Source organism: Limimaricola cinnabarinus (assembly GCF_002723615.1).
Classification (GTDB): Bacteria; Pseudomonadota; Alphaproteobacteria; order Rhodobacterales; family Rhodobacteraceae; genus Limimaricola; species Limimaricola cinnabarinus_B.
This window is the reverse complement of sequence record NZ_KZ304961.1, coordinates 1-55,375: the sequence shown is the minus strand read 5'-3', so window position 1 is coordinate 55,375 and position 55,375 is coordinate 1. Positions and strand designations below refer to the sequence as shown.

The window sequence follows — 55,375 nt, the reverse complement described above, 5'->3', positions numbered from 1 at the left end:
GGCATCAACCTGCCGGTGCCGATCGCCGGCAAGACCGGCACCACCAACGATGCCAAGGACGTGTGGTTCGTGGGCTTTTCCTCGAACATCGTCGCGGGCTGCTACATCGGCTACGACAACCCGCGCTCTCTGGGCTCGGGCGCTTCGGGCGGCGGCATCTGCGGCCCGGTGTTCGAGCAATTCATGCGCAGCGCGATCGATCGCTTCGGCGGCACCGATTTCCCGGTCCCCGAGGAATGCCAGTTCATCAAGATCGACCGCTACTCCGGCGCGCGTCTGCCCGACGGCGCCTCGGGCGCCAACGTGATCTCCGAATGCTTCCGCATCGGCGAGGAGCCGCTCTTCGGCGTGACCTTCGATGGCGGCTTCAAGATGTCGGGCGACCTGCCGCTCTACGAGGAGGCGGGCGGCAGCAAGCCCACCAAGAAGGTCAAGACCTCGACCGGCAACACCGCCACCGTCGGCCCCAAGGCGAGCTTCGGCACGCTCTCCTCGGGCGGTCTCTACTGAGCGCGCGCGCCTCGCTTGCCGGGGCGCGCGGGGCGCGGTATCACGCCCCTCAATCCAACGCCCATCGCCAGCCAGGGGACCGATCATGCGCGCAGAGACGCAAGCCAACATCGCCGCCATCGAAAAGTCGCTCGGCCTGCTCGCCAAGCGCATGGACCGCGAGACGGCCGCGCACCGGCTCGAGGAGTTCGACGCGCGGGTCGAGGACCCGACCCTGTGGGACGATCCGGCCGCGGCGCAGAAGCTGATGCGCGAGCGCCAGGCGCTGCTCGACAAGATGGGCACCTATGACCAGATCGCCCAGGCGCTGGCCGACAATGCCGAGCTGATCGAGATGGGCGAGATGGAGGGCGACGAGGAGATCGTCGCCGAGGCCGAGGCCGCGCTGAAGGCGCTGCGCGAAAGCGCCGCCTCCAAGGAACTCGAAGCGCTGCTCGACGGCGAGGCCGACGGCAACGACACCTTCCTCGAAATCAACGCCGGCGCGGGCGGCACCGAGGCCTGCGACTGGGCGCAGATGCTGCAGCGCATGTATGTGCGCTGGGCCGAAAAGCGCGGCTACGAGGTCGAGATGCAGTCCGAGGAAGCGGGCGGCGAGGCGGGGATCAAGTCCGTCGCCTACAAGATCTCGGGCCCCAACGCCTATGGCTGGCTGAAATCGGAATCGGGCGTGCACCGGCTCGTGCGCATCTCGCCCTTCGGCAAGGGCACGCGCGAGACCTCCTTCGCGAGCGTCTGGGTCTACCCGGTGGTCGACGACAATATCGAGATCGAGGTGAATCCCTCCGACATCCGGCTCGACACCTACCGCTCCTCGGGCGCGGGCGGCCAGCACGTCAACACCACCGACTCGGCGGTGCGGATCACCCACCTGCCGACCGGCATCGTGGTGACGAGCTCGGAGAAGTCGCAGCACCAGAACCGCGACATCGCGATGAAGGCGCTGAAATCGCGGCTCTACCAGATGGAGCTCGACCGCCGCAACGCCGAGATCAACGCCCAGCACGACGCCAAGGGCGACGCGGGCTGGGGCAACCAGATCCGCTCCTACGTGCTGCAGCCCTACCAGATGGTGAAGGACCTGCGCACCGGCCACGAGACCTCCGACACCCAAGGCGTGCTCGACGGCGATCTCGACGGCTTCATGGCCGCGACGCTGGCGGGCCAGGTCTCCGGCAAGAGCCGCGCCGAGGCCTCGGCCGAGGACTGATCGGCGCGGGTCTGGTCCCTGGAATGCCGCTCCTAGCGGCTTTGGGCGCGCTCTGGCTGGGTCATGCCGGGGGCGACCGGGGGGCTGTGGGCTGAAGTCGCGTCGTTGAAGTCGCGCCGTGGCTTCGCCGACACCCATCTGGGCCGCGTCGGCTCGCACCCGTAACCCCTGCCGCGCTCATGCGAAAGGGGCGCCCCGGTCTCCCGGAGCGCCCCTTGCCTGTCGATCCCGATGGCCGGGGGTCAGTCGTGACCGCCTTCGGCGACCGAGGGCTTGGGCAGCGGCTTGGGCGCGCCGGTGGTGTTGAGCGGGTCTTCCTGACGCTGCACCGAGCCTTCGAAATGCGCGCCGCTCTCGATCGCGATGGTCTTGTGGATGATGTCGCCCTCGACGCGGGCGGTCGAGGTGAGGCGGACCTTGAGGCCGCGCACCCGGCCGACGATGCGGCCATTGATCACCACGTCATCGGCCATCAGCTCGCCGCGCACCGTGGCGCCTTCGCCGACGGTCAGCAGATGGGCGCGGATGTCGCCCTCGATCTGGCCCTCGACCTGGATGTCGCCGGTGGTCTTGATGTCGCCCTTGATGTGCAGGTCGGCCGAAAGCACCGAGGCCGGCGGCTTGGCCTTGGGGGCGGCAGGGCGGTAGTCCTGCGATCCCTGGGGCTGCGCGGGCTTGGTGGTTGCGTCCATGGTGGGCGTCCCTTCGGCTGTCCTGGGTCCGGGCTCGTTGATCTTGCTTTTAGAAAACATCTTTTCCAGCTCGTATGTAGGTCATGGGATTGACGGGAGTCCCACCGACGCGCACCTCGTAATGGAGGTGGGGCCCGGTCGATCGTCCGGAGTTGCCCATATCACCGATCCGCTCGCCGCGCGATACCCTTTGGCCGACCTTGACCCGGATCTTGTTGAGATGTGCGTAACGGGTCTCGATCCCGAATTCGTGCTGGATCTTGATCAGCCGGCCATAGCCCGAGGCCCAGCCCGCGCTGACCACCACGCCATCGGCGGTGGAATAGACCGGGGTGCCGATCGGAGCGGCGAAATCGGTGCCCGCATGCAGCCGGCCCCAGCGCTGGCCGAAGCCCGAGGTGAAGCGGAACTTGGCCTTCACCGGCTGGGCGAAGGGCGCCTTGGAGGCGGCGATGCGGTAGAGGTTGATCTCGTCCATCTTGCCCAGAAGCGCATTGGCGCGCTCGGCATTCTCGTTCGCATGGCCCGCATGTGCGCCCATGGTCGAGAACTGGATCGGCGTCAGCGCGCCGCCGCCGATGCCGCTATAGCCCTTGCGGACCTTGGAGATCATCGCGTCGGGGTCCATGCCTGCGGCGCGGAACATCTCGCCCAGAGGTTCGACCGAGACGGTCATCGCCTCTTCGAGCTGGCGGAAGATCTCGTCGTTGCGCTCGGTCATCAGCCGCAATTCGAGCTGCATCTCGTTGGCCTGCTCGAAGGCAAGCTCGGCATCCTCGGCGATGCGGTCGCGCTCCTGGGCCGTGTCGGCCAGCGCGTCCGAGAGGATGTCGAGCGTGCCCTCGACCGAGGCCGCGTCGGCACCGCCCGGAAGCGCGCCGCCCTCGGCCAGCGCCACTTCGAGCGCCTCGGCCGCCTCGCGCGCGGTCTCGCGCTCCAGCATGGTGCGGCGCAGCGCGGCCTGCACCACCTCGAGCCCGGTCTCCATCTCGCGGCGGCGGTCCTCGGAGGCGAGCAGCTCGCTTTGCATGGTCGAGATCTGCGCCAGCGCGGTCGAGAAGCGCTCCTGCGCGGCGGCGGCCTCGGCGGCGCGCAGGTCGCGCTCGGTCGACAGCGCGTTGAGCCGCTCTTCATAGATCATCTGGTCGCGCTGCGCCTGGGCGCGGAAATTGCCCGAGCCGATCGAATCCATCAGCAGGATCGCGGTGGCGGTGATGGTCCAGCCCACCACCAGCGTCACGCCGCTCCAGGCCAGAAGCTGGGTCGAGGGGTGCAGCCGGATGAACCGGGTTTCGGTGTCCGAGCGCAGAAACAGCCGCCGTTCGGGAAACCGGCGCTCCAGCGCCGCGTGAAGTTTCTGTGCCAGTCTTGTCCGCACCCGTCCGTCCCCGTGTTGTCCCGGTCACAGCCTCTCTTTTTCGAGAGTGCCGCGGCTGAGGTGTTACCGGCGGTCCGGCGGTGTCGCAACAGCTTTGGCCGCGATGGGGCGAAAGCCCGGCAAAGCGGGGGCGGAAACGGCGGGATATTGCCGACCGGTGCCGCTCTTTCCGAGCTGTTGCCGATGCGCCACGCCGCTGTGATGCGCGCGCCTCAGCCGCGCTTCGGCGCGGTCTCCTCGGCCAGCGGCCAGTAGAAATCGGGCGGGATTCCGGCCTCGGCGCGCTTTTCCTCGTTGAAGGGTGGCTTGAGGCTGGCATGGAAATGCCGGCGCACCAGATCGCGGAACACCGGGGCCGGGTCGAGATCGTGGCGCCCGCACAGGAAATGAAACCACTTCGAGCCGTAGGAGACGTGATGCACCTCCTCGGCATAGATGATCTCCAGCGCGGCGACGGTCTCGGTGTCGTTCGCCTTGCGAAAGATCTCGATCATCCCCGGCGTCACGTCGAGCCCGCGCGCCTCGAGCACCATCGGCACCACGGCGAGCCGCGCCAGCAGGTCCTGCGCCGTGTCCTCGGCGGCGCGCCACATGCCCTCATGCGCGGGCAGGGCGCCGTAATGGCTCCCCAATGCTTCGAGCCTGTCGCACAGCAGGTTGAAATGCTTGGATTCCTCATCCGCCGCCTGCACCCAGTCGTCGAAATAGCCCAAGGGCAGCGGCGTCTCGGCAAAGCGCGCCACCGCGTCCCAGTGCAGATCCACCGCGTTGAGCTCGATATGCGCGACGGCGTGGATCAGCGCGATCCGCCCATGCTCGGAGCCGGGGCGGCGCTTGGGCATCTCGCGCGGGGCCAGAAGCTCGGGGCGGGCGGGGCGCGCGGGCCGGTCGGGCGGCGTGGCCGCGCCGATCTCGAGCGGCGCGCCGGCGGCGCGGCTGTCGCGCCAGAGCTTCGCGGCGGCATGGCTGCGCGCGGTCTTCTCGCGCCCGTCGGCGGTGCCGAGCACCTCGACCGCCAGCTCGGTCAGCGTCCGGCTCACAGCGCGCGCACCGCGTCGAGAACCTCCTCGGCATGGCCGTCGACCTTCACCTTGGGCCAGACCCGCGCGATGCGGCCCTGCGCGTCGATCAGGAAGGTGCTGCGCGCGATCCCCATGAAGGTCTTGCCATACATCTTCTTCTCGACCCAGACGCCGTAGCGCTCGCAGACGTCGCTCTCGGCATCCGACAGGAGCGCCACGCGCAGCCCGTACTTGTCGCGGAACTTCTCGTGCTTCGCCACCGTGTCCTTCGACACGCCGAGCACCCGCGCGCCCAGAAGCTCGAACTCCGAGCCGAGCTCGGTGAAGCCCTGCGCCTCGCGCGTGCAGCCCAAGGTGTCGTCGCGCGGGTAGAAATAGAGCACCACGGGCGCGCCCAGATGCGCCGAGAGCCGCACCTCCTCCCCGCCGTCGCGCGGCAGGGCGAAATCGGGGGCGGGCTGGCCCGGCTCGGGCCGGGCGGACGGCATCGTGTCGCTCATGGCGCATCCTCGCTTGCGTGATCGGGCGATGGTGGCCCTCGGGGCCTCAGGCATCTACGCTGCGGGTGATGAAATCAAGGGGCCATGGCCTGTCTTGCCGATGCATTCGATCAGGTCACGACACGCAGCTTCGCAGGCCCCGCGCGGCCGCGGGCCGGTGGGGACGCTGCGGCGCGGGCTGGGCTCGGCCCTCGGGCTGGCGCTGTCGGTGGCGATGCTGCCATTGGCCCTGCTCGCGGCGCTCGCGCTCTTCGTCCCTTCGCTGGATGTCGATGTGCCGGGCTGGGCCCGGGCGCGGATCGAGGCGCGCGCGGCCGAGAGCCTCGCGGGCGGGACGGTGGCGTTCGGCGAGATCACCGTCGGGATGGGCCGAGACCTGCATCCGCGCGTGACGCTTCAGGATGCGGTGCTGCGCGATGCGCAGGGCGCGGTTCTGGCGCGGGTGCCCGAGGCCGAGGCGGTGCTGAGCCCGCGGGCGCTCTTGTTCGAGCGCGCGGCGCTGGCGCAGCAGGTGGTGCTGCGCGGCGCCGAGATCGGGCTGGCCCGCGATGCCACGGGCCGGGTCGATCTGCGCTTCGAGCGGGCCGAGCCGATGCCCGCGCCGAGGCCGGATGCCGGTGCCGCGGGGCTGGCCGGTGTGCTGGCCCGGATCGAGGCGGTGCTCGACCGGCCCGCGCTTCGGGCGCTGGAGCGGGTCGCGCTGCCGGATCTGTCGCTGCGCTACGACGATGCCCGCGCCGGGCGCAGCTGGCGCGGCGAAGAGGGGGATCTCGCGCTCGATCTGCGCGATGGCATCCGCCTGACCGGGCGCATGTCGCTGCGCTCGGACCATGGCACGGCCACGGAGCTTGCGCTGGGCTACGACCGGAGGCCCGGGGAGGAGACCGCCGGGCTGCGGCTCGACATCGCGCGCGTGGCGAGCCGCGACATCGCCGGCCAGCACCCGGCGCTGAGCTTCCTGTCGGCGCTCGACGCGCCGCTTTCGGCCCGGCTGCGCGGCCGGATCGGCGCGGATGGCGCGCCGGGGCCGTTCAGCGCGCGGCTGCGCATCGCGGCGGGCGCGCTGGCGCCGGGGGGCGGGGCGGAGCCCTTGCGCTTCGACGAGGCCGAGCTGGCGCTGCGCTTCGACCCCGAGGACGATCGCATCGCCTTCGACCGCATCGCCGCCAGCGGCGAGCTGGGCCGCATCAAAGGCCACGGCCAGGCCTGGCTGCGCGAGATCGAGGCGGGCTGGCCCGGCGCGCTGGTGGCGCTGCGCGATCTGTGGGCCGACATGCGGCTGCATCCCGCCCCCTTCGCGCTGGAGATCGGCGGCTTCGGCGCGACCGATGCCGAAAGCGGCGCGCGCATCCACGGCAGCGGCCGGGTCGATCATACCGCCCAAGGCTGGCGCGCGGCGCTCGATGCGCGCAGTGAGAAACTGAGCCGCGACCGGCTGCTCGCCTATTGGCCCGAAGCCTTCAAGCCGGGCACCCGCGGCTGGATCGCCGCGCATATCCCGCAAGCGCTGCTGCGCGACGTGACCGCCGCCCTGCGCCGCGCGCCGGGGCAGGCACCGCGGATCGCCCTGACCCAGAGCTTCGAGGATGCCGTGATCCGCCCGCTCGACGGCCTGCCCGCGATCACGCAGGCGGCGGGCCATGGCAGCCTCGGGGGCGGCGCCTTCTCGGTCAGCCTGACGCAGGGCGGCGCCGAGGCCCCGATGGGCGGGCGCGTCGATCTGGCGGGCACCAGCTTCACCATTCCCGAACTTGGCGGGCCGCGCCCCGATGCACGCATCGCCATCGAGGCCGCAGGGCCGGTGACAGCGATGCTGTCGCTGATCGACCAGCCGCCGTTCCGCTTTTTGCAAAAGGCGGGCCAGCCGGTCGATCTCGTCGAGGGGCGGGGCCGGGCCAGCGCCGAGATCGGCCTGCCGCTGGGCGGGCCGGTCGTGCCAGAGGAGGTGGCGTGGTCGGTCGAGGCGCGGCTCGACGAGGGGACGAGCACGGCCATCGTGCCGGAGCGGCGCGTCGCGGCGCGCGGCCTCGCCGTCACGGCCGGGTCCGGCACGCTCGACGTGGCGGGGCCGGTGACCATCGACGGGCTGCCCGTTGATGTGAGATTCACCCAGCCGCTCGGGCCCGATGCCGGGGCGGCGCGGCTGGAGGGCACGGTGGAGCTGTCGCCGCGCTTCCTCGACACCTTCGGCATCGCGCTGCCCGAGGGCAGCCTGACCGGCAGCGGGCGCGCCCGCGTCGCGATGCGCCTGCCGCGCGGCGCGCCGCCGCAGGTCACGCTGACGAGCGAACTGTCGGGGATCGGCCTTTCGATCCCGGCGCTGGGCTGGTCGGTGGCGCAAGGCACGACCGGGCGGCTCGAAATCGAGGGCGTCTTGGGCGATCTGCCGCATATCGACCGGATCGCGCTCGACGCGGGCGGGCTTTCGGCGCGCGGCGCGCTGACCCTGCGGCCGGGCGGCGGGCTGGAGCGGGCCAGCTTTTCGCGGCTGCGCCTGTCCGACTGGCTCGATGTCGCGGTCGATCTCGTCGGGCGGGGCCAGGGCGAGACGGTCGGGGTCGAGATCACGGGCGGCGCGCTTGATCTGCGCCGCGCGGGCTTTGGCGCGGGCGGCGGCGGGGAGGGCGGGCCGATCGCCCTCGCGCTCGACCGGCTGCGCGTGACCGACGCCGTGGCGCTGACCGATCTCAAGGGCGATTTCTCGACGCGGGGCGGCTTTTCGGGCCGGTTCGACGCGCGGGTCAACGGCGATGCGCCGGTCTCGGGGCTGGTCGTGCCCGACACCGACGGCACGGCGGTGCGGATCACCGGGCCGGATGCGGGCGCGGTGCTGCGCGCGGCGGGGCTCTACGGCACCGCGACGGGCGGCGCGCTCGACCTGACGCTGCTGCCCGAGGGGCAGCCCGGCCATTACAGCGGCGAGATCGACGTGGCCGGGCTCAGGGTGCGCGACGCCCCCGCCATGGCGCAGCTTCTCGATGCGATCTCGGTGGTGGGATTGCTGCAGCAGCTCGACGGCAAGGGCCTCGCCTTCGACCGCATTCGCGCCGATTTCCGGCTGACGCCCGAGCGGCTGGACATCGCCCGCGCGAGCGCCACCGGACCGGGTCTTGGCATTTCGCTCGACGGGCGCTACAGCCTCGCTTCCAGGCGCATGGCCTTCCAAGGCGTCGTCTCGCCCTTCTACCTCGTCAATTCGCTGGGATCCTTCCTGACCCGTCCCGGCGAGGGGCTGATCGGCTTCAACTACACCCTTGGCGGCACGCCCGAAGACCCCGATGTCTCGGTCAACCCGCTCTCCGCGCTGACGCCGGGCATGTTCCGCGAGATCTTTCGCCGCCCGCCACCGACATGACCTGACCTGACCTGACCTGAGGCCCGCCGATGAAGCTCTCGGATTTCGATTTCGACCTGCCCGAGGATCTGATCGCCACCCGCCCCGCGCGGCCGCGCTCCTCGGCCCGGCTGCTGCTGGCGCAGGGCGAGACGATCGCCGACCGGGTGGTGACAGATCTGGTGGAGATCCTGCGCCCCGGCGACAGGCTGGTGCTCAACGACACCAAGGTGATCCCGGCGCGGCTTTCGGGCACCCGCACGAGGCCCGGCGCCGCCGGAGAGGGGATCGCCCGGATCGAGGTGACGCTGCTCGCCCCGCGCGCCGATGGCTGCTGGACCGCGCTGGTCAAGCCGCTGAGAAAACTGCGCGAGGGCGAAAGCATCGTCTTTTCCGAGAAGCTCTCGGCCGAGCTCGTGGGCCGCGAGGCCGACCAGGCGGTGCTGCGCTTCGATCTCGAAGGCGAGGATTTCGATGCCGCCATCGCCGAGGTCGGCGCCATGCCGCTGCCGCCCTACATCGCCGCCAAGCGCGAGGCCGACGAGGCCGACCGCGCCGATTACCAGACCGTCTGGGCCGCGCGCCCCGGCGCCGTGGCCGCCCCCACCGCCTCGCTGCATTTCGACGAGCCGCTGATGGCGGCGCTGGCCGAGCGCGGCGTCTCCATCACCCATGTGACGCTGCATGTCGGCGCGGGCACCTTTCTGCCGGTGAAGGTCGACGACATCCGCGACCACAAGATGCACGCCGAATGGGGGCAGGTGAGCGAGCGCGCCGCCGCCGAGATCGCCGCCACCCGCGCCACCGGCGGCCGGGTGATCCCGGTCGGCACCACCGCGCTGCGGCTGATCGAGAGTGCCGCGCGCGGCGGCCAGATCGAGCCTTGGGTGGGCGAGACCGACATCTTCATCACCCCGGGCTTCGAGTTCCGGGTGGCGCATGGTCTGATGACCAATTTCCACCTGCCCAAATCGACGCTGATGATGCTGGTCTCGGCGCTGATGGGGGTGGAGGAGATCCGCCGCATCTACGATCACGCCATTGCGAATCGCTACCGTTTCTTCTCCTACGGGGATGCCTCGCTGCTGCTGCCGCAACGCGGGCGCTGACGCTACTTCGTTTCCGTCACATTTTTTGTCGTAATGCGATCAGACCCGCGTGGACGCGCCGGGTTAGCCGGGCCGTGGGCGCCGGCAGAAAGGGACAGGCCATGATTCAGGTTCTCGGGGGCTCCTGGGCTCTCTTGCTCGGCATGTTCATGCTGATGATCGGCAATGGCCTGCAAGGCACGCTTCTGGGCCTGCGCGGCGCGATCGAAGGGTTCTCGACCGGCGAGCTGTCGATCATCATGTCGGCCTATTTCGCGGGCTTTCTCATCGCCTCGCGCTATGCGCCGCGGATGATCCGCCGGGTCGGCCATGTGCGGGTCTTCGCGGCGCTGGGCTCGACCATTTCGGCGGTGCTGATCCTCTATCCCGCGCTGACCGAGCCATGGGCCTGGACGCTGGGCCGGGTCGTGATCGGGTTCTGCTTCTGCGGCGTCTACATCACCGCCGAAAGCTGGCTCAACGACGCCGCCACCAATGAAAGCCGCGGCAAGGCGCTGTCGCTTTACATGATCGTGCAGATGGCGGGCATCGTCGTGGCGCAGTTTCTCGTGACGCTGGGCGACGTGTCGGGCTTCATTTTGTTCATCATCCCTTCGGTGCTGGTGTCGATGGCCTTCGCGCCGATCCTTCTGTCGGTCAGCCCCGCGCCGATCTTCACCACCACCAAGCCGCTGCCGATCAGGCAGCTGGTCGATGCCTCGCCGCTGGCCTGCGTCGGCATGTTCCTTCTGGGCGGGGTCTTCGCCGCGCAGTTCGGCATGTCGGCGGTCTACGGCGCGCGGGCCGGGCTTTCGGTGGCGCAAATCTCGCTTCTGGTCTCGATGACCTATGTCGGCGCGCTGGTGCTGCAGTTCCCGATCGGCTGGCTGTCGGACCGGATCGACCGGCGCTGGCTGATCCTCGGCCTGTCGGGGGTGGGCGGCGGTGCGGCGCTCATGGCCTTCATGATCCCGGGCCATGTGACGCTGATCCTCGTCTCCGCGACGCTGGTGGGCGGCACTTCGAACCCGCTCTACGCGCTGCTCATCGCCTATGCCAACGACTATCTCGACCGCGAGGACATGGCGGCGGCCTCGGGCGGGCTCCTGTTCATCAACGGCCTCGGCGCCATCGCCGGGCCGATCGTGGTCGGCTGGATGCTCGACAATGTCGGCGCGCACGGCTTCTGGGCCTTCATCGCGGTGCTTCTGCTGGGCCTTGCGACCTATGCCGGCTGGCGGATGCTGCGGCGCCCGGATCGCGGCGTCGAGGTGGGCGATACCGTGAGCTACGCCCCGGTCGCCGCGACCGGTACCGCCGTGGCCGCCGAGGCCGCGCAGGAGGTCTATATCGAGCACGAGATCGAGCAGATGGAGGAGGCGCAGGAGGACGCGGCCTGACCGGAAAGGGGCCGGCAAAGGAGCCGGGGGCCGGCGCGGAGGCGCACAAATCGGCCCCCCGGCGCCTTCGCGCTTGACCCGCGAGCGGGTTGGGGCAGGTTTGGTGAAGCCGACCGACAAGGAGGACCACCATGACCGCCACACCCGTCACCACCCAGGCCGAGGCCCCGAGCGAGGCCGAGAAGGTGCTGGCCTTCTGGCTCGAGGAGGTCGAGCCGAAGCAGTGGTACATCGCCGATGCCGATCTCGACGCCACCATCCGCGACCGTTTCGGCGCGCTGTGGGAAAAGGCGGAGGAGGGCGCGCTGGGCCATTGGCTGACCGAGCCCAACGGCGCGCTGGCCTATATCATCGTCACCGACCAGTTCGCCCGCAACATCTGGCGCGACGACGCCCGCGCCTTCGCGCTCGACGAGCAGGCCCGCTCGGTCGCCAAGCTCGCCATCGACAATGGCTGGGACCGCGAGATCGTGCCGCCCGGGCGGCAGTTCTTCTACCTGCCCTTGATGCATTCCGAGAATCTCGTCGACCAGGACCGCGCGGTGCGGCTGTTCTGCGACCGGATGCCCGAGGCCGAGAGCAACCTGCTGCATGCCCGCGCCCATCGCGAGGTGATCCGCGAATTCGGCCGCTTCCCCTTCCGCAACGCCGCGCTGGGCCGCGAGACCTCTGCCGCCGAGGCGGAATGGATCGAGCAGGGCGGCTATGGCGCGGTGCTGGAGCGGCTGAAATCCGAGCCGAAATGACCCTGCGGCAGACCGCGCAAACCGGCCATGCGCCGACCCGTCTGGAAGCCCGGCAAAAAGTAGTTTAGCGTCAAACCAATTTTGCGGGACCGCCGAGGAGGAACACCGAATGGCCGCCAAGAACTTCGACCTGATCGTGATCGGGGCCGGCCCCGGCGGCTATGTCGCCGCGATCCGCGCCGCCCAGCTGGGCCAGAAGGTCGTGATCGTCGAACGCGAGAACCTGGGCGGCATCTGCCTCAACTGGGGCTGCATCCCGACCAAGGCGATGCTGCGCACTTCGGAGGTGTTTCACCTCATGCACCGCGCCAAGGAGTTCGGGCTCAAGGCCGAGAACATCGGCTATGATCTCGACGCGGTGGTCAAGCGTTCGCGCGGCGTGGCCAAGCAGCTCTCCTCGGGCATCGGCCACCTGATGAAGAAGAACAAGATCGAGGTGGTGATGGGCGAGGCCACCATTCCCGCCAAGGGCAAGGTCTCGGTCAAGACCGAGAAGGGTGAGCAGGAGCTGACCGCCAAGAACATCGTGCTGGCCACCGGCGCGCGCGCGCGCAACCTGCCGGGGCTCGAGGCGGATGGCGACCTGGTCTGGTCCTACCGCCACGCGCTGGTGCCGCCGCGCATGCCGAAGAAGCTGCTGGTCATCGGCTCGGGCGCGATCGGCATCGAATTCGCCAGCTTCTACAACACGCTCGGCGCCGAGACGACGGTGGTCGAGGTGATGGACCGCATCCTGCCGGTCGAGGATGCCGAGATCTCGGCCTTCGCCAGGAAGCAGTTCGTCAAGCAGGGCATGAAGATCATGGAAAAGGCCGTGGTCAAGCAGCTCGACCGCGGCAAGGGCAAGGTCACCGCCCATATCGAGAGCAAGGGCAAGGTCGAGACGCAGGAGTTCGACACGGTGATCTCGGCGGTCGGCATCGTCGGCAACACCGAAGGGCTCGGGCTCGAGGAGCTGGGCGTCAAGATCGACCGCACCCATGTCATCACCGATGAATACTGCCGCACCGGCGTCGAGGGGCTCTATGCCATCGGCGACATCGCCGGCGCGCCCTGGCTGGCGCACAAGGCGTCCCATGAGGGCGTCATGGTGGCCGAGCTGATCGCGGGCGAAAGCCCGCACCCGGTAAAGCCCGAAAGCATCGCGGGCTGCACCTATTGCCAGCCGCAGGTGGCGTCGGTCGGCTATTCCGAGGCCAAGGCCAAGGAGATGGGGTATGAGATCAATGTCGGCCGCTTCCCCTTCATCGGCAACGGCAAGGCGATCGCGCTGGGCGAGGCCGAGGGCATGGTCAAGACCGTGTTCGACGCGCGCACCGGCGAGCTTCTGGGCGCGCATATGGTGGGTGCCGAGGTGACCGAGCTGATCCAGGGCTACATCGTCGGCCGCACGCTGGAGACCACCGAAAAGGAGCTGATGGAGACGGTCTTCCCGCATCCGACGCTCTCGGAAATGATGCATGAGAGTGTGCTCGACGCCTATGGGCGCGCGATCCACTACTGAGCCTCGCCGCAGCGCAGGATCACGAATGCCCCCGGTCCGAACGGCCGGGGGCGTTTCATGTTAGGATGCCCCCCATCGGGATCGTTTCCCGAGTTTGGGGGTATCATGCGTATTTCTGCATATTGTTTCGCTGCGGGGCTGGCCGTGATCGCCGCGCCCGCACCGGCCATGGAGACCGACCGCGCGGAGACGGTCGAGATCCAGATCCTGCTGCAGCATCTGGGCTACGAGGTGGGCACAGTCGACGGCATCGCCGGGCCGCTGCTGTCGGGCGCGATCCGCGCCTTCGAGACCGATCATGGCCTGCCGATCACCGGCCGCGCCGACGCGGCGCTGGGCGACCTGTTGCACGGGCTCGTCGCCGCCGGTCCCGCGCGGGCGCTGCTCGCCACCGGCACAGCGCCACGGCACGGCTTCTGGCAGCGGCACAGCTGGCCCGCGCGGATGGGCGGTCTCTGAGGCCGGGGGCCGGGCTTTTGCACGGCCCGTGAACCGCCCGTGACGGAAATCGCAGCCCCGCCCGGCGCGGGGCGGGGCTGCGGCATTTCACGCAGCCCTGCCATGCGTTACCTTTTCGTTCTCATTTCGAGGTTGGAGATCGGGCCGCGCGGCCCTATCTTCCGGGCTGGACACTGGTGGGGACCTGCATGCCGGAACTGAAGCAGATCGAGGTGCGCGGTGCGCGCGAGCACAACCTCAAGAACGTCGACGTGGACATCCCGCGCGATCAGCTGGTGGTGATCACCGGCCTGTCGGGCTCGGGCAAGTCGAGCCTTGCCTTCGACACGATCTATGCCGAGGGCCAGCGCCGCTATGTCGAAAGCCTCTCGGCCTATGCGCGGCAGTTCCTCGACATGATGGAAAAGCCCGATGTCGATCACATCTCGGGGCTGAGCCCCGCGATCTCGATCGAGCAGAAGACCACCTCGAAGAACCCGCGCTCCACCGTCGGCACCGTGACCGAGATCTACGACTACATGCGCCTTCTCTTTGCGCGGGTCGGCACGCCCTATTCCCCCGCCACCGGCGAGCCGATCGAGGCGCAGCAGGTGCAGGACATGGTCGACCGGATCATGGCGATGGAGGAGGGCACGCGCGGCTACCTGCTCGCGCCCATCGTGCGCGACCGCAAGGGCGAATACCGCAAGGAGTTCGTCGAACTCCGCAAGCAGGGCTTCCAGCGGGTCAAGGTCAATGGCGAGTTCCACGAGCTGGAGGACCCGCCGACGCTCGACAAGAAGTTCCGCCATGACATCGACGTGGTGGTCGACCGGATCGTCGTGCGCGAGGGGCTGGAGACGCGGCTGGCGGACAGTCTGCGCACCGCGCTCGACCTCGCCGACGGCATCGCGATCCTCGAGACCGCGCCGAAGGAGGGCGAGCCCGAGCGGATCACCTTCTCGGAAAAGTTCGCCTGTCCCGTCTCGGGCTTCACCATCCCCGAGATCGAGCCGCGGCTGTTCTCCTTCAACGCGCCCTTCGGGGCCTGCCCCTCCTGCGACGGCCTCGGCGTCGAGCTGTTCTTCGACGAGCGGCTGGTGGTGCCCGACGTGACGCTGAAGGTCGCCGACGGCGCCATCGCGCCGTGGCGCAAGGGCAAGACGCCCTATTTCCTGCAGACCATCGAGGCGATCTCCAAGCATTACGGCGTCTCCAAGACCGCGCGCTGGAAGGACCTGCCGAAGAAGGTGCAGGAGGTGTTCCTGCGCGGTTCGGGCAAAGAGGAGATCGAATTCCGCTACGATGACGGCGGCCGCGTCTACAAGGTCAGCCGCCCCTTCGAGGGCGTGATCCCCAACCTGCAGCGCCGCTACCGCGAGACCGACAGCGCCTGGGTCCGCGAGGAAATGGAGCAGTACCAGAACAACCGCGCCTGCGGCACCTGCCACGGCTACCGCCTGCGCGAAGAGGCGCTGGCGGTGAAGATCGGCCAGCGCGGCGATCTGCGCCATGTCGGTCAGGTCGTGCAGATGTCGATCAGGGAAGCCCATGAGTGGTGCGAGACCGTGCCCGCGGCGCTCACCAAGCAGAACAACGAGATCGCCCGCGCCATCCTCAAGGAGATCCGCGAGCGGCTGGGCTTTCTCAACAATGTCGGCCTCGATTACCTGACGCTGTCGCGCAACGCCGGCACGCTCTCGGGCGGCGAAAGCCAGCGGATCAGGCTGGCGAGCCAGATCGGCTCGGGGCTGACGGGCGTGCTCTACGTGCTCGACGAGCCGTCGATCGGCCTGCACCAGCGCGACAATGACCGGCTGCTTACCACGCTCAAGAACCTGCGCGACCAGGGCAACACGGTCATCGTGGTCGAGCATGACGAGGAGGCGATCCGCGAGGCGGATTACGTCTTCGACATGGGGCCGGGCGCGGGCGTGCATGGCGGCGACATCGTGGCCAGGGGCACGCCGGACGAGATCATGGCCAACCCGGACTCGGTGACCGGCCAGTATCTCGTCGGCAGCCGCGAGATCGCGGTGCCCGCCGAGCGCCGCAAGGGCAACGGCAAGGCGCTCACCGTGGTCAAGGCCACCGGCAACAACCTGCAGGAGCTGACGGTCGACTACCCGCTGGGCAAGTTCGTCGCCGTCACCGGCGTCTCGGGCGGCGGCAAGTCGACGCTCACCATCGAGACGCTCTACAAGAACGCCGCGATGAAATTGAACGGCGCGCGGCAGGCCCCGGCGCCATGCGAGACGATTCGGGGCTTCGAGCATCTCGACAAGGTGATCGACATCGACCAGCGCCCGATCGGCCGCACCCCGCGCTCGAACCCGGCGACCTATACCGGCGCCTTCACCCCGATCCGCGACTGGTTCGCCGGCCTGCCCGAGGCCAAGTCGCGCGGCTACAAGCCGGGGCGCTTCTCCTTCAACGTCAAGGGCGGGCGCTGCGAGGCATGCCAGGGCGACGGCGTGATCAAGATCGAGATGCACTTCCTGCCCGACGTCTACGTCACCTGCGAGACCTGCAAGGGCCAGCGCTACAACCGCGAGACGCTTGAGGTGAAGTTCAAGGGCAAGAGCATCGCCGACGTGCTCGACATGACGGTCGAGGACGCGCAGGAGTTCTTCAAGGCGGTGCCCTCGATCCGCGAGAAGATGGACGCGCTGTGCCGGGTGGGCTTGGGCTACATCAAGGTCGGCCAGCAGGCGACGACGCTTTCGGGCGGCGAGGCGCAACGGGTGAAGCTGTCGAAGGAGCTGGCGCGCCGCTCCACGGGCCGCACGCTCTACATCCTCGACGAGCCGACCACCGGCCTGCATTTCGAGGATGTTCGCAAGCTTCTGGAGGTGCTGCACGAGCTCGTGGAGGCGGGCAACACCGTCGTGGTGATCGAGCACAATCTCGACGTGGTGAAGACCGCCGACTGGATCATCGACATCGGCCCCGAGGGCGGCGATGGCGGCGGCACGCTGGTCGCCACCGGCACGCCCGAGGAGGTGGCCGAGGTCGAGGCGAGCCATACCGGTCATTACCTCAAGCCGATGCTGAAGCCGCGCAAGATCGCCGCCGAATGAGCCGCGCCTTGCCATGAAACAAAAGGGCCGCCCCTCGGGGCGGCCCTTTTTCCATCGGGGAAAGCTGCGGCGTCAGTAGCCGGTCGGACCACCGAACAGCGACTCGTCGGTATCGAGCGATGCCGCCTGCGTGTCGCGCGGGGCGGGCGCCTGGGGGGCCGGGGAGGCCGAGGCGGCGGGCGTCGGCACCGTCTCACGCCGCGCCTCGAGCGTCTCGTTGTCGATCGTCACCACCTTTGCGGTGGACCGCGACAGGGAGGTTTCGCGCGTGGCGGCTGCAGGGGTCGCGCTCGTGACGCGGCGGGCGACCGGCGTGACCGAAGGGGCGGCCGGAGCGGCGGGGGCGGCGGTCTCGCCCGACGAGGTCACCACCCGCACGCCTTCGCGCAGTGTGGTGACCGGTGGCGCGGCGGGTTCGGCCATCTCCAACGCGACGGCCTTTGCGGGCCGGGCCTGCGGCCGCTGCGCGACCCGCAGCGGTGCAAAACGCGGCGCGGGGGCGGGCGTGTCCTGCGTCGTCGTGGTCGTGCCGCGGCTCGCGGCGCTGGCCGCCGCACCGCCGGTCGCCGCCGCCGTCACGGTGCTGAGCGAGACGGGGATGCCGGCCTTGCGCGCCGCCTTGCGGATCTTCTTCTCGGCCTTGCGCATCGCCTTGACGTCGCCCGTGGCGGCAGCGCCCAGCATCTGCACCACGGCGCCGCCGCCGCGGATCTTGAGCTTGGGCTCGGCCGTGAGGGCCATGGGGGCGACGGCGATGGTCAACGCGGTGCCAAGACCGATGAGCGTCTTCATGGGATCTGTCTCCTGAGCCGGATGTGCCTGAACAACGGGGGAGGGGCGGGGGCGTTCCCCGCCCGCCGTTCACTTCGGCGAAACCCCGCTCTCCACGCCTTCGAGAAACTCCTGCGCCACGCCATGCAGCATCTCGCGCAGCGCCTCGCGCGGCTCGGCCCCCTTGGAGATCGCCGCGTCATAGGCGCGGCGCTGGCGGGTGGCCGAGGAGCCGCGATGCGCGATCCGCCGCGTGCCGCGCAGCTCGTCGAGGCAGCCCAGCGCCTGCGCGTCCGTCTCCATCATCTCCTCCAGCTCGCCCAAGAGCTCCTCCATCGGGCGCAGCTCGTTGCGCCCCAGATCGAGCAGCGTGCCCTCGGTGCCGTAGCGCTGGGCGCGCCAGCGGTTCTCCTCGATCAGGAAGCGGTCATAGACGCGCCAGCGCTTGTTCTCGGTCTTGAGCCGCCACAGCATCCGCATAACGCATTGCACGAAAGCCGCGACCGAGAGCGCCTCCTCCATGCGTGGCATCACGTCGGCGATCCGCGTCTCCAGCGTCGGCCAGGCCTCCGAGGGGCGCAGGTCCCACCAGATCTTGGAGGCGTCCTCAATGATCCCGGCCTCGACCAGCGCGCCGGTCATCTTGCGATACTCGGCCCAGCTGTCGATCCGCGGCGGCAGGCCCGAGCGCGGGCACTGATCGAAGATGTTGAGCCGCCAGGAGGACAGCCGCGTGTCCTCGCCGCGCCAATAGGGCGAGGAGGCCGAAAGCGCGAGCACGAAGGGCAAAAAATAGGTCGCCTGCGCCATCAGGTCGGTGCGCAGCTCCTGATCCTCGCCCAGCCCCACATGCACATGCATGCCGCAGGTCATCAGCCGCCGGGCGATGCCGCCGATATCCTCGGCGATCTTGTCATAGCGCGCGCCATGCCCGGTGCCGCGGCTTTCGGGGTCGGCCCAGGGGTGGCAGGAGACGGCGACCAGCGCGAGGCCGCGGTCATCGGCCACCTCGGCCAGCCCGCCGCGCAGATGCGCCAGATCGGCGCGCGCCTCGGCGATGTCGGCGGCGACAGAGGTGCCGATCTCGATCTGGCAGTCGCGGAATTCGGGAGAGACGTGATCGCCGAGCCGCTTCTTCGCGGCATCGAGCATCTCGTTCGGCACGGCGGCGAGGTCCATCGTGGTCTTGTCGACGACGAGATATTCCTCCTCGATGCCGAGGCTGAAGGCGGGGTCTGGCATGGGGCGGGCCTCCGGTGTGGTTTTCGGGGGGCCAACGCCGCGTGCCGCGCCCGGGGTCCGAAACCGTCTCAGGCGACGGTGATCATGCCGCCTCAGGCGACGGTGATGACGCCCCGCATCCTCGGGTGAATGCTGCACAGATAGGGGTAATCGCCGCGCGCCGCGAAGGCCATCCGCACCGATTGGCCCGCGCCGAGGCGGCCGCTGTCGAACAGCCCGGTTTCGGAGGTGGCGGTGTGCGGCGCGGCGTCGCGGTTGGTGAAGACGACCGTATCGCCGGGCGCGACGGTCAGCCGCGCGGGCATGAAGGCAAAGCCGCGGATCTCGACCGCATGGACCGCCCCCATCGCCGGCCGGGCCGGTGGCGCTTCGGGTGTGACGGGCCGCATCGGCGGAGGGGCGAGGCCGCCCGCGCGGGCGGCAAGGGCCAGAAGCGGCAGGGCGGCGGTGGCGGCAAGGCCGCGCAGGATCAGCTCACGACGTGTCGGCATGGCAAGATCTCCGGGGGCGCAGGATGCGCGATGGGGACAGCGTCTCGCGAACGCTGCCCCCCTGTCGAGCCACATCGCCGTGAGGCGGGGGCGTCAGTCCATCGGCTTGAAGTTGAACTCGCCGCCTTCCTTGATGCCGCTCGGCCAACGCGCGGTCACCGTCTTGGTCTTGGTGTAGAACTTGAAGCTGTCGGTGCCGTGCTGGTTCAGGTCGCCGAAGGCCGACTTCTTCCAGCCGCCGAAGCTGTGATAGGCCAGCGGCACCGGGATCGGCACGTTGATGCCCACCATGCCCACATTCACCCGGTTGGCGAAGTCGCGCGCCGCGTCGCCGTCGCGGGTGAAGATCGCGGTGCCGTTGCCCATCTCGTGATCCATGGCGAGCTTCAGCGCCTCCTCGTAGGAGCCCGCGCGCACCGTGGACAGGACGGGGCCGAAGATCTCCTTGCGGTAGATGTCCATGTCGGGCGTGACGCGGTCGAACAGATGCGCGCCGACGAAGAAGCCGTTCTCGTAGCCCTGCAGGTTGAAGTCGCGCCCGTCGACCACCAGCTCGGCCCCGGCATCGACGCCCGACTGCACGAGATTGAGGATGTTCTCCTTGGCCGCCGCCGTCACGACGGGTCCGAAATCGACGTCGTCGCCCGAGGTGTAGGGCCCGACCTTGAGGCTCTCGATGCGCGGCTTCAAGGCAGCGATGAGCCGGTCGGCGGTTTCCTCGCCCACCGGCACGGCGACCGAGATCGCCATGCAGCGCTCTCCGGCGGCGCCGTAGCCCGCGCCGACCAGCGCGTCGGCGGCCTTCTCCATGTCGGCGTCGGGCATGATGATCATGTGGTTCTTGGCGCCGCCGAAGCACTGCACGCGCTTGCCGTGGGCGCAGCCCTTGCCATAGATGTATTCGGCGATCGGGGTGGAGCCCACGAAGCCCACCGAAGCGATGCCCTCATGCTCGAGGATCGCGTCCACCGCTTCCTTGTCGCCATTGACGACCTGCAGGATGCCTTTGGGCAGCCCGGCTTCTTCCATCAGCTCCGCGAGCATCAGCGGCACCGAGGGCGCGCGCTCGGAGGGCTTGAGGATGAAGGCGTTGCCGCAGGCGATGGCGGGGGCGAACATCCACATCGGGATCATGGCGGGGAAGTTGAACGGGGTGATGCCGGCCGAGACGCCCAAGGGCTGGCGCATCGAGTACATGTCGATGCCCGGGCCCGCGCCGTCGGTGTATTCGCCCTTGAGCAGATGCGGCGCGCCGACGCAGAACTCGACCACCTCGAGCCCGCGCTGCACGTCGCCCTTGGCGTCGGGGAGCGTCTTGCCGTGTTCGCGGCTCAGCGCCTCGGCGAGCTTGTCCATGTCGCGGTTGAGCAGCCGCACGAACTCCATCATCACCCGCGCCCGGCGCTGCGGGTTGGTCGCGGCCCAGGCGGGCTGGGCCTTCGCGGCGATCTCGACGGCGTGGTCGATCTCGCCGCGCGAGGCGAGCGGGGCCTGGCCCTGCACCTCGCCGGTGGCGGGGTTGAACACGTCCGCGAAGCGGCCCGAGCCGCCCTTGACGTGTTCGCCGCCGATGTAATGGGTCATTTCCTGCATGTCCGGTCCTCCCGAAAGGTCATTCTCGCTTGGGAACCAGGATAGTCTTGCGGTTATGCAGGCAAAACCCGCATGTTTCCAAAACGGCTTTGCATTTTTGCAGGATGGGGCATGGAGAACTGGGACGATATCCGCGTCTTTCTCGCGGTGGCGCGGGCCGAGAGCCTGTCTGGCGCGGCACCGGGGCTGAGGATGGACCCGGCGACGCTGGGTCGCCGCGTGGCGCGGCTGGAGGAGCGGCTCGGCGCGGCGCTCTTCGTCAAGAGCCCGCAGGGCTATGCGCTCACCCCGCGCGGCGAGCGGCTGGCCGAGCACGCCGCCCGTGCCGAGGCGGCGCTGGCGCGGGCCGAGGAGGCGGGCGCGCCCGAGAGGGGGCTGTCGGGGCAGATCCGCATCGGCGCGCCCGATGGCTGCGCCAATTTCGTGCTGCCGCAGGTCTGCGCCGCGATCCAGGGGCAGAACCCGGAGCTGGAGTTGCAGATCCTCGCCCTGCCGCGGGTGGTGAACCTGTCGAAGCGCGAGGCCGACATGGCGGTGACGGTGAGCCCGCCCGAAGCCGGGCGGCTCACCGTGCAGAAGATCACCGATTACCGCCTGAGCCTCGCCCAGCGGGCCGATGCGCCGCCGCCCGAAAGCCTTTCGGCGCTGAAGCGGCCGCTGGTCGGCTACATCCCCGACATGATCTTCGACCGCGAGCTCGACTATCTCGGGGCCTTGGGGGCGCGCGGCGTGCCGCTGGCCTCGAACTCGGTCTCGGTGCAGCTGCAGATGCTGCGCCATGCCGGGATCGGCATCGTGCACGACTTCGCGCTGCCCTTCGCGCCCGAGCTGCGCCGCGTGCTGACCGACGAGCTGTCGCTCACCCGCAGCTTCTGGCTGGTGCGCCACGCCGCCGACCGCCGCTCGGCGCGGCTGTCGCGCTTTGCCACCGCGCTCATGGCGGGTCTGCGCGCCGAGGTGGCGCGGCTCGAGGCGGAGAGCTTGACAGGGGGCGGGGCGGGGCGCGACGGTTGAACCATGGCCCCCGGCCAGCGGGGGCGACAGATGAGGAGTGCGCCATGCTCGTGCAACAGATCCTGAAATCCAAGGCCAACGACACCGTCGCCACCGTGGCGCCCGACACCACGGTGACCGAAGCCGTGCGGCTGCTCTCGGACAAGCGCATCGGCGCGCTCGTGGTCTCTCAGGACGGCAAGCGCGCGCAGGGCATCATCTCCGAACGCGACATCGTGCGCGAGATCGGCCAGCGCGGCCCGGCATGCCTCGACGAGAAGGTCTCGGCGCTGATGACCGCCGATCCGGTCACCTGCCACCGCGACGAGGCCGCCGATCTCGTGCTCGGCCGGATGACCGAGGGGCGGTTTCGCCATATCCCCGTGGTCGAGGGCGAGGAGATGATCGGCCTCATCTCGATCGGCGACGTGGTCAAGGCGCGGCTGGCCGAGCTGTCGATGGAGAAGGATGCGCTCGAAGGGATGATCATGGGGCACTAGTTCCCGTGACGCGCCCCCCGTGACGGCGCGCCGCGGCGCGGGGGACTTGCATCTCGTGCCGCCGTGATGTCGTGTGGCGCGCGAACACGCGGCGAGGAGACGTCATGCGCATCGGGCTCTACCCGGGAACCTTCGATCCGGTCACACTCGGCCATACCGACATCATCCGCCGCGCCTGCACGCTGGTCGACCGGCTGGTGATCGGCGTGGCGATCAACCGCGACAAGGGGCCGTTGTTTTCACTGGACGAGCGCGTGGCGATGATCGAGGCCGAGACCGCGCCGATCGCCCGGGCCTGCGGCTCGGAGATCGTGGTGCACCCGTTCGAGAACCTGCTGATCGACGCGGCGGGCGACGTGGGCGCGCAGGTGATCATCCGCGGCCTGCGCGCGGTCGCCGATTTCGAATACGAATACCAGATGGTCGGCATGAACCGGATGCTCGACAAGTCGGTCGAGACGGTCTTCTTGATGGCCGAGGCGCGGCATCAGGCGATCGCCTCGAAGCTGGTCAAGGAAATCGCCCGGCTGGGCGGCGATGTCTCGACCTTCGTGCCGCCGGGGGTCGAGGCGGCGCTGAAGACCCGTCTGGGCGTCTGAGGCGCGGACCTCGGGGCGGGCATGCGGCGTTGAGCCGCGAACCTGCCCCGAGGAGCGCCAGATGACCCGAAACCTGACCCGTCTTTCCCTTTCCGTCCTGGCCCTCGCGGCCAGCGGCGCGGTCGCGCAGCAGTCGGATGACAGCGGCGCGGCGATCGCCGCCGACACCCGCGAGATGCTGCAGGGCACGGCACCGGAAGCCGGCGCCGAAACGACGCCGCCCGCCGAAGCCGCCCCGGCGCCGCAAGGCGAGAGCGCGGCACCGGCCTCGAACGCCTCCTCCGCGCAGCCCGAGACCCTGCGCATGCTCGAACAGAGCGGCGCGCAGCCGACCGAGGCGCAGCAGGAGGCGGCACAGGGCACTGCCGGTTCAAACGAGGCGCAGACCGCCCCCGACGGCGCCGGTTCGGCCCAGACACAGCCCGCCTCGGGCAGCGATGCCGGCTCACAGGCCGCGCCGGTGCAGGCCGGCGAGGGGCCGCCGACGGCAGGCCAGATCGAGGCGGCGCAATATGCGGGCGGCCCGCTGCCCGACGGGCAATCGGCGCTCACCGTCAAGACGCAGGTCCTGCTCGACCGCGCGGGCATCTCGCCGGGCATCATCGATGGCTGGAAGGGCGGCATGAGCGAAAGCGCCATCGCCGCCTTCGAGACGCGCGAGGGCTTCGAGGCGGACGGCCAGCTCGACCAGCAGGTCTGGGACGCGCTCACCGCCACCGAGCCCGCGCCGATGCTGCAAAGCTACACCATCACAGAGGAGGACGCCTCGGGGCTGAGCGCGCCGCTGCCCGAGGATTACGCCAAGCTCGCCGAGCTCGACTGGCTGGGCTATACCAGCGTCGCCGAAAAGCTGGCCGAGCGGTTCCACATGGATCAGGGCTTTCTCGAAACCCTCAATTCCGGCGTCGCGTGGCGCGCGGGCGAGACCATCACCGTCGTCGATCCCGGCCCGCGGCTGGAGACGAAGGTGGCCCGCGTCGAGGTGCGCAAGGACACGAGCCGCCTCGCGGGCTTCGACGAAAGCGGCCGGATGATCCTGAACTACCCCGTGACCATCGGCTCGGCCCAGACGCCCTCGCCCTCGGGCACGGTGGAGGTCGTGGCCGTGGCGATGGAGCCGACCTACACCTACAACCCGGACGTCAATTTCCAGCAGGGCGACAATGACGAGATGCTGATCCTGCCGCCGGGGCCGAACGGGCCGGTGGGCTCGGTCTGGATCGACCTGTCGAAGCCGACCTACGGGCTGCACGGCACCTCGGACCCGGATTCGCTGTTCAACGCGGCAAGCCATGGCTGCGTGCGGATGACCAACTGGGATGCCGAGGAGCTGGCGCATCTGGTCTCCGAAGGGGTCACGGTCGAGTTCGTGGAATGAGGCCGCTGGCGCTTGCCCTGATGCTGGCCGGCACCCCGGCGCTGGCCCAGGAGGCCGCCGAGACGGACGCCGGGGCCGGGCCCGAGGCAGCAGCCCGGACAGCACCCGAAACCGCGCCGCTGCCCAAGGCCCGGCCCGAAGGGCTGGCCACGGGCGGCGGGGGCGCGGAGGAGGACCCACAGGCCCCGCAACCCTCCGGCCCCGACACGCCCGCGCCGGAGGCGGAGGACGCGCCGCCGGAGGAGGCCGAGGCCGAAGCGCCCGCCACGCCCGATGTCGCGGCGCGCGACCGGGTGCCGCCGATGCCCGAGCGGCTCGCCATGGAGCCGGAGGCGCGCGAGGCCTGCCTCGCCGCGCTCGACGCGCTGGGCGCGGTCTACGAGACAAGCGCGGCGGTGGAGGATGCGGAGATCGCCGAATGCGGCATCCTCCACCCCGTGACCCTGTCCGGGATCGTGCCGGGCGTGGCGCTCTCCCCGCCCGCGCCGATGCGCTGCGAGACGGCGCTGGCGCTGGCGCGCTGGGTCGAGGGTTTTGCGATACCGGCGGCCGAGCGGCTGGAGCGCGGCGCGCTGACCGAGATCCGGCAGGGCACGGTCTACAACTGCCGCAGCCGCAGCTCCGACGCGGAGATCATGTCCGAGCACGCCTTCGGCAACGCGGTGGACATCATCTCCTTCGGCTTTGCCGAGGGCGAGGAGGTCAAGGTGCAGCCGCGCGAGCGCGAGGGCAGCATGGCCGAGGCGTTCCAGGACGCGGTGCGCGCGACCTCCTGCCTGGAGTTCACCACCGTGCTCGGGCCGGGCTCGGACGCGGCCCATGCCGATCATTTGCATCTCGACGTGAAATCGCGGCGCGGCGGCTTCCGGCTCTGCCAATGAAAAAGGCCGCCCCCGAGGGGCGGCCTTTCCGTTCTGCCGGGAGGCCGGATCAGCCCAGCTTGCCCATCACGACCGCGGTGTCGGCCATGCGGTTCGAGAAGCCCCACTCGTTGTCATACCAGGTCAGGATGCGGCACATGGTGCCTTCCATGACCTTGGTCTGGTCGGTGTGGAACACCGAGCTGTGCGGGTCGTGGTTGAAGTCCGAGCTGACCAGCTGCTCGTCGGTGTAGCCGAGAATGCCCTTGAGCGGGCCGTTCGCGGCCTCGCGGATCAGCTCGTTGATCTCCTCGACGCTGGTTTCGCGCGCGGCGTTGAAGGTGAGATCGACGACCGAGACGTTGGGCGTGGGCACGCGGATCGCGACGCCGTCGAGCTTGCCGTTGAGCTCGGGCAGCACCAGGCCCACGGCCTTGGCCGCGCCGGTCGAGGTCGGGATCATCGACAGCGCCGCGGCGCGGGCGCGGTAGAGATCCTTGTGCATCGTGTCCAGCGTCGGCTGGTCGCCGGTGTAGCTGTGGATCGTCGTCATGAAGCCCTTGTCGATGCCGATGGCGTCGTTGAGCACCTTGGCGACCGGCGACAGGCAGTTGGTGGTGCAGGAGGCGTTCGAGACGACCTTGTCCTCGGCGGTCAGGCTCTCGTGGTTGACGCCGTAGACGATGGTCTTCTCGGCGCCCGAGCAGGGGGCGGAGACGAGCACGCGCTTGGAGCCGTTCTCGAGATGCATCGCGGCCTTTTCGTGGCTGACGAAGATGCCGGTGCATTCGAGCGCCACGTCCACGTCGGACCAGGGCAGCTCCTTGGGGTCGCGGATCGCGGTGACGCGGATCGGGCCGCGGCCGACATCGATGGTGTCCTCGGTGGTCTTCACCTCGTGCGGGAAACGGCCATGCACGCTGTCATAGCGCAGCAGGTGGGCGTTGGTCTCGACCGGGCCGAGATCGTTGATGGCCACGACCTCGATATCGGTGCGGCCGGATTCGATGATGCCGCGCAGGACGTTGCGCCCGATGCGGCCGAAGCCGTTGATTGCTACCTTGACAGCCATGGGGGTCTCCTCGGGGATTGTCGGGCTAGGGTTCGGCGCCAAGATCGGCATTTGTGGCGCGGCGTCAACCGAAGATCGGCCCATGAGGCGGCTGTGAGCGCTGCCGTTAGCGCCACAAGGCGAGCCAGCGCAGCAGATCGAGCCCCGCGCGCGCAAGCGTGAGCGCCCCCTGGCCTTCGAACAGGTAGTGATCGAGCCCGAGCAGGGCTAGGATCACGGCGAACAAGGCGACGGCGATGGAGGTGCTCATGCTTGCGACCCTAGACCGCGACGAACCGGCTGCGCAGGGCGCGCGCGCCGCCGCGCCGCGGGCGGATGACTGGCTGTTGCTGATCGGCCGCGTGCTGCTGGCGGCGCTGTTTCTGGGCGGGGCGGCGCAAAAGGCCTTCGAGCCGGGGCAGGTGGAGGGGCTGCTGGCCGGCTGGCATCTGCCGGGGCTGCTGGTCTGGCCCGCGCTGGCCTACAACGCCGCCGCCGGTCTGGCGCTGGCCTTCGGGGTGGCGGTGCGCCCGGTGGCGCTGTCTCTGGCGCTTTATTGCGCGGCGACGTCGGTGTTTCATTTCCAGCCCGAAGACCCGTGGCAGATGACGATCTTCGTCAAGAACTGGGCCATCGCGGGCGGCTGCCTCGCGCTCGCGGTGGCGGGGGCGGGGCGGATCTCGGTGCGGCTCGCCTGATCCGGGCGGGGCGCGAAACGCGCGCCCCGCGCCCCCGCTTCTGTGCAGCGCCGCGCGTTTCTGATAGGATGGGCCGCGAGGGGGAAGGCGCAGGATGACCGGGTCCCGTGAAACCGACTGGCGCAATGACGGCGTGCGGATCGTGCGCTCCATGGAGCTCGATTTCGACACGCCGCAGACCCCGGGCATGACCCGCGCGGCGGCGATCGACAGGGCCAAGGCCGGCGCGAACAGGCTCTGGGCCGGGACCGTCGACATCCAGCCCGACGCCAAGACCGGCGCGCATCATCACGGGCATCTCGAAAGCATCATCTACGTGATCCGGGGCCGGGCGCGCATGCGCTGGGGCGAACGGCTCGAATTCATGGCCGAGGCCGGGCCGGGCGATTTCATCTATGTCCCGCCCTATGTGCCGCATCAGGAGATCAATGCCAGCACCGACGAGCCGCTCGACTGCGTCGTCGTGCGCAGCGACCAGGAGCCCGTGGTCGTCAATCTCGACATCGAACCGGCCGAAGAGGTCGAGGAGGTGCGCTGGGTCGATCCCAACCATCCCGGAAGCTGAGCCGCGCCGAACCCCGGGCGGCGCCGGTTCCGAGCCCGTGTGAACGGGGTGGCGCCAGGCAAAAGGGGCGGCCCATGGGCCGCCCCCTCGCATCTTCGCACCGAAGCGCGGCTCAGAGCAGCGCGCGGACCTTTTCGGCCACGGCCTCGGCGGTGATGCCGAACTTCTCGTAGAGCGTCGGCGCGGGCGCGGAGGCGCCGAAGCCCTCCATGCCGACGAAGCCCGCCTTCTGCTCGCGGCCGCGCTCGCCCAGGAGCAGTCGGTCCCAGCTTTGGCGCACGCCCGCCTCGACCGCGACGCGCACCGGCCCCGCGGGCAGGACGCGCTTGCGATACGCCTCGTCCTGCGCGGCGAAAAGCTCCATGCAGGGCACCGAGACCACGCGCACGCCGATGCCCTCGGCTTCGAGGATATCGCGCGCCGCGACCGCGATCTCGACCTCGGAGCCCGAGGCCATGAGGATCGCGCGGCGCTTCTCGCCCGCCTCGCGCAGCACATAGGCGCCCTGCTCGACGAGATTCTTGGTCTTGTGCTCGCTGCGCACCGGGGCGAGGTTCTGGCGGCTCAGCGCCAGCACCGAGGGGCGGTCGGTGGTCGTCAGCGCGATCTCCCAGGCCTCGGCGGTCTCGACCGTGTCGGCAGGGCGGAACACGTAGGTGTTGGGCGTCGCGCGCAGCATCGACAGGTGCTCGACCGGCTGGTGGGTCGGGCCGTCTTCGCCAAGCCCGATGCTGTCATGCGTCATCACATAGACCACCGGCTGGTGCATCAGCGCCGAGAGACGCATCGCGCCGCGCGCGTAATCGGTGAAGGCCATGAAGGTGCCGCCATAGGGCCGCAGGCCGCCATGCAGCGCGATGCCGTTCATCGCCGCGGCCATGCCATGCTCGCGGATGCCGTAATGGATGTAGCGGCCCGAACGGTTGTCGGGCGAGAACACCTCCATGTCGCCCGAGCGGGTGTTGTTCGAGCCGGTAAGGTCGGCCGAGCCGCCCACCGTCTCGGTCATCACGCCGTTGACGACGTTGAGCACCATCTCCGAGGACTTGCGCGAGGCGACCGGCTTGGCGTTCTCCAGCGCCTCCTTCTTGAAGGCGCGGATCTTGGTCGAGAGCGCCTTGGGGGCCTCTCCGGCGAAGGCGCGCTCGAACTCGATGCGCTTGCGCTCGGAGAGCGCGTCGAAGCGCTCGCGCCATTCCTCGTGCGCGCGGGCGCCACGCGCGCCCATCGCCTCCCACTGCGCCTTCACGTCCTGGGGGATCTCGAAGGGCCCGTGCTCCCAGCCATAGGCGGCCTTGGTGTCGGCGATGAGCTGCCCGTCGGTCAGCGCGCCGTGGCCCTTGGCGGTGTCCTGCGCCGAGGAGCCCAGCGCGATATGGGTCTTGCAAGCGATCATCGAGGGGCGCGGATCGGCCTTGGCGGCCTCGATCGCGGCGTCGATCGCGTCGGGGTCGTGCCCGTCGATCGACTGCACGTGCCAGCCCGAGGCCTCGAAACGCTTGGCCTGGTCGGTGACATCGGCGAGCGAGACCTTGCCGTCGATGGTGATGCCGTTGTCGTCGAAGAACACGACCAGCTTGGAGAGCTTCTGCATGCCCGCAAGCGCGATCGCCTCCTGGCTCACGCCCTCCATCAGGCAGCCGTCACCGGCCATGACCCAGGTGTAGTGATCGACGATCTTCGGGCCATACTTGGCGCGCAGCATCTCCTCGGCGATGGCGAAGCCCACGGAGTTGGCGATGCCCTGGCCGAGCGGGCCGGTGGTGGTCTCGACCGCGTCGAGATACTCGCTCTCGGGGTGGCCGGCGGTCTTGGAGCCCCACTGGCGGAAATTCTTGATCTCCTCGAGCGGCACTTCCTCGTAGCCGGTCAGGTGCAGCACCGAGTAGAGCAGCATCGAGCCGTGGCCCACGGAGAGGATGAAGCGGTCGCGATCGGCCCAGGTCGGTGCCTTGGGGTCGAACTTCATGTGCTTGTCGAACAGGACGGTCGCGACGTCGGCCATGCCCATCGGCATGCCGGAATGGCCCGAATTGGCGGCGGCCACGGCGTCGAGGGTCAGCGTGCGGATGGCCGCGGCCTTCCTCCAGTGCTCGGGATGCTTGTCGCGCAGGGCGGCGATATCCATGGGTGTCCTCCGGTTTGGCGTCGAAGCCGCGGCGCGGCCCCCCTTGTCGCGGATGGTATTGACAGGCAGCGGGGGCGAGTTCAAGCGACGGACGATGCCCCGCAGGCCCGGCACGCGGTTTGCCGCATGGTCCGCGGCACGGTTTGCGGCCCGGCGGGGGGTGGTCTAGGTTTTTCCGACGCCCCGCGCGATTCGGCTCATCGACGCGCCGACGGGCCGCAGGCGGGGCAGGGCAGACAGGGGCATGATGACCGACATCACCGAATTGGAGAGCCGTCTCTCGGCGGCGCTGGACCGGATCGGCCAGGGGCTCGACCGGCTCGAGAGCGCCGGGCCGCGGACGGCGCAGGATGAGGGCCTCGGCGCCGAGCTCGACGCGCAGCAGCAGGCCAATGCCGAGCTCGAGGAGCGCCTCAAGGCGCTGCGCGAGGAGCAGGACACCCGGCTGGCCGCCTTCGAGGCGCGGATCGAGGCTCAGAACGCCCAGATGGCCGATCTCGACGGGCAGCTCCAGGCGCTGCGCCGCTCCAATGCCGAGCTGCGCGAGGTGGCGGGCGAGCTGCGCGAGGCGATGGAGGCCGAGCTCGCGGACCCCGCGCTGATCGACCGCGCCATGGCCGCCGAGCTCGACGCGCTGCGCGCCGAGCGCGACGCCGAGGTGGCCGAGCTGGGCGCGGTGCTGTCGGAACTCAAACCGCTGGTCGAGGAGCGCAAGTGATGCCACAGGTCGAGATCACCATCGGCGGGCGCGGCTTCACCGTGGCCTGCCAGCCGGGCGAGGAGCCCTATCTGCAAGCCGCCGCCAGGCTGCTCGACGAGGAGGCCTCCAGCCTGTCGAGCCAGGCCGGGCGGATGCCCGAGAGCAAGATGCTGCTGATGGCGGGGCTGCTTCTGGCCGACCGCGCCGCCGGGCTCGAGGACCGGCTGCGCCAGGCCGAAACCTATGCCGGGCAGGTCGAGCGGCGGCTGAGCCAGACCGAGACCACGCTCGGCAAGATGCGCAACGATCCGCAGAAGGTCGAGGTCGAGGTGCCGGTGATCCCGCACGGGCTGATCGAGATGCTGGCCGAGATGACGGCGCGCGCCGAGGCGCTGGCCGAGCGGGTGGAGAAGGCGGGCGCCTGAGCCTGCCGCGCCCTTCAGCCTGCGCCTTCATACACCTCGATGTAGTCGGGCCGGCCCCCGCGCCCGATGATGCGCACATGCACGAAGCGGGTCTCGCCCCGGCGCAGCAGATCGACGATATAGCCCGGCGCTCCCGGACCACGCGCATAGAGTTCCGGAATGCGCGCGCGTGTCGCGGAGGAGGCAAAGAGCGGGTCATGCTCGTCCATCCCGTCGCGCAGGCCGAAGCGATGAAAATTCGCCCGGTCCTGTTGGAGGATCGCCCCGATATCGGCGAGGCGGATGCCGCGCGAATTCCGAAGATCCTGCGGCGAGAGATAGGCGTAATAGGAGGCGATCACCTCCTGCGCGGCGGCCGGTGCCGCCAGCAGCGCCAAGGCGCCGGCAAGAATGATGCGTTTCATGAACAGCCTACTCTGTAACGGACAACACGCCATGAGTGTGCCGTCGAGGCTTGGTTTACGCAAGGGAAAGAGGGTGGCCGCGATGCCGAACATGAAAGAGGCCGCGCCCGAAGGCGCGGCCCGGATCGGGTCCGCCATGCGCGGGGGCGATCAGCCCTTGTTGGCTTCGCGGATCTTGTCGGCGGCGTCCTTGTCGAAGGCCACGCCGTTCTGCTCGAACATCTGGTCGAGCTCGCCCGACAGCGTCATCTCGGTGATGATGTCGCAGCCGCCGACGAACTCGCCCTTGACGTAGAGCTGCGGGATGGTCGGCCAGTCGGAGTAGTCCTTCACGCCCTGGCGGATCTCGTTGTCCTCGAGCACGTTCACGTCCCGGAAATCGAGATTCATGAAGTTGAGCACGCCCGCGACGCGGCTGGAAAAGCCGCATTGCGGCATGGTCTTGGTGCCCTTCATGAAGAGCACGACATCGTTCGATTTGACGATCTCGTCGATGCGGGCCTTGGCGTCGGTGGTGTCCTGCGCGGTCATGTGCGTGTCCTTTGCGGGAATGGGGGTCAGTCGGGGGCCTTGGTGGTCAGCGCCAGCGCATGGAGTTCGCCCGAGGGGCCGTCCATCCGGCCCTTGAGCGCGGCATAGACGGCGCGCTGCTGCTGCACCCGGTTCTGGCCGCGAAAGCTCTCGTCGATCACCTCGGCGGCGTAATGATTGCCGTCTCCGGCGAGGTCGGTGATGGCGATCTTCGCCTCCGGAAAGGTCTCGCGGAGCAGGTCCTCGATTTCCTGTGCGCTCATCGCCATGTCGGTCGTCCTCGCCTGTTGTTTCGCCCCAGATGTAGGCAGAGCCCCGGCGGCACGCAAGCCCGCCGCCGGGGCAGCGGCTCAGACCGCGAGCTCGGCCTCGGCATCGGGGATGTGCAGCGCCGTCTCGAAGGCGGTGCGGTAGAGCTTCGACAGATCGGCCAGCGGCGCCTTGGCCCCGCCGAGCGAGACGTCGCCGCCGCCGAAGCGGCCGACCCGCGCCAGCGGCAGCCCGGCGGAGCCCGCCGCCGCCTCCAGCATCGCGGCGCTCTCCTCGTCGGCGGCGATCAGGTAGCGGCCCTGATCCTCGCCGAAGAGCGCGGCGGTGCCGGTCACGCCGATCTCGACGCCGATCCCCGCGCCCTCGGCCATCTCGAAGGCCGCGAGCGCCAGCCCGCCCTCGCTCAGATCGGTGCAGGCGCGAATGAGGGCGTGGTTGTCGCGCACGAAGAGGCCATGCGCCTTCTCGGCGGCAAGATCGACCGCGGGCGCATCGCCCGCATCAATGCCCAGCATCTCCCAAAGAAGCGCCGAGCGCCCGAGATGCCCCTCGGTCGCGCCCAGCACCAGCGCCACGTCGCCCGTCTCGGGCCGGGTGCCGATCGCGCGGCCCGAGGTTTCGATCAGCCCGACGCCGCCGATGGTCGGCGTAGGCAGGATGCCGGTGCCGTCGGTCTCGTTGTAGAGCGAGACATTGCCCGAGACGATCGGGAAATCGAGCGCTTCGCAGGCCTCGCCGATGCCCTTGATGGCACCCACCAGCTGGCCCATGATCTCGGGCTTTTCGGGGTTGCCGAAATTGAGGTTGTCGGTCGCGGCGAGCGGCCTCGCCCCGGTGGCGATCAGGTTGCGCCAGGCCTCGGCCACCGCCTGCTTGCCGCCCTCATGGGGGTTGGCGAAGACGTAGCGCGGGTTGACGTCCGAGGTGAAGGCGAGCGTCTTGTCGGTGCCATGCACCCGCACCAGGCCCGAGCCCGCGCCCGGCGCGCGCGCCGTGTCGCCCATCACCATGTGGTCGTACTGCTCCCAGACCCACGATTTGCGCGCATGGTTGGGCGAGCCGATCAGCGCGCGCAGCCCCTCGATCGCGTCGACCTCATCCACCAGCGGCAGCGGCGCCGGGGCCGGGGTCTCGATCCAGGGCCGGTCATATTCCGGCGCGGTGCCCGACAGCGCCTTCAGGGGCAGGTCGGCCTTCACCTCTTCGCCATGCACGATGAGGAACCGGTCCTCGGGGATGGTCTCGCCGACGATGGCGAAGTCGAGGTCCCACTTGTCGAAGATCGCCCGCGCCACCGTCTCCTTTTCGGGGCGCAGCACCATGAGCATCCGCTCCTGGCTTTCCGACAGCATCATCTCGTAGGCGGTCATGCCCGCCTCGCGGCAGGGCACGCGGTCGAGCTCGAGCCTTATGCCCAGCGAGCCCTTGTCGCCCATCTCCACGGCCGAGCAGGTGAGGCCCGCGGCCCCCATGTCCTGAATGGAGATGACCGCGCCGGTCCGCATCAGTTCGAGGCAGGCCTCCATCAGCCGCTTTTCGGTGAAGGGATCGCCGACCTGCACGGTCGGGCGCTTTTCCTCGATCGTGTCGTCGAACTCGGCCGAGGCCATGGTCGCGCCGCCGACGCCGTCGCGCCCCGTCTTGGCGCCGAGATAGACCACCGGCATGCCGACGCCCGAGGCCGCCGAATAGAAGATCGCATCCGCATCGGCGAGACCGGCGGCAAAGGCGTTGACGAGGCAGTTGCCGTTGTAGCTGGGGTGAAACCGCACCTCGCCGCCGACATTGGGCACGCCGAAGCAGTTGCCATAGCCGCCCACGCCCGAGACGACGCCCGAGACGAGGCTGCGGGTCTTGGGGTGGTCGAGGCTGCCGAAGCTCAGCGCGTTCATCGCCGCGATGGGCCGCGCGCCCATGGTGAACACGTCGCGCAGGATGCCGCCGACGCCGGTCGCGGCCCCCTGGTAGGGCTCGATATAGGAGGGGTGGTTGTGGCTCTCCATCTTGAAGACCACGGCCTGCCCGTCGCCGATATCGACCACGCCCGCATTCTCGCCCGGCCCGCAGATCACCTGCGGCCCCGTGGTGGGCAGGGTGCGCAGCCATTTCTTCGACGACTTGTAGGAGCAGTGCTCGTTCCACATGGCCGAGAAGATGCCGAGCTCGGTGAAGCTCGGTTCGCGGCCGATGATCTCGAGGATGCGCGCGTATTCGTCGGGGCTGAGCCCGTGCGCGGCGATGAGGTCGTCGGTGATGAGGGGGTCGGACATGCGGGCGCTCTCCTGCTGGTCGCGCGCCTCATACAATCAGCCCGCCGCAGGGGAAAGCGGGTTTCGCCGCCCCGTGAAGTCGCGGCCGCATGGCCGACACCTCATGCGCTTTGTGATAGCATCGCCCGGTCTGCATCTGTCGTGTCGAGGTATGTGATGTTGAAGGGTATCATGATCGGGCTGGCCGGGCTGGCCGGGCTCTGGGCGGGAGAGGCGTCCGCGCAGGGCTGTTCGGAGATCCGCTTTGCCAGCGGAGCCTATTCGGGAGAGGTGGCCGGGGCGGTCAGCGATGGCTGGCCCTTGTGCTTTCGCTTCGGATCGGGCGCGGGACAGACCGCGCGATTGCAGATCATCGGCAATGAAAACACCTGCTTCACCATCCCGGGCGTCACCGATTGCCAGGATGATTTCAGCTTTCGCACGCGGCGGCAAAGCTACGAGGTCCGCGTGTTCCAGCTGTTCCGGGCCCCGGGCGCCGAAAACTTCCGTCTCAGGCTCACGATCCGTTAGGCGGAAGGCAAAAAAAAGCCGGGCCAACAGGCCCGGCAAGTCCAACAGGGAGGTATGAAGCGAGGCGCCGCCAGGCACCGTCGGCTTCGATTGCCGAGATATATAGCACAATGTGAACGATCAAGTTCTAAACCCCCGACCGTATGACAACCCCGCCATGCGCATGTCGCATGGCTAGATCCCGGGCAAACCGCTTAATTCGCAGCCTGTTCGCGAAGCTTGCGACGATGCGCCTGCACCTCCTCCTGAACGAAGTCGCGGAAGGCCGCGACCCGCTTGGATTGGCGCAGCTCCTCGGGATAGGCGAGAAACACCGGCACCTCGCCGGATTCGACATCCGGCAGCACCCGCATCAGCCCGGGGAAATGCTCGTTGAGATAGTTGGGCAGCACGCCGACGCCGAGATTGTTCAAGACCGCCTGCAACACGCCGAAATAGTTGTTCACCGTCAGCGTCGAGGGGATGTTGTGGGCCATCAGCTCCTGCACCATCGCCGCGCCCGCCGAGACCTGCGCCGAGGTCGGATTCTGGCAGATCAGCCTGTGACGTTCGAAATCCTCGACCTTGTCGAGCGCGCCCGCCTTGTCGAGATAGGCTTGCGTCGCATAGAGCCGCATCCGCACGTTCATCAGCCGCTTGCGCACGAGGTCGGCCTGGCTCGGCTCCTTCATGCGAATCGCGACATCGGCCTCGCGCATCGGCAGGTCGAGCACGCGCTCCTCGAGGATGAGGTCGATCTTCAGGTCGGGATAGCGCTCGTAGAGCTTGGGCAGGCGCGGGGCGAGCCACAGCGTGCCGAAACCGATCGGCGTGGTGACCTTGATCTCGCCGAACACCTCCTCCTCGCTGTCGCGGATGCGCGCCGAGGCGGCCTCGAGCCGCTTGTTCATGGCGCGGGTCGCGTCGAACAGAAGCTCGCCCTGCTCGGTGAGGATCAGCCCGCGCGCGTGGCGGTGAAACAGCGTGGTGTTGAGCTGCTCCTCGAGCGCCCGGATCTGCCGGCTCACCGCCGATTGGCTCAGATGCAGCGAATCGCCGGCATGGGTCAGGCTGCCCGCATCCGCCACCGCATGAAAAATCCGCAGCTTGTCCCAGTCCATCGCTCTTCGTCCCGCCTTCATTCCTGCGCCCGGCCATCTATGGCTCCGCGCCGTGCTTGCAAAGCGCCTGCGCGGATTTTTGCGGCCGCGCCGGTAAAACCCCGTGCAGCATAGCGACGAATTGCAAGCTTTGATGAACAAATCGCCATTTTCGGCATGGCCCGGCGCAAATGCCGCACCGGGGCGCCCGCCTCGCCCCTCCCCGGAGGGGAGGGCGGGCCGGGGCCTTGGCGCGCCAAAGCACCGATGGATTTCCCCCGCAAAGCCTCGTATGTGTCGCGCCCTACAGGGCAATTGGCAAGGTGACGCAATGGCGGTCGGGATCTTCGATAGTGGCTTGGGCGGGCTCACGGTGCTGGACGCCGTGTCCAGACGGCTTCCCGAGCTGCCGCTGGTCTATTTCGGCGACAATGCCCATGCGCCCTACGGCGTGCGCACCGCCGACGACATCTACGATCTGACGACGCGGGCGACCGAGCGGCTGTTCGATGCGGGCTGCGATCTGGTGATCCTCGCCTGCAACACCGCCTCCGCCGCCGCCTTGCGCCGGATGCAGGAGGGCTGGGTGCCCGAGGGCAAGCGCGTGCTCGGCGTCTTCGTGCCGCTGATCGAGGCGCTGACCGAGCGGCACTGGGGCGACAATTCCCCGCCGCGCGAGGTCGGCACCAAGCATGTCGCGCTTTTTGCCACCCCCGCCACCGTGCGCAGCCGCGCCTTCCAGCGCGAGCTGGCCTTCCGCGCCATCGGCGTCGATGTCGAGGCGCAGGCCTGTGGCGGCGTGGTCGACGCGATCGAGGAGGGCGACATGATCCTCGCCGAGGCGCTGGTGCGCTCCCATGTCGACGCGCTCAAGCGCAAGATGCCCGAGCCCGACGCCGCCATCCTGGGCTGCACCCATTACCCGCTGATGGCCGAGACCTTCCAGGACGCGCTGGGCGCGGGGGTGAAGGTGTTCAGCCAGGCCGATCTCGTGGCCGAGAGCCTCGCCGATTACCTCTCCCGCCGCCCCGAGATGCGCGGGCCGGGCAGCGAGAGCCTGTTTTTGACCACCGGCAAGCCCAAGCAGGTGTCGGACCGCGCCACCCAGTTTTTGCACCGCCGCATCGAATTCGTTGCGGCCTGAGGCCGCACCATCCTGGCGCGCGGCCGCCGCACCTCCCATCTGATCCTCCGACAGGAGCCATGCCATGACCCATTCCGCCGCCATTCTCGGGGCTTCCGGCTATACCGGGGCCGAGCTCGTCCGCCTGATCGCGACCCATCCGGGGATCGAGATCGCCGCGCTGTCGGGCGACCGCAAGGCCGGCATGGCGATGGGCGAGGTGTTCCCGCATCTGGCGCATCTCGACCTGCCGGCGCTGTGCAAGATCGAGGAGATCGACTTCTCGGGCATCGACATCGCCTTTTGCGCGCTGCCGCATGCGATGAGCCAGGCGGTGATCGCGGAGCTGCCCGGGGACCTGAAGATCGTCGATCTTTCGGCCGATTTCCGGCTGCGCAATGACGGCGAATACGAAAAATGGTACGGCAAGCCGCATGCCGCGATGGAGCTGCAGCAAGAGGCCGTCTACGGGCTGACCGAGTTCTACCGCGAGGAGATCCGCGCCGCCCGCCTCGTCGCGGGCACGGGCTGCAACGCCGCCACCGTGCAGTTCGCTTTGCGCCCGCTGATCGAAGCCGGGCTGATCGACCTCGACGACATCGTCTGCGACCTGAAGAACGGCGTCTCCGGCGCGGGCCGCTCGCTCAAGGAGAACATGCTCTTTGCCGAGCGCTCCGAGGATGTCTTCGCCTATTCGGCGGGCGGCACGCATCGGCATCTGGGCGAGTTCGACCAGGAGTTCTCCGCGATCGCGGGCCGCGACGTCCGTATCCTCTTCACCCCGCATCTCGTCCCAGTCAATCGCGGCATCCTCGCCTCCTGCTACGTGAAGGGCGATCCGCAAGCCGTGCACGAGGCGCTCGCCTCGCGCTACGGGGCCGAGCCCTTCCTGCGGGTGCTGCCCTTCGGGCGCCTGCCCGGCATGAGCCATGTGCAGGGCTCCAACTTCTGCCATATCGGCGTGTCTGGCGACAGGGTTACGGGCCGCACGCTCGTCGTCGCGACGCTCGACAACCTGTGCAAGGGCTCCTCGGGGCAGGCGTTGCAGAACGCCAACCTGATGCTCGGCCTGCCAGAGACGGAGGGGCTGATGCTGGCCCCGGTGTTTCCCTGATGCGCGGGCTGAAGAAGACAAGGAGGATCCAGGTCCTCATCCTCGCCGCCGTGGCGCTGGTGCTGGCCACCGGCATCATCGGCTACGCGATGCGCGACGGGATCAATTTCTTCCGCTCGCCCGCCCAGCTTCTGGCCGAGCCGCCCGCGCCTTCGGAGATGTTCCGGCTCGGCGGTCTCGTGGAGGAGGGCACGCTCCGGCGCGGTCAGGGCGAGACGGTGACCTTCTCGGTGACCGATGGCTCGGCTTCGGTGCCCGTGGCCTATACCGGCATCCTGCCCGACCTCTTCGAAGAGGGGCAGGGCATGGTCGGCCAGGGCCGCTGGACCGGCGAGCGGTTCGAGGCGGTCGAGATCCTCGCCAAGCATGACGAGAGCTACATGCCGAAAGAGGTGATCGACGCGCTGGAGGAACAAGGCGTCTACAAGGCACCGAACGCCGAGGCGCCGTCGAATTAACGAAGCCGCGTCATTCTTCTCTCCGGGGTCACGGAGGGGCGTGGAATGAAGAGCGTGGAAGAGATCGCGGCGCAGATCGTCGCGCGCGAGGGCGGCTATGTCGACGACCCGGACGATCCGGGCGGCGCGACCAAGCACGGTGTCACCATCGGCACGATGCGCCGCCTCGGGCTCGACCTCGACGGCGACGGCGTGGTCACCAAGGCCGATGTCGGGCGGCTCACCCCCGCGCGGGCCACCGGGATCTTCATCGAGCATTACTACCGCCGCCCGCGCATCGACGCGCTGCCCGAAAGCCTGCGCGCTTCGGTCTTCGACATGCATGTCAATTCCGGCACCAACGCGGTGAAGATCCTGCAAAGACTTCTGGTGGCGATGCGCATCCCGGTGGCGGTGGACGGCATCATCGGGCGGCAGACCATCGCCGCGGCGGCGCGCGCGCAGGAAGCCGCGCCCGATCACCTCGCCGATGCCTACGGCATTGCCCGGCGCAACTGGTACTACAGCCTCGCCGATCGCCGCCCGGCCAGCCGCAAATACGCGCGGGCGCGCAATGGCGGCAAGGGCGGCTGGATCAGGCGGGCCGAGGAATTCATCTCTCCGAATTACCGCCTGACCGGGGCGCAGCATCGTGAAAGGACCGCGGCATGGGGCTGATAGGCGGAATCTTCACGGCGCTGTTCGGCGCGCGGCGCAACGCGGTGGTCGAGACGGTCGAGGCGTTCCGCGAGAACGCCGAAGGCCGGGCCGAGCGGGCCTCGGATCACCGCGAGGCGGTCCTGGCGCAGTTCGCCGCCGAAATGGCGCAGGCCCGGCGCGGAAGATGGGACCGCTTCATTGACGGGCTGAACCGCCTGCCGCGCCCGGCCATGGCCTTTGGCACGCTGGGCCTCATTGGCGCCGCGATGGCCGATCCGGCATGGTTCGCGGCGCGGATGGAGGGGCTGGCGCTGGTGCCCGAACCGCTGTGGTGGCTGATGGGGGCGATCGTCAGCTTCTATTTCGGGGCGCGGATGCAGGTGACGGGGCAGGGCTATGAGCGCGAGATGATCGCGGCGCTGGCGCGTATGCGCGCGCGCAGGCCCGAGCCCGTGCCGCGGGAGGCGCCGCAGCCCCGCATCGCCCGCGCCAACGAGCCCAATGCCGCGCTCGAGGACTGGCGGCGCACGCAAGCGTGATGGGCGGCATTGCCGGGGAGCGACAATCCGCCCCGGCGCCGCGATAGCGCCGCCGGGGCGGATCGGCTACAAGCTTGGCCATGTTGATCGAACTCGGACATTTCGCCCTGATTCTGGCCTTCGCCACCGCCATCGTGCAGATGCTGGTGCCGCTCGTCGGCGCGCAAAAGGGCTGGCGCGGCTGGATGGGCGTGGCAGAGCCCGCCGCCACCGCGCAATTCGCGCTCACCGGCTTCGCCTTCGCGGCGCTGACGGTGGCCTTCGTCACCTCGGATTTCTCCGTGGCGCTGGTGGTGGCCAACTCGCATTCCCTGAAGCCCATGCTCTACAAGGTCTCGGGCGTCTGGGGGAACCACGAGGGCTCGCTGCTTCTATGGCTGGTGATCCTCGCGGGCTTCGGCGCCGCCGCCGCGTGGTTCGGCGGCAATCTGCCCGAGCGGCTGCGCGCGCGCGTGCTGGCGGTGCAGGCCTCGATCGGCGTCGCCTTCTACGCCTTTCTGCTCTTCACCTCGAACCCGTTTCTGCGCCTCGCCACGCCGCCCTTCGACGGGCAGGACCTGAACCCGCTCCTGCAGGACCCGGGCCTCGCCTTTCACCCGCCCTTTCTCTATCTCGGCTATGTCGGGCTTTCGATGTCTTTCTCCTTTGCCGTGGCGGCGCTGATCGAGGGGCGGGTCGATGCCGCATGGGCGCGCTGGGTCCGGCCCTGGACGCTGGCGGCCTGGCTGTTTCTGACCATCGGCATCGCGCTGGGCTCGTGGTGGGCCTATTACGAGCTGGGCTGGGGCGGCTTCTGGTTCTGGGACCCGGTCGAGAACGCAAGCTTCATGCCGTGGCTCTTCGCCGCAGCCCTCCTGCACTCGGCCATCGTCACCGAAAAGCGCGAGGCGCTGAAAAGCTGGACCGTGCTCCTGGCGATCCTCGCCTTCAGCTTCTCGCTACTTGGCACCTTCATCGTCCGCTCCGGCGTGCTGACCTCGGTTCATGCCTTCGCCAACGACCCCGAGCGCGGGGTGTTCATCCTGATGATCCTCGCCGTCTTCACCGGCGGCGCGCTGACGCTTTATGCCGCGCGCGCCCATACGATGGAGGCCAAGGGCGTGTTCGGGCTGATGAGCCGCGAGGCCGCGCTGGTGGCCAACAACGTGCTGCTCGCCGTGGCGGCGATGGTGGTCTTCGTCGGCACGCTCTGGCCGCTGATTGCGGAGATGGCCTTTGGCCGGGTGCTCTCGGTCGGCCCGCCCTTCTTCGACGCGGCCTTCACGCCCTTCTTCGTGGCGCTGGCGCTGCTCTTGCCCATCGGCACGCTCTTTGCCTGGAAGCGGGCGCAGGGCGCGCGGGTGCTGCGCCAGCTCTGGCCAGCCGCTGCGCTCGCGGGGGCGCTGCTGCTTCTGGGCTACGCGCTGGGCGCCGGGCGCTCGGCGCTGGGGCCGCTCGGCCTTGCGCTTGGCGGCTGGGTGATCGGCGGCGCCGCGGTCGATCTTTGGTCGCGCTCGGGGCGCGGCGCGCTGGGCGCGCGGCTCGCGCGGCTGCGCCGCCTGCCGCGCGCCGATTGGGGCCGGGGCCTCGCGCATGGCGGCCTCGGCGTCACGATCATCGGCATCGCCGGGCTGCTGGCCTGGCAGCAGGAGGACATCCGCGTCGCCGAGATCGGCGACAGCTGGAGCCTCGGGCGCTACGAGATCACGCTCGACGCGGTGCGCGAAAGCCGTGGGCCGAACTACATCACCACGGTGGGCGAGCTTTCGGTGCGCCAGAACGGCACGCAGGTCGCCACCTTGCTGCCCGAAAAGCGGTTCTACCCGGTGGCGGGCATGCCCACCACCGAGGCCGGGATCGATGGCGGGCTGTGGCGCGACCTCTACCTCGTGATCGGCGATCCGCAGGATGGCGGCGGCTGGGCGATGCGCAGCCATGTCAAACCCATGGCGGCCTGGATCTGGGGCGGCGCGATCCTGATGGCGCTGGGCGGCGCGCTGTCGCTCACCGACCGGCGGATGCGGGTGGCGGCGGGGGCGCGGCGCGCGGCGCCCGCGCCGGTGGCGGCGCAATGAGACGGCTCGCGCTCGCCCTCGCGCTCGTCGCCGCGCCCGCCTTCGCGGTCGAGCCCGACGAGGTGCTCGACGATCCCGCGCTCGAGGCGCGCGCCCGCGAGATCAGCGCCGAGCTGCGCTGCCCGGTCTGCCGCAACGAGAGCATCGACGAGAGCAATTCGGGCGTCAGCCGCGACCTGCGGCTGATGGTGCGCGAAAGGCTCGTGGCGGGCGACAGCGACGCGGAGGTGATCGGCGCCGTGGTCGACCGCTACGGCGAATTCGTGATGCTCAAGCCAGATGCCAGCGGTGCCAACCTGGTGCTGTGGCTCGCCGCTCCGCTGCTTCTGGTGCTCGCCGGCGGCGTGGCCTTCGTCTCGATCCGCCGCCGGGCCGCCGGCCCGGAGGACCGGCTGTCGGAGGAAGAGGAGGCGCGGCTGAAGGATATCCTCGACCGCTGACGCGCGGTTCGGCTTTCCAGAGGGGCGCGGGGCTGTAGTCTTGCCCCGACATCCAAGGGAGGCCCGCGCATGGACTATTCGACGATCACTCTCACGGTCGAGGAAGGCGTCGCCTGCCTGACGCTCGAGCGGCCCGAGGTGATGAACGCCCTCAACACCCAGATGCGGGCCGAGATCACCCACGCCCTGCGCAACCTCGACGCCGCGGCGCGGGTGCTGGTGCTCACCGGCGCGGGCCGGGCCTTCTGCTCGGGGCAGGATCTGGGTGATACCGGCACGGCCAACGCCACCGATCTCGAACGCGTGCTGCGCGACGAATACGTGCCGATGCTGCTGGCGCTGCGCGATCTGCGGGTGCCGAGCATCGCCGCGGTGAACGGGGCCGCCGCCGGGGCGGGGGCCAATCTCGCGCTCGCCTGCGACGTGGTGATCGCCTCCGAGGCGGCGCATTTCACCCAGGCCTTCACCCGGATCGGCCTCATCCCCGACGCAGGCGGCACATGGACCCTGCCGCGCCAGGTCGGCACGGCGCGCGCCATGGGGGCGATGCTCTTCGCCGACAGGATCCCGGCCCGGCAGGCGGCGGAGTGGGGCATGATCTACGAGGCGGTGCCCGAGGCCGGGTTCGAGCCGCGCTGGCGCGCACGGGCCGCGCATCTCGCCGCCGGCCCGACCGAGACCTTCCGGCATCTGCGCGAGGCGATGCGCGCCAGCCCGGAGAACGGCTTCGAGGCGCAGCTGGCGCTGGAGGCCCGCCTGCAGGGCGCCTGCGGGCAGAGCCGGGACTTCAAGGAGGGGGTGCTGGCCTTCGTCGAGAAGCGGCCCGCGCGCTTCGAGGGGCGCTGAGCCTCAGGCGGCGTTGGCCTTGGCCGGGATCAGCCGCGACATCAGCGGCAGGATCTCGTCGAACACGCCGCCGAAGACCGAACCGTCCTCGCTGGACCGGACCGGGCGTCCGGCGGCGGGGCGGGCGGGAAAGCGCCCCTCGATCGTGAAGCCTTCGCAGGCGGCGTGGTTGGCCGCCATCGGCGCGAGATGCAGCGAGAAGGCGCGCCCGGCCAGATCGTCGAGGGTCAGGGCGAGGCGGTCATGCGCCAGCAGCAGGTCCGTCTCGCGCGGGGCCAGCCGGCCCAGCCGGCCCTGCCGCTCGAACCGCGCGCCGCAATCATAGCCGCGCCCGGAGGCGCCGGGGCCGCGCACCTTGCGGCGGCCGAAGCTCTGGCGGTGCAGATGCGGCCCCGTCAGGCTCAGCTGCCCCAGAAGATCCTGATCGGCAAAGTCGAACACCAGCGCGCTCAGCCCGAGCCCCTGGCCCTCGCCCTCCTGCATCTCCAGCTTCAGCGACAGGGAGCCGTCTGCGGTCTCATGCAGCGTCAGCCCGACCCGGACCTCTCCGCCAAACGTGCCATGGGCGCTTTCGGGGGTGGGGGTCGACCGCACTGCGATATGAGCTTGCATGGGTGATGTCCTTCCGCTGGCTTGAAACTGTCACTGGTCCTACTGAACGCATTCTGTATCGCTTCGGATTGCGGCAATCGGGTGGCATCGTCGCTGGGGCTTCGGAAATTGACCTTTTTTTCCAATAACTTAGCCCAAAGGATAGGTCTCGAAAGTATAGGTCGCCTATACGTATTTCTCAGGCGCCCGGTTTTCCTCAGGAAATCGCTAGCTCTTTTGCGCCCCCTGTTGCTCGGGACATGTCCTTTCCGACAGGGTTTTCGGGAAACAATCGACGCTCCGAAGTGGGATCGTAGAAAGCGGGCGTTTCGCGGCGCCAGCTTCCATGAAGGCCGCGCAAATATGGCGGAATCGTGGCAGCGCGGAACGCAAACGGGCCCGGCGTTGCCGCCGGGCCCGTCCTGTCCTTGGAATCGAAGCGTGGATCAGCGGTTCTCGATATCCACGTAGTCGCGCTGCCCGGCGCCGAGATAGAGCTGGCGCGGGCGGCCGATCTTGAGCTGCGGATCGGCGAGCTGCTCCTTCCACTGCGACACCCAGCCCACCGTGCGCGCCAGCGCGAAGATCGGCGTGAACATCGAGGTCGGGAAGCCCATCGCGTCGAGGATGATGCCCGAGTAGAAGTCGACGTTGGGGTAGAGCTTCTTCTCGGCGAAATAGGGATCCTCGAGCGCCACGCGCTCAAGCTCCTTGGCGACCTGCAGCGTCGGGTTGTTCTCGATGCCCAGAAGGTCGAGCACCTCGTCGGCGCTTTCCTTCATCACCTTCGCGCGCGGGTCGAAGTTCTTGTAGACCCGGTGGCCGAAGCCCATCAGGCGGAAGGGGTCGTTCTTGTCCTTGGCGCGGGCGATGAATTCGGGGATCCGGTCGGGGGTGCCGATCTCGCGCAGCATCTCGAGGCAGGCCTGGTTGGCGCCGCCATGGGCGGGGCCCCAGAGGCAGGCGATGCCGGCGGCGATGCAGGCGAACGGGTTCGCGCCCGACGACGAGGCGAGACGCACGGTCGAGGTCGAGGCGTTCTGCTCGTGATCGGCGTGCAGGGTGAAGATCCGGTCCATCGCGCGGGCGAGGATCGGGTTGACCTCGTATTCCTCGGCCGGGACCGAGAAGCACATGCGCAGGAAGTTCGAGGCGTAGTCGAGATCGTTGCGCGGATAGACGAAGGGCTGACCGATCGAATACTTGTAGGCCATCGCCGCGATGGTCGGCATCTTGGCGATCAGGCGGATCGAGGCGACCTCGCGCTGGTGCTGGTCGTTGATGTCGGTGCTGTCGTGGTAGAAGGCCGACATCGCGCCGACCACGCCGACCATGGTGGCCATCGGATGCGCGTCGCGGCGGAAGCCGCGGAAGAAGTTGTGCATCTGCTCGTGGATCATGGTGTGACGCGTCACCAGCGTCTCGAACTCCTCGAGCTGCGCGGCCGAGGGCAGCTCGCCGTAAAGCAGCAGGTAGCACACTTCGAGGTAGTGCGATTCCTTGGCGAGCTGGCCGATCGGGTAGCCCCGGTGCAGCAGCACGCCCGCCTCGCCATCGATATAGGTGATGGTGCTGTCGCAGGAGGCGGTCGAGGTGAAGCCCGGATCATAGGTGAAGACGCCCGCCTGCGCATAGAGCTTGCGGATGTCGATGACCTCGGGCCCGTCGGTGGGGGCGTACATCGCCAGATCGTGGGTTTCGCCGTCGATCGTCAGCTTCGCGGTCTTGGTGGTTTCGGCCATTCAGGTCCCCTTCGTTGTCCCGCCGCCGCCGGGGGCGGCGCGGCGCTCTGATCTGTGGATGCCGCGCTGCAACATAGCGTCGGGCGAAGGCCGGGCCAGTCTCAGCCCGCCGCGTCCCCGATCCGTGCGACGCTTTCGTCGCGGCCGAGCACCAGCATCATGTCGAATACGCTGGGGCTGACCATCCGCCCCGCCAATGCGGCGCGCAGCGGCCCCGCTATCTTGCCCAGACCGAGGCCATGCGCCTCGGCCAGAGCGGTCACGACCCCCTCCAGCGCCTCACGCTCCCAGCTAGCAGTTTGCAGCTGCGGCGTCAATTCTGCCAGTATACCACGGGATACATCGTCGAGCGCCTTGGCCGATTTCTGATCCGGCTCGATCGGCCGCTCCGTCAGGACGAAGTGAGCCTTTTCAAGGAGTTCCGGGAAAATCTTGGCCCGGTCCTTGAGATGCGGCATGGCACGCGAAATCCCGTCCCTCTGGGATTCCGTAAGGGGAAGCTGCCCGGTGGCGTCGAGAAACGCCTCCAGTTCATGCAGCAGCGCAGCATCCTCCGAGGCGGCGATGTGCTGGCGGCAGAGGTTTTCGAGCTTCTTGGTGTCGAAGCGGGCCGGGGATTTTCCGATGCCCTTGAGGTCGAACCATTCGCGCGCCTCTTCGTCCGAGAAGAACTCCGCGTCGCCATGGCTCCAGCCGAGCCGGGTGAGGTAGTTGCGCATCCCCGCCGCCGGGTAGCCCATCTGCTGGTACTCGGCGGCACCCGTGGCGCCGTGGCGCTTCGACAGCTTCTTGCCGTCGGGGCCGAAGATCAGCGGCACATGGGCGAAGACCGGCAGGTCCCAGCCCATGGCGCGGTAGATCATCGCCTGCCGGAAGGCGTTGGTCATGTGGTCGTCGCCGCGGATCACATGGGTCACGCCCATGTCGTGATCATCGACCACCACGGCCAGCATGTAGACCGGCGAGCCGTCGGAGCGCAGAAGCACCATGTCGTCGAGCTGGTCGTTGCCGATGGTGATCTCGCCCTGCACCTCGTCATGGATCGTGGTGGCGCCGTCGCGCGGGGCCTTGATGCGGATCACGAAGGGGGCGTCGGGGTGGTCGGCCTCGGCCACGTCGCGCCAGGGCGAGCGGAACAGCGTCGAGCCGCCCTCGGCCCGCGCATTCTCGCGGAAGGCCTCGATCTCGGCTTGCGTCGAAAAGCACTTGTAGGCCGTGCCCTCGGCGAGCATCTGCCGGGCCACCTCGGCATGGCGCTCGGCGCCCGCCGCCTGGCTTATCGGCTCGCCGTCCCAGTCGAGGCCGAGCCATGTCAGACCGTCGAGGATGGCTTGGGTGTTCTCGGGCGTGGAGCGGGCGCGGTCGGTGTCCTCGATCCTGAGCAGGAACCTGCCGCCGCGGCCGCGGGCATAGAGCCAGTTGAACAGCGCGGTGCGCGCGCCGCCGATATGCAGCGCGCCGGTGGGCGAGGGGGCGAAGCGGGTGACGACCGGGGTCTGGGACATGTGAGGGAGATTTAACCTTTCGCTAACCATGCTGGGCGCAGCTTTCTTGCATGGGGGATACTCAGGTCGGGGCGCGGAAACAAGCGTGGCCCATGGGGGCGGCTCCGGCCCCTCTGGCATGGGCCGAGGCGGTGCTGGCGCGGCAGCGCGGATATCTGGCCTGCTGGACGCCGGTCTGCCTCAGCGCGGGCATCGGCATCTGGTTCGGCCTGCAGGACGAGCCGGGCGCGCGGCTCTACGGCATCGCGGCGGGGCTTGCGCTTCTCTTCCTGCTCACGGGCTGGCGGCTGCGCCGCTCCACGCTCTGCGCGCTGTCATGGGCCGGGCTTCTGCTCTGCATGGGCTTTCTCATGGCCGGCGCGCGGGCGCATGGGCTCTCCGCGCCGGTGCTGGGATTTCGCTATTACGGCCCCGTCGAGGGGCGGATCGTCGATATCGACCGGTCGCAGAGCGACAGGCTCAGGATCACGCTCGACCGGGTCCGGCTCGACGACGTGACGCGCGTGCCCGAGCGGGTGCGCCTGTCCTTGCATGGCGAGATCGTGGCCCCGCTCGCGCCGGGCGCGCGGGTGATGACCACGGCGCATCTGTCGCCGCCGCCGGGCCCCGCCGAGCCGGGGGCCTTCGATTTTCGCAGGCATGCGTGGTTCGCACGATTGGGGGCGGTGGGCTATGCCCGCGTGCCGCTGATGCTGGCCTCGGAGAGGGGCGCCGAGGGCGCGTGGCTCGCGCGGCTCAGGGTCCGGCTCAGCGCCGCGATCCGCGCGCGGATCGGCGGGGATGCGGGCGGTTTCGCGGCGGCGGTGACCACGGGCGACCGCTCGGGCCTTGGCCGCGCCGCCAATGACGCGATGCGCGAGAGCAATCTCTACCACCTCGTCTCGATCTCGGGGATGCACATGGCGCTTCTGGCGGGCTTCGTCTTCTGGCTGGTGCGCGCTGGCATCGCCGCCATCCCGCCGCTGGCGCTCCGGCTCGACGCGCGCAAGATCGCCGCCGGGACGGCGCTGCCGGCGGCGGCCTTCTACCTTGCGCTCGCCGGGCGCGACGTCGCGACCGAACGCGCCTTCGTCATGGTCGCGGTGAGCCTGGGCGCGGTGCTGGCCGAGCGCCGGGCGCTCTCCTTGCGCGGGCTGGCCATCGCGGCGCTGATCGTGCTGGGGCTCAGGCCCGAGACGCTGCTCAACCCCGGCTTCCAGATGTCCTTTGCCGCGGTGCTGGCGCTCGTCGCGGTGATGGGCCGGCTGCCTGCGGGCTGGCACCGGCCTTTGGGGCTGGCGCGGCTGTGGATGCCGGTGGCGCTCCTGTCGCTGACCTCGATCGTCGCGGGCTCGGCCACCGCCCCCTTTGCCGCCGCGCATTTCAACCGCGTGGCGCATTACGGGCTGATCGCCAATCTCGCGGCCTCGCCCGCCATGGCCGGGCTGGTCATGCCCGGCGCGGTGATCCTCGCCGTGACCGGGCCGCTCGGGCTCGATCAGCCGGCGGTCTGGATGATCGATTACGGCTCGCGCTGGATCCTGTGGGTCAGCGCGCGCATCGCGGCACTCGACGGGGCCAGCTCGGCGGTGATCGCGCCGCCGGGGGCGGTGGTGGCGCTGGTGGCGCTTGGCGGGCTGTGGCTGGTGCTGTGGCAGGGGCGGGGGCGGGCGGCAGCACTCCTGCCGCTCCTCCTTGCCGCCGGGCTCTGGGCGCGCGCCGATCGGCCCGACCTTCTGGTGAGCGAGACCGGCGCGCTCATGGGGCTGATGACCGAGGAGGGGCGGGCGCTGTCGAAGCCCAAGGGCGACGGCTTTGCCGCGCGGGTCTGGCTGGAGAATGACGGCGATGGCCGGGCGCAGGAGGCGGCGCATGACCCGGTGGCGCTGCCGCGACACGCGCGGGTGCTGCGGCTGCGGCTCGGGGATACCCGCATCGTGCAGGTGACGGGCAAGACGGCGCTCGCCGCACTCACGGGCTGCGACGGGGCCGATATCCTCATCGCCAATCAGGCCGACCCCGCGCCGCGCCCCTGCCTGCGCTTCGACGCGCGCCGCCTGCGCGAGACCGGCGCGCTGGCGCTATGGGCCGCGTCGGAGGGGCTGCGCATCGAGACGGTGGCCGAGCGGGCCGGCCGCCGCCTCTGGTCTCAGTAGCTGCGGATCAGCCCGACGAGACGGCCCTGCACGCGGACCTGATCGTCGCTGTAGATCCGCGTCTCATAGGCCGGGTTCGCGGCTTCGAGCGCGATGCGCTTGCCATTGCGGCGAAACCGCTTGAGCGTCGCCTCCTGATCCTCGATCAGCGCCACGACGATGTCGCCATTGTCGGCGGTGCCGGTTTCGCGGATCACCACGACGTCGCCATCATTGATCCCGGCCTGCACCATCGAGTCGCCATGCACCTCGAGCGCGTAGTGGCTGCCCTGACCCAGCATCGAGCCGGGCACCGCGATCTCGTGGCTGATCTCGCTGATGGCGGAGATCGGCACACCGGCGGCGATGCGGCCCATCACCGGCAGGTTCATCGCCATGGCGGCGATCTCTGCGGGCATGTCGGCGGGCTTGGGATCGGGCTCGGGCGCATGGCCCTCGGCGGCGAGCCGCGCCTCCATCGCCTCGGGCAGCTTGATGATCTCGAGCGCGCGGGCGCGATGGGCGAGGCGGCGGATGAAGCCCCGCTCCTCGAGCGCGGTGATCAGGCGGTGAATCCCCGACTTGGACCGCAGGTCGAGCGCATCCTTCATCTCGTCGAAGGAGGGCGGAACGCCATCGGCCTTGATCCGACGATGGATGAATTCCAGCAGGTCGGACTGTTTTCGGGTCAGCATGATTGCCCCTTTATGCGCGCGGACGGTTGGGGATACGTTCTAGTGCTGTTCCCGTTTTGTGTCAAGCCCTCAGAGCGCGATCACCTCGACCGTCTCACCCGCATCGCGCGCGCGGTCGCCGGGCGGCTGCACGATCAGGCAATCGGCTTCGGACAGCACCGACAGAAGCGAACTGTCCTGCTTGGAAAAGGCGGTGACCCCATCGGGCCCCGAGACGGCGCGCAGGTAATGCTCGCGCGGGCCGTTGGCCGCGAGCGGCGCGGCGAGCCGGGCGAGGCGGCGCGGCGCGGGTGCCGGAGGAAGGCCCGACAGCGCCCGGATCAGCGGCACCAGAAAGACATGCGCGCAGACCATCGAGGAGACCGGGTTGCCCGGCAGGCCCAGAAGCAGCGCTTCGCCGAAGCGCCCCGCCATCAGCGGCTTGCCGGGGCGCAGCGCCACCTTCCAGAAGGCGCGCTCCATGCCCGCCTCGGCCGCCGCGTCGCCCACGAGGTCATGATCGCCCACCGAAGCGCCGCCGATGGTCAGCACGATATCGGCGCCGCGCGCCTGATCGAAGGCCTGCGCCAGCGCGGCCATGCTGTCGCCCGCGATCGGCAGAAGCCGCGCCGTCCCGCCCGCCTGTTCGATGATGCCGTGCAGCCCGTAGGCGTTCGACGCGATGATCTGGTCATCGCGCGGATCGCCGCCCGGTGCGACCAGCTCGTCGCCCGTGGCGATGATGGCGACCTCGGGGCGGCGCGAGACGGTGAGCCTGTCGGCGTTCATCGAGGCGGCGAGTGCTATGTCGGCGGGGGTGAGGCGGCGCGGCGCGGCGAGCGCATCGCCCGCGCGGAAATCGACCCCGGCGGGGCGGATGTTGCGGTTGTCGGAGATGCCGCTCCCGAGGGTGATCCTCTCGCCCTCGCGCGTCGTGTCCTCCTGCATCACCACATGGCCGGCCCCCTCGGGCACCGGCGCGCCGGTGAAGATGCGCAAGGCCTCGCCCGGGCCGACATGCCCCGCATAGCCATGCCCGGCCGCGGCCTCGCCGATCACCCTCAGAACCGCGCCCGGCGCGAGGTCGGCCTCGCGGATCGCGTAGCCATCCATGGCCGAGGCGGCAAAGGGCGGCTGGTCGCGCGTCGCGGTCACATCGGTGCGCAGCACCCGGCCCAAAGCGGCTGTGAGCGCGACCTCCTCGGTCGGCAGGGGCGAGACCAGCGAAAAGAGCCGGTCGAGGGCCTCGCCGACCGGGATCATGCCTCCCAGAGCCCCGACTTGCCGCCTTCCTTGAGCACGAGGCGGATGCCGTCGATCTCCATGCCCTTCTCGGCGGCCTTGAGCATGTCGTAGATCGTCAGCGCCGTGACCGAAACCGCCGTCAGCGCCTCCATCTCGACCCCGGTGCGCCCGGTGGTGCGCACGGTGGCGGTGATCCTCACGCCGGGCAGGGCCTCGTCGCAATCGAGCTCGACAGTCACCTTCGACAGCGGCAGCGGGTGGCACAGCGGGATCAGATCGGCGGTCTTCTTGGACGCCATGATGCCGGCGAGCCGCGCGGTGCCCAGAACGTCGCCCTTGCCCGCGCGCCCCTCGCGCACCAGCGCCAGGGTTTCGGCCTGCATCCGCACCACGCCCTGGGCCACGGCGCGCCGGTCGGTCACCTGCTTGTCGGTGACATCGACCATATGGGCACGCCCGCCCTCGTCGAAATGGGTGAGCGGCATCACGCGCCGCCCGGCGCGGTCAGCGGGTTGGCGAGGATCGCCCTCGTGGCCGAGGTCACGTCCTCCTGCCGCATCAGGCTTTCGCCGATGAGGAAGCTGCGCGCGCCGTAGCGGGCGATCTCGGCGAGATCGGCGGGCGTCGAAAGCCCGCTCTCGGCGACGATCATCCGATCGACCGGCACGTGCTTGGCCAGCTTGCGGGTCACGTCGAGCGAGGTCTCGAAGGTGTTGAGATCGCGGTTGTTGATGCCGATCATCTTCGAGTTCAGCTCGGCCGCGCGGTCGAGCTCGGCGCGGTCATGCACCTCGATCAGCGCATCCATGCCCCAGCGGGTGGCGGCGTCTTCGAGCTCGCGCGCCTGCGCGTCCGAGACGCTGGCCATGATGATCAGGATGCAGTCGGCGCCGAGGCTGCGGCTTTCGGCCACCTGCCAGGGATCATAGAGGAAATCCTTGCGCAGCACCGGCAGCTCGGTCGCCTCGCGCGCCTGGACGAGATATTCCTCCGCGCCCTGGAAGGAGGGGCCGTCGGTCAGCACCGAGAGACAGGCCGCGCCGCCCGCCTCATAGGCGCGCGCCAGCGCGGGCGGATCGAAATCGGCGCGGATGAGGCCCTTCGACGGGCTCGCCTTCTTGATCTCGGCGATCAGGCCGTAGCCCTCGCGCGCGGCTTCGGTCAGGCGGTCAGCAAAACCGCGGGGGGCGGGGGCCTGCGCGGCGCGCGCCTCGATATCGGCCAGCGGCAGCTCCGCCTTGCGGGCCGCGACCTCGTCGAGCTTGTAGGCCTTGATCTTGTCGAGAATGTCCATGGCGTCGTTCTACCGGGGGAAAGGGGCGTTGGAAAGCGTTCAGACGGTGGGGCCGCACCAGTCGACCCGGGGATCGCCGCGCGCCTCGAGCCACTCGTTGATGCGCCCGAAGGGGCGCGAGCCGAAAAAACCGCGCCGGGCCGAGAGCGGCGAGGGATGGGCGGTCTCGATCACGAGGTGATCGGGGCGCAGATGCGGCGCGGCGATCTTCTGCGCGTGCCGGCCCCACAGAAGGAAGGCGCAGGGGCGCTGTGCGACGCGGCCCAGAACCTCGTCCACCAGCGCGGTCCAGCCCCAGCGCGCATGGCCGCCCGCTTCGCCCGGCTCCACCGAAAGCGCGGTGTTCAGAAGGAGCACGCCCTGCTCGGCCCAGTGGCTCAGATCGCCCGAGGCCGGGGCGCAGCCGATGTCGTCGCGCATCTCCGCGAAGATGTTGTTCAGAGAGCGCGGCAGCTTCTTGAGATCCGGCGGCACGGAAAAGGCGAGCCCGGTGGCGTGGCCCGGCGTGGGATAGGGGTCCTGGCCGAGGATCACCACGCGCACCGCCTCGGGCAGGGTCAGCTCCAGCGCCCGGAACCGCAGCTCGGGGCCGGGCAGCACCGCGGGCCGGGCGGCGAGCCGGTCGCGCAGCGCGGGCCAGCCCGCCGAAAAGAACGGCAGATCGCCCCAGCCCTCCGGCAGATCGCTCATGCCCGGCCGGAGCTGATCGCGGCGAGCCGGTCGATGGCGAGGCGCGCGGCGCCCGAATCGATGCTCAGCGCGGCGATGTCGACACCGGCGGAGAGGTCGCTCGCCCGGCCCGCCACCAGAAGCGCCGCGGCGGCATTGAGAAGCACCGCGTCGCGGTAGGCGCCGGGCGCGCCGTCGAGCAATGCCGCCAGCGCCTCGCCGTTCTGCTGCGGCGTGCCGCCGAGGATCGCCTCGAAGGGATGCTCGGGCAGGCCGGCATCAGAGGGGCTGATCTCGAAGCGCTCGACCTTGCCGTTTTCCAGCGCCGCCACCTGCGACGGCCCGCAGATCGACAGCTCGTCGGTGCCGTCGCCGCCATGCACCAGCCAGGCCCGCTCCGAGCCGAGCTGGCCCAGCGTCTCGGCCATCGGCACGATCAGCGCCGGATCATAGGCGCCGGTGAGCTGGCGCCTGACCCCGGCGGGGTTGGTCAGCGGCCCGAGGATGTTGAACAGGGTCCGGATGCCGATCTCGGCCCGGATCGGGCCGACATGCTTCATCGCCGGGTGGTGCATCGGCGCCATCATGAAGCCGATCCCGACCTCGTGCAGCGCCCGTTCGACCACCTCCGCGCCGACCATCACCTCGACCCCGAGCTGGCCCAGCGCATCCGCGGTGCCCGATTTCGAGGAGAGGTTGCGGTTGCCATGCTTGGCCACGGGCACGCCCGCGCCCGCCACGACGAAGGCCGTCGCGGTCGAGATGTTGAGGGTGTTCTTGCCGTCGCCGCCGGTGCCGACGATGTCGATCGCGCCCTCGGGCGCGCGGACCTTGAGGCAGCGCGCGCGCATCACGGTTGCGGCGGCAGCGATCTCGGAGACCGTCTCGCCGCGCATCCTGAGCGTCACCAGGAAGGCCGCCATCTGCGCGGGCGTGGCGTCGCCGTCGAACAGGATGCCGAAGGCCGCCTCGGCCTCCTCGCGGGTGAGCGGGCCGTCGAGCGCGGCGGCGATCAGCGGCTTCAGCCGGTTGCTCATGCCGCCACCGGGGCGCTGTCGGGCAGGCGGTCGAGAAAGGTCTTGAGCATGCGGTGGCCATGCTCGGAGGCGATGCTTTCGGGGTGGAACTGCACGCCTTCGATCGGCAGCTCGCGATGCCTCAGCCCCATGATCGTGCCATCGGCCAGCTCGGCCGTGATCTCGAGGCTTTCGGGCAGGCTCTCGCGCTCGACCACCAGCGAATGATAGCGCGTGGCGAGGAAGGGCGAGGGCAGACCGGCAAAGACGCCGCGGCCCTCGTGCAGCATCTCGGCGGTCTTGCCATGCACGATCTCGTGGCAGCGCACGACGCGTCCGCCAAAAGCCTGGCCGATGGTCTGGTGCCCGAGGCAGACGCCCAAAAGCGGCGTCGCGCTCTCGGCGGCGGCGCGAGTGAGCGGCAGGCAGATGCCGGCCTGATCGGGGTCGCAGGGGCCGGGGGAGAGCACGATGCCCTCGGGCTTCATCGCCATCGCCGTCTCGACGTCGATCTCGTCGTTGCGTTTGACCACCACCTCGGCGCCCAGCTCGCCCAGATAGTGCACGAGGTTCCAGGTGAAGCTGTCGTAGTTGTCGATCAACAGAAGCATGGTTCCTCCGGCCGGGCAAAATTCGGGGCTACCGTTCGGCGGCGGTCCCTTGGTAAGGTCGCGCCATAAATGGGACCGCAAGGCGGGAAACGTCAAGGTCCGGGGCGGCGGCGATTGCCGGCAGGGCGGCACAGCGGGGCAGCGAACGTGGGATCTGGGTTCATCATCGGCGGCCTTTGGGGGCTGATCGTCTCGGCCGGGGCATTGGCGATCGCCTCCTTGATGGGCGAGCCGCCGCGCGTGCCGCAGGCGGGGCCGGAGGTGGTGCAACGGGCACCGGGCGACGCGCCAGCAGTGGCAGGGGACGCCCCCGATGAAGCGTCGCCCGGCGCGGTGCCCCCGGCCGGGTCCGACCCCGAGATGGAGCCCGCGCCCGAGCCTGTGCCCGCGCCTGCGCCTGCGCCTGCGCCGGAGCCCGCGCCGAACCCGGCGGCGACGCCCGGGCGCGATGCCGCCCCGGACAGGCCGACGCCCGCGCCCGGTCTTGCCAGCCCCGCCCCGGTCGCGCCACAGGCCCCTGCCCTGGACCCCGGCGTGACGCGCACGGCCCGCCCCGCCGATGCGCCGCGCCCCGAAACCGGCATCGTGATCGAGACCGAGGGCGAGGCGGAGATCCTGCCGGGGACACCGGCGGAGGAGGAGGCCATCGACCTGCCCGCGCCGCCGGTCAGCGCCGAGGCGCCCGAGCCGCCCGAGGCGCAGAGCCTCGCCATGCAGCCGCCCGAAGCGCCGCGCGCGACG

Annotated in this window: 54 protein-coding genes and 1 pseudogene (1 of these 55 cut by a window edge); 29 read left to right on the top strand and 26 right to left on the bottom strand. The window is 69.5% G+C overall.

The features are described 5' to 3' along the window. Positions 1-510 carry the 3' portion of a penicillin-binding protein 1A gene (locus CJ301_RS11570; RefSeq protein WP_162620509.1) on the top strand. 2,013 nt of this gene lie to the left of the window's left edge, so the window shows 510 of its 2,523 coding nt (coding positions 2,014-2,523); its start codon lies beyond the left edge, outside the window; the stop codon is at positions 508-510. Positions 511-595: 85 nt separating this feature from the next. Then, complete coding sequence (gene prfB, locus CJ301_RS11565) at positions 596-1,720, top strand: peptide chain release factor 2 (RefSeq protein WP_099277466.1); 1,125 nt, start codon at positions 596-598, stop codon at positions 1,718-1,720. 242 nt (positions 1,721-1,962) lie between these two features. Here prfB and CJ301_RS11560 read toward each other — a convergent pair whose 3' ends face one another. The 4 genes from CJ301_RS11560 to CJ301_RS11545 form a co-directional block, all read right to left on the bottom strand. Beyond that, positions 1,963-2,472: a bactofilin family protein gene (locus tag CJ301_RS11560; RefSeq protein WP_099277465.1), complete on the bottom strand. Its 510-nt coding sequence runs from the start codon at positions 2,470-2,472 to the stop codon at positions 1,963-1,965. After that, positions 2,462-3,790, bottom strand: a complete 1,329-nt coding sequence (locus CJ301_RS11555) for a M23 family metallopeptidase (protein WP_099277463.1) — start codon at positions 3,788-3,790, stop codon at positions 2,462-2,464. The genes CJ301_RS11560 and CJ301_RS11555 overlap by 11 nt, the downstream gene beginning before the upstream one ends. A gap of 212 nt (positions 3,791-4,002) precedes the next feature. After that, positions 4,003-4,830 (bottom strand): ferritin-like domain-containing protein, encoded by an 828-nt coding sequence (locus CJ301_RS11550; RefSeq protein WP_099277461.1) that lies wholly within the window; start codon positions 4,828-4,830, stop codon positions 4,003-4,005. Further along, the gene (locus tag CJ301_RS11545) at positions 4,827-5,312 is read right to left on the bottom strand and encodes a peroxiredoxin (RefSeq protein ID WP_099277459.1); all 486 of its coding nucleotides are present in this window, start codon (positions 5,310-5,312) and stop codon (positions 4,827-4,829) included. Before CJ301_RS11545 ends, CJ301_RS11550 begins: the two co-directional genes overlap by 4 nt. Before the next feature lie 157 nt (positions 5,313-5,469). Here CJ301_RS11545 and CJ301_RS11540 point away from each other — a divergent pair, with 157 nt between their 5' ends. The 7 genes from CJ301_RS11540 to uvrA all read left to right on the top strand — a co-directional run bounded on the left by CJ301_RS11540 (position 5,470) and on the right by uvrA (position 16,902). Next, the gene (locus CJ301_RS11540; RefSeq protein WP_162620508.1) at positions 5,470-8,667 is read left to right on the top strand and encodes an AsmA-like C-terminal region-containing protein; all 3,198 of its coding nucleotides are present in this window, start codon (positions 5,470-5,472) and stop codon (positions 8,665-8,667) included. A 29-nt stretch (positions 8,668-8,696) separates the two neighbouring features. After that, entirely contained in the window at positions 8,697-9,755 is a 1,059-nt protein-coding gene (queA, locus tag CJ301_RS11535; protein WP_099277455.1) for a tRNA preQ1(34) S-adenosylmethionine ribosyltransferase-isomerase QueA, read from the top strand. A gap of 101 nt (positions 9,756-9,856) precedes the next feature. Further along, on the top strand, positions 9,857-11,134 hold the full coding sequence (locus CJ301_RS11530) for an MFS transporter (RefSeq protein ID WP_099277453.1): 1,278 nt from the start codon (positions 9,857-9,859) through the stop codon (positions 11,132-11,134). 131 nt (positions 11,135-11,265) lie between these two features. Then, positions 11,266-11,880, top strand: a complete 615-nt coding sequence (locus CJ301_RS11525; RefSeq protein WP_099277451.1) for a DUF924 family protein — start codon at positions 11,266-11,268, stop codon at positions 11,878-11,880. A gap of 109 nt (positions 11,881-11,989) precedes the next feature. Continuing rightward, positions 11,990-13,384: a dihydrolipoyl dehydrogenase gene (gene lpdA, locus CJ301_RS11520; protein ID WP_099277449.1), complete on the top strand. Its 1,395-nt coding sequence runs from the start codon at positions 11,990-11,992 to the stop codon at positions 13,382-13,384. A gap of 105 nt (positions 13,385-13,489) precedes the next feature. Further along, positions 13,490-13,843 carry a peptidoglycan-binding domain-containing protein gene (locus CJ301_RS11515; protein ID WP_162620507.1) on the top strand — a complete coding sequence of 118 codons (354 nt, stop codon included), beginning with the start codon at positions 13,490-13,492 and terminating at the stop codon, positions 13,841-13,843. Positions 13,844-14,031: 188 nt separating this feature from the next. Next, positions 14,032-16,902, top strand: a complete 2,871-nt coding sequence (uvrA, locus tag CJ301_RS11510) for an excinuclease ABC subunit UvrA (protein WP_099277446.1) — start codon at positions 14,032-14,034, stop codon at positions 16,900-16,902. 72 nt (positions 16,903-16,974) lie between these two features. Here uvrA and CJ301_RS11505 read toward each other — a convergent pair whose 3' ends face one another. From CJ301_RS11505 to CJ301_RS11490, 4 genes are all read right to left on the bottom strand, one after another. Continuing rightward, a complete protein-coding gene (locus CJ301_RS11505; RefSeq protein WP_099277444.1) occupies positions 16,975-17,694 on the bottom strand; it encodes a hypothetical protein in 720 nt (239 codons plus the stop codon). A gap of 69 nt (positions 17,695-17,763) precedes the next feature. Beyond that, on the bottom strand, positions 17,764-18,915 hold the full coding sequence (locus tag CJ301_RS11500) for a carboxylate-amine ligase (RefSeq protein ID WP_099277442.1): 1,152 nt from the start codon (positions 18,913-18,915) through the stop codon (positions 17,764-17,766). Between the two features lie 92 nt (positions 18,916-19,007). After that, positions 19,008-19,406 (bottom strand): cupredoxin domain-containing protein, encoded by a 399-nt coding sequence (locus tag CJ301_RS11495; RefSeq protein WP_216823287.1) that lies wholly within the window; start codon positions 19,404-19,406, stop codon positions 19,008-19,010. Between the two features lie 93 nt (positions 19,407-19,499). Next, positions 19,500-20,999 (bottom strand): CoA-acylating methylmalonate-semialdehyde dehydrogenase, encoded by a 1,500-nt coding sequence (locus CJ301_RS11490; protein WP_099277440.1) that lies wholly within the window; start codon positions 20,997-20,999, stop codon positions 19,500-19,502. Between the two features lie 111 nt (positions 21,000-21,110). Between CJ301_RS11490 and CJ301_RS11485 the strand changes: the two genes are divergently transcribed. The 5 genes from CJ301_RS11485 to CJ301_RS11465 all read left to right on the top strand — a co-directional run bounded on the left by CJ301_RS11485 (position 21,111) and on the right by CJ301_RS11465 (position 25,350). After that, positions 21,111-22,013: a LysR family transcriptional regulator gene (locus tag CJ301_RS11485; RefSeq protein ID WP_099277438.1), complete on the top strand. Its 903-nt coding sequence runs from the start codon at positions 21,111-21,113 to the stop codon at positions 22,011-22,013. A gap of 44 nt (positions 22,014-22,057) precedes the next feature. Beyond that, positions 22,058-22,492, top strand: a complete 435-nt coding sequence (locus CJ301_RS11480) for a CBS domain-containing protein (RefSeq protein ID WP_099277436.1) — start codon at positions 22,058-22,060, stop codon at positions 22,490-22,492. Between the two features lie 104 nt (positions 22,493-22,596). After that, positions 22,597-23,091 carry a pantetheine-phosphate adenylyltransferase gene (coaD, locus tag CJ301_RS11475; protein ID WP_099277434.1) on the top strand — a complete coding sequence of 165 codons (495 nt, stop codon included), beginning with the start codon at positions 22,597-22,599 and terminating at the stop codon, positions 23,089-23,091. Positions 23,092-23,152: 61 nt separating this feature from the next. Next, positions 23,153-24,469 carry a L,D-transpeptidase family protein gene (locus CJ301_RS11470; RefSeq protein WP_099277432.1) on the top strand — a complete coding sequence of 439 codons (1,317 nt, stop codon included), beginning with the start codon at positions 23,153-23,155 and terminating at the stop codon, positions 24,467-24,469. After that, a complete protein-coding gene (locus tag CJ301_RS11465; protein WP_099277431.1) occupies positions 24,466-25,350 on the top strand; it encodes an extensin-like domain-containing protein in 885 nt (294 codons plus the stop codon). The genes CJ301_RS11470 and CJ301_RS11465 overlap by 4 nt, the downstream gene beginning before the upstream one ends. A gap of 49 nt (positions 25,351-25,399) precedes the next feature. Here the strand turns inward: CJ301_RS11465 and gap are convergent, their stop codons facing one another. Together gap and CJ301_RS18755 are read right to left on the bottom strand one after the other, a co-directional pair. Beyond that, positions 25,400-26,401, bottom strand: coding sequence for a type I glyceraldehyde-3-phosphate dehydrogenase (gene gap, locus CJ301_RS11460; protein WP_099277429.1), 1,002 nt, complete (start codon positions 26,399-26,401; stop codon positions 25,400-25,402). 106 nt (positions 26,402-26,507) lie between these two features. Continuing rightward, complete coding sequence (locus tag CJ301_RS18755; RefSeq protein ID WP_162620506.1) at positions 26,508-26,651, bottom strand: hypothetical protein; 144 nt, start codon at positions 26,649-26,651, stop codon at positions 26,508-26,510. Between CJ301_RS18755 and CJ301_RS11455 the strand changes: the two genes are divergently transcribed. Together CJ301_RS11455 and CJ301_RS11450 are read left to right on the top strand one after the other, a co-directional pair. Beyond that, complete coding sequence (locus tag CJ301_RS11455) at positions 26,650-27,078, top strand: DoxX family protein (RefSeq protein ID WP_099277427.1); 429 nt, start codon at positions 26,650-26,652, stop codon at positions 27,076-27,078. The genes CJ301_RS18755 and CJ301_RS11455 overlap by 2 nt on opposite strands. A 94-nt stretch (positions 27,079-27,172) precedes the next feature. After that, positions 27,173-27,643: a cupin domain-containing protein gene (locus tag CJ301_RS11450; RefSeq protein ID WP_099277425.1), complete on the top strand. Its 471-nt coding sequence runs from the start codon at positions 27,173-27,175 to the stop codon at positions 27,641-27,643. Between the two features lie 112 nt (positions 27,644-27,755). On the opposite strand, the gene tkt is transcribed toward CJ301_RS11450, so the two are convergent. After that, on the bottom strand, positions 27,756-29,771 hold the full coding sequence (gene tkt / locus CJ301_RS11445; RefSeq protein ID WP_099277423.1) for a transketolase: 2,016 nt from the start codon (positions 29,769-29,771) through the stop codon (positions 27,756-27,758). 247 nt (positions 29,772-30,018) lie between these two features. On the opposite strand from tkt, the gene CJ301_RS11440 reads away from it, so the two are divergent. Further along, positions 30,019-30,489: a hypothetical protein gene (locus tag CJ301_RS11440; protein ID WP_254050139.1), complete on the top strand. Its 471-nt coding sequence runs from the start codon at positions 30,019-30,021 to the stop codon at positions 30,487-30,489. Further along, complete coding sequence (locus CJ301_RS11435) at positions 30,489-30,896, top strand: cell division protein ZapA (protein WP_099277419.1); 408 nt, start codon at positions 30,489-30,491, stop codon at positions 30,894-30,896. Before CJ301_RS11440 ends, CJ301_RS11435 begins: the two co-directional genes overlap by 1 nt. Positions 30,897-30,910: 14 nt before the next feature. On the opposite strand, the gene CJ301_RS11430 is transcribed toward CJ301_RS11435, so the two are convergent. From CJ301_RS11430 to purL, 4 genes are all read right to left on the bottom strand, one after another. After that, positions 30,911-31,393, bottom strand: coding sequence for a hypothetical protein (locus tag CJ301_RS11430; RefSeq protein ID WP_254050138.1), 483 nt, complete (start codon positions 31,391-31,393; stop codon positions 30,911-30,913). A gap of 57 nt (positions 31,394-31,450) precedes the next feature. After that, a complete protein-coding gene (gene grxD / locus CJ301_RS11425; RefSeq protein WP_099277415.1) occupies positions 31,451-31,831 on the bottom strand; it encodes a Grx4 family monothiol glutaredoxin in 381 nt (126 codons plus the stop codon). Between the two features lie 26 nt (positions 31,832-31,857). Continuing rightward, positions 31,858-32,100, bottom strand: coding sequence for a BolA/IbaG family iron-sulfur metabolism protein (locus tag CJ301_RS11420; RefSeq protein ID WP_099277413.1), 243 nt, complete (start codon positions 32,098-32,100; stop codon positions 31,858-31,860). Positions 32,101-32,181: 81 nt separating this feature from the next. Then, on the bottom strand, positions 32,182-34,371 hold the full coding sequence (gene purL, locus CJ301_RS11415) for a phosphoribosylformylglycinamidine synthase subunit PurL (protein WP_099277411.1): 2,190 nt from the start codon (positions 34,369-34,371) through the stop codon (positions 32,182-32,184). Positions 34,372-34,527: 156 nt separating this feature from the next. Here purL and CJ301_RS11410 point away from each other — a divergent pair, with 156 nt between their 5' ends. Further along, the gene (locus CJ301_RS11410; RefSeq protein WP_254050137.1) at positions 34,528-34,881 is read left to right on the top strand and encodes a hypothetical protein; all 354 of its coding nucleotides are present in this window, start codon (positions 34,528-34,530) and stop codon (positions 34,879-34,881) included. 194 nt (positions 34,882-35,075) lie between these two features. Here CJ301_RS11410 and CJ301_RS11405 read toward each other — a convergent pair whose 3' ends face one another. Next, positions 35,076-35,981, bottom strand: a complete 906-nt coding sequence (locus CJ301_RS11405) for a LysR family transcriptional regulator (protein ID WP_099277407.1) — start codon at positions 35,979-35,981, stop codon at positions 35,076-35,078. Positions 35,982-36,291: 310 nt separating this feature from the next. Between CJ301_RS11405 and CJ301_RS11400 the strand changes: the two genes are divergently transcribed. From CJ301_RS11400 to CJ301_RS11365, 8 genes are all read left to right on the top strand, one after another. Continuing rightward, complete coding sequence (locus CJ301_RS11400) at positions 36,292-37,104, top strand: glutamate racemase (protein WP_099277406.1); 813 nt, start codon at positions 36,292-36,294, stop codon at positions 37,102-37,104. Between the two features lie 64 nt (positions 37,105-37,168). Then, positions 37,169-38,197 (top strand): N-acetyl-gamma-glutamyl-phosphate reductase, encoded by a 1,029-nt coding sequence (gene argC / locus CJ301_RS11395; protein ID WP_099277403.1) that lies wholly within the window; start codon positions 37,169-37,171, stop codon positions 38,195-38,197. Beyond that, on the top strand, positions 38,197-38,655 hold the full coding sequence (gene ccmE / locus CJ301_RS11390) for a cytochrome c maturation protein CcmE (RefSeq protein WP_099277400.1): 459 nt from the start codon (positions 38,197-38,199) through the stop codon (positions 38,653-38,655). The genes argC and ccmE overlap by 1 nt, the downstream gene beginning before the upstream one ends. A gap of 45 nt (positions 38,656-38,700) precedes the next feature. Next, positions 38,701-39,312: a holin-associated N-acetylmuramidase gene (locus CJ301_RS11385; RefSeq protein WP_099277398.1), complete on the top strand. Its 612-nt coding sequence runs from the start codon at positions 38,701-38,703 to the stop codon at positions 39,310-39,312. Further along, a complete protein-coding gene (locus CJ301_RS11380) occupies positions 39,303-39,833 on the top strand; it encodes a holin family protein (protein WP_099277397.1) in 531 nt (176 codons plus the stop codon). Before CJ301_RS11385 ends, CJ301_RS11380 begins: the two co-directional genes overlap by 10 nt. Positions 39,834-39,913: 80 nt before the next feature. After that, a complete protein-coding gene (locus tag CJ301_RS11375; RefSeq protein ID WP_099277395.1) occupies positions 39,914-41,887 on the top strand; it encodes a heme lyase CcmF/NrfE family subunit in 1,974 nt (657 codons plus the stop codon). Continuing rightward, positions 41,884-42,327 (top strand): cytochrome c-type biogenesis protein, encoded by a 444-nt coding sequence (locus tag CJ301_RS11370; protein ID WP_099277393.1) that lies wholly within the window; start codon positions 41,884-41,886, stop codon positions 42,325-42,327. The genes CJ301_RS11375 and CJ301_RS11370 overlap by 4 nt, the downstream gene beginning before the upstream one ends. A 69-nt stretch (positions 42,328-42,396) precedes the next feature. Continuing rightward, a complete protein-coding gene (locus CJ301_RS11365) occupies positions 42,397-43,173 on the top strand; it encodes an enoyl-CoA hydratase-related protein (RefSeq protein WP_099277392.1) in 777 nt (258 codons plus the stop codon). 3 nt (positions 43,174-43,176) lie between these two features. On the opposite strand, the gene CJ301_RS11360 is transcribed toward CJ301_RS11365, so the two are convergent. The 3 genes from CJ301_RS11360 to gltX form a co-directional block, all read right to left on the bottom strand. Then, the gene (locus CJ301_RS11360) at positions 43,177-43,785 is read right to left on the bottom strand and encodes a hypothetical protein (RefSeq protein ID WP_099277390.1); all 609 of its coding nucleotides are present in this window, start codon (positions 43,783-43,785) and stop codon (positions 43,177-43,179) included. Between the two features lie 425 nt (positions 43,786-44,210). Further along, positions 44,211-45,506, bottom strand: coding sequence for a citrate synthase (locus CJ301_RS11355; RefSeq protein WP_099277389.1), 1,296 nt, complete (start codon positions 45,504-45,506; stop codon positions 44,211-44,213). A 101-nt stretch (positions 45,507-45,607) separates the two neighbouring features. Continuing rightward, entirely contained in the window at positions 45,608-47,011 is a 1,404-nt protein-coding gene (gltX, locus tag CJ301_RS11350) for a glutamate--tRNA ligase (protein ID WP_099277388.1), read from the bottom strand. Between the two features lie 92 nt (positions 47,012-47,103). Between gltX and CJ301_RS11345 the strand changes: the two genes are divergently transcribed. Beyond that, complete coding sequence (locus tag CJ301_RS11345) at positions 47,104-49,146, top strand: ComEC/Rec2 family competence protein (RefSeq protein WP_099277387.1); 2,043 nt, start codon at positions 47,104-47,106, stop codon at positions 49,144-49,146. Here the strand turns inward: CJ301_RS11345 and lexA are convergent. The 7 genes from lexA to CJ301_RS11310 all read right to left on the bottom strand — a co-directional run bounded on the left by lexA (position 49,140) and on the right by CJ301_RS11310 (position 54,634). Beyond that, positions 49,140-49,820, bottom strand: coding sequence for a transcriptional repressor LexA (gene lexA / locus CJ301_RS11340; protein ID WP_099277386.1), 681 nt, complete (start codon positions 49,818-49,820; stop codon positions 49,140-49,142). The genes CJ301_RS11345 and lexA overlap by 7 nt on opposite strands. A 69-nt stretch (positions 49,821-49,889) precedes the next feature. Beyond that, the gene (locus tag CJ301_RS11335) at positions 49,890-51,062 is read right to left on the bottom strand and encodes a molybdopterin molybdotransferase MoeA (RefSeq protein ID WP_099277385.1); all 1,173 of its coding nucleotides are present in this window, start codon (positions 51,060-51,062) and stop codon (positions 49,890-49,892) included. After that, positions 51,059-51,532, bottom strand: coding sequence for a cyclic pyranopterin monophosphate synthase MoaC (gene moaC, locus CJ301_RS11330; RefSeq protein WP_099277384.1), 474 nt, complete (start codon positions 51,530-51,532; stop codon positions 51,059-51,061). Before moaC ends, CJ301_RS11335 begins: the two co-directional genes overlap by 4 nt. Continuing rightward, a complete protein-coding gene (gene trpC, locus CJ301_RS11325; protein WP_099277383.1) occupies positions 51,529-52,338 on the bottom strand; it encodes an indole-3-glycerol phosphate synthase TrpC in 810 nt (269 codons plus the stop codon). The genes moaC and trpC overlap by 4 nt, the downstream gene beginning before the upstream one ends. Positions 52,339-52,377: 39 nt before the next feature. Continuing rightward, a complete protein-coding gene (locus tag CJ301_RS11320) occupies positions 52,378-53,028 on the bottom strand; it encodes a uracil-DNA glycosylase (RefSeq protein ID WP_099277382.1) in 651 nt (216 codons plus the stop codon). Continuing rightward, positions 53,025-54,044: an anthranilate phosphoribosyltransferase gene (gene trpD, locus CJ301_RS11315; protein WP_099277381.1), complete on the bottom strand. Its 1,020-nt coding sequence runs from the start codon at positions 54,042-54,044 to the stop codon at positions 53,025-53,027. Before trpD ends, CJ301_RS11320 begins: the two co-directional genes overlap by 4 nt. Continuing rightward, on the bottom strand, positions 54,041-54,634 hold the full coding sequence (locus CJ301_RS11310; RefSeq protein WP_099277380.1) for an anthranilate synthase component II: 594 nt from the start codon (positions 54,632-54,634) through the stop codon (positions 54,041-54,043). Before CJ301_RS11310 ends, trpD begins: the two co-directional genes overlap by 4 nt. A 147-nt stretch (positions 54,635-54,781) precedes the next feature. On the opposite strand from CJ301_RS11310, the pseudogene CJ301_RS18750 reads away from it, so the two are divergent. Beyond that, positions 54,782-55,375: pseudogene (locus tag CJ301_RS18750) on the top strand (hypothetical protein); the annotation flags it as partial.

Coding starts and splice junctions, on each gene's coding strand:
- prfB (WP_099277466.1), top strand. CDS start 596: ATGCGCGCAGAGACGCAAGCCAACATCGCCGCCATCGAAAAGTCGCTC.
- CJ301_RS11560 (WP_099277465.1), bottom strand. CDS start 2,472: ATGTTTTCTAAAAGCAAGATCAACGAGCCCGGACCCAGGACAGCCGAA.
- CJ301_RS11545 (WP_099277459.1), bottom strand. CDS start 5,312: ATGAGCGACACGATGCCGTCCGCCCGGCCCGAGCCGGGCCAGCCCGCC.
- queA (WP_099277455.1), top strand. CDS start 8,697: ATGAAGCTCTCGGATTTCGATTTCGACCTGCCCGAGGATCTGATCGCC.
- CJ301_RS11530 (WP_099277453.1), top strand. CDS start 9,857: ATGATTCAGGTTCTCGGGGGCTCCTGGGCTCTCTTGCTCGGCATGTTC.
- CJ301_RS11525 (WP_099277451.1), top strand. CDS start 11,266: ATGACCGCCACACCCGTCACCACCCAGGCCGAGGCCCCGAGCGAGGCC.
- lpdA (WP_099277449.1), top strand. CDS start 11,990: ATGGCCGCCAAGAACTTCGACCTGATCGTGATCGGGGCCGGCCCCGGC.
- CJ301_RS11515 (WP_162620507.1), top strand. CDS start 13,490: ATGCGTATTTCTGCATATTGTTTCGCTGCGGGGCTGGCCGTGATCGCC.
- uvrA (WP_099277446.1), top strand. CDS start 14,032: ATGCCGGAACTGAAGCAGATCGAGGTGCGCGGTGCGCGCGAGCACAAC.
- CJ301_RS11505 (WP_099277444.1), bottom strand. CDS start 17,694: ATGAAGACGCTCATCGGTCTTGGCACCGCGTTGACCATCGCCGTCGCC.
- CJ301_RS11500 (WP_099277442.1), bottom strand. CDS start 18,915: ATGCCAGACCCCGCCTTCAGCCTCGGCATCGAGGAGGAATATCTCGTC.
- CJ301_RS11495 (WP_216823287.1), bottom strand. CDS start 19,406: ATGCCGACACGTCGTGAGCTGATCCTGCGCGGCCTTGCCGCCACCGCC.
- CJ301_RS11490 (WP_099277440.1), bottom strand. CDS start 20,999: ATGCAGGAAATGACCCATTACATCGGCGGCGAACACGTCAAGGGCGGC.
- CJ301_RS11485 (WP_099277438.1), top strand. CDS start 21,111: ATGGAGAACTGGGACGATATCCGCGTCTTTCTCGCGGTGGCGCGGGCC.
- CJ301_RS11480 (WP_099277436.1), top strand. CDS start 22,058: ATGCTCGTGCAACAGATCCTGAAATCCAAGGCCAACGACACCGTCGCC.
- coaD (WP_099277434.1), top strand. CDS start 22,597: ATGCGCATCGGGCTCTACCCGGGAACCTTCGATCCGGTCACACTCGGC.
- CJ301_RS11470 (WP_099277432.1), top strand. CDS start 23,153: ATGACCCGAAACCTGACCCGTCTTTCCCTTTCCGTCCTGGCCCTCGCG.
- CJ301_RS11465 (WP_099277431.1), top strand. CDS start 24,466: ATGAGGCCGCTGGCGCTTGCCCTGATGCTGGCCGGCACCCCGGCGCTG.
- gap (WP_099277429.1), bottom strand. CDS start 26,401: ATGGCTGTCAAGGTAGCAATCAACGGCTTCGGCCGCATCGGGCGCAAC.
- CJ301_RS11455 (WP_099277427.1), top strand. CDS start 26,650: ATGCTTGCGACCCTAGACCGCGACGAACCGGCTGCGCAGGGCGCGCGC.
- CJ301_RS18755 (WP_162620506.1), bottom strand. CDS start 26,651: ATGAGCACCTCCATCGCCGTCGCCTTGTTCGCCGTGATCCTAGCCCTG.
- CJ301_RS11450 (WP_099277425.1), top strand. CDS start 27,173: ATGACCGGGTCCCGTGAAACCGACTGGCGCAATGACGGCGTGCGGATC.
- tkt (WP_099277423.1), bottom strand. CDS start 29,771: ATGGATATCGCCGCCCTGCGCGACAAGCATCCCGAGCACTGGAGGAAG.
- CJ301_RS11440 (WP_254050139.1), top strand. CDS start 30,019: ATGACCGACATCACCGAATTGGAGAGCCGTCTCTCGGCGGCGCTGGAC.
- CJ301_RS11435 (WP_099277419.1), top strand. CDS start 30,489: ATGCCACAGGTCGAGATCACCATCGGCGGGCGCGGCTTCACCGTGGCC.
- CJ301_RS11430 (WP_254050138.1), bottom strand. CDS start 31,393: ATGTTCGGCATCGCGGCCACCCTCTTTCCCTTGCGTAAACCAAGCCTC.
- grxD (WP_099277415.1), bottom strand. CDS start 31,831: ATGACCGCGCAGGACACCACCGACGCCAAGGCCCGCATCGACGAGATC.
- CJ301_RS11420 (WP_099277413.1), bottom strand. CDS start 32,100: ATGGCGATGAGCGCACAGGAAATCGAGGACCTGCTCCGCGAGACCTTT.
- purL (WP_099277411.1), bottom strand. CDS start 34,371: ATGTCCGACCCCCTCATCACCGACGACCTCATCGCCGCGCACGGGCTC.
- CJ301_RS11410 (WP_254050137.1), top strand. CDS start 34,528: ATGTTGAAGGGTATCATGATCGGGCTGGCCGGGCTGGCCGGGCTCTGG.
- CJ301_RS11405 (WP_099277407.1), bottom strand. CDS start 35,981: ATGGACTGGGACAAGCTGCGGATTTTTCATGCGGTGGCGGATGCGGGC.
- CJ301_RS11400 (WP_099277406.1), top strand. CDS start 36,292: ATGGCGGTCGGGATCTTCGATAGTGGCTTGGGCGGGCTCACGGTGCTG.
- argC (WP_099277403.1), top strand. CDS start 37,169: ATGACCCATTCCGCCGCCATTCTCGGGGCTTCCGGCTATACCGGGGCC.
- ccmE (WP_099277400.1), top strand. CDS start 38,197: ATGCGCGGGCTGAAGAAGACAAGGAGGATCCAGGTCCTCATCCTCGCC.
- CJ301_RS11385 (WP_099277398.1), top strand. CDS start 38,701: ATGAAGAGCGTGGAAGAGATCGCGGCGCAGATCGTCGCGCGCGAGGGC.
- CJ301_RS11380 (WP_099277397.1), top strand. CDS start 39,303: ATGGGGCTGATAGGCGGAATCTTCACGGCGCTGTTCGGCGCGCGGCGC.
- CJ301_RS11375 (WP_099277395.1), top strand. CDS start 39,914: ATGTTGATCGAACTCGGACATTTCGCCCTGATTCTGGCCTTCGCCACC.
- CJ301_RS11370 (WP_099277393.1), top strand. CDS start 41,884: ATGAGACGGCTCGCGCTCGCCCTCGCGCTCGTCGCCGCGCCCGCCTTC.
- CJ301_RS11365 (WP_099277392.1), top strand. CDS start 42,397: ATGGACTATTCGACGATCACTCTCACGGTCGAGGAAGGCGTCGCCTGC.
- CJ301_RS11360 (WP_099277390.1), bottom strand. CDS start 43,785: ATGCAAGCTCATATCGCAGTGCGGTCGACCCCCACCCCCGAAAGCGCC.
- CJ301_RS11355 (WP_099277389.1), bottom strand. CDS start 45,506: ATGGCCGAAACCACCAAGACCGCGAAGCTGACGATCGACGGCGAAACC.
- gltX (WP_099277388.1), bottom strand. CDS start 47,011: ATGTCCCAGACCCCGGTCGTCACCCGCTTCGCCCCCTCGCCCACCGGC.
- CJ301_RS11345 (WP_099277387.1), top strand. CDS start 47,104: ATGGGGGCGGCTCCGGCCCCTCTGGCATGGGCCGAGGCGGTGCTGGCG.
- lexA (WP_099277386.1), bottom strand. CDS start 49,820: ATGCTGACCCGAAAACAGTCCGACCTGCTGGAATTCATCCATCGTCGG.
- CJ301_RS11335 (WP_099277385.1), bottom strand. CDS start 51,062: ATGATCCCGGTCGGCGAGGCCCTCGACCGGCTCTTTTCGCTGGTCTCG.
- trpC (WP_099277383.1), bottom strand. CDS start 52,338: ATGGACATTCTCGACAAGATCAAGGCCTACAAGCTCGACGAGGTCGCG.
- CJ301_RS11320 (WP_099277382.1), bottom strand. CDS start 53,028: ATGAGCGATCTGCCGGAGGGCTGGGGCGATCTGCCGTTCTTTTCGGCG.
- trpD (WP_099277381.1), bottom strand. CDS start 54,044: ATGAGCAACCGGCTGAAGCCGCTGATCGCCGCCGCGCTCGACGGCCCG.
- CJ301_RS11310 (WP_099277380.1), bottom strand. CDS start 54,634: ATGCTTCTGTTGATCGACAACTACGACAGCTTCACCTGGAACCTCGTG.